Origin of the sequence: Planococcus plakortidis (genome assembly GCF_001687605.2) — a bacterium.
Taxonomy (GTDB): domain Bacteria; phylum Bacillota; class Bacilli; order Bacillales_A; family Planococcaceae; genus Planococcus; species Planococcus plakortidis.
Map to the genome: position 1 here is coordinate 718,103 of NZ_CP016539.2, position 57,671 is coordinate 775,773.

The following is a 57,671-nucleotide window of genomic DNA, read 5'->3' on the forward strand; positions in this document are numbered from 1 at the left end:
CAAGGAGCGAGATCGAGATTTCATTGACGACGCCAGATGGCCCGCCAGCTGCAAGTGCTGCGCCGAGTCCTTCGGTGCCGTTGAAGAAGGTCATGCCGGCAGCCGCCCAAATCAAGGCGATGATGCCTTCGATGACCATGGCGCCGTAGAAGATTTTGCGGCCGTCGGTTTCTTTTTTCATGGTGCGGGCAATGATCGGGCTTTGCGTGCTATGGAAGCCGGAGATTGCGCCGCAAGAAACGGTAACCATCAATAGCGGCCAGATTGGTAATTCGCCTGGATGCAAATTGCTGAAGGTCAAGTTCGGCATTGGTTTTCCTGAGAACACGAGTGCCACGGCTACTGCGATGGCCATGAACAACAGGATGCCGCCGAGTAGCGGGTAGATGCGGCCGATGATGCGGTTGATCGGCAAGATCGTTGCAAGAACGAAATAAGCAAAAATAAGTGCAAGCGCCCAGATAAAGGAGATCGGCGTGATTTGGGCGATCAATTGAGCAGGGCCAGCCGTGAAGGCAGCCGCTACGAGCAGCATCAACACGAGCGACAAGCCGTTGATGAAGACTTTCGCGTTCTTTCCGAGGTAGCGCCCGACCAGTGTCGGGAATTGCGCTCCACCGTGGCGCATCGACATCATGCCGGAAAAGTAATCGTGGACGCCGCCAGCGAAGATGCAGCCGACGACGATCCAGATGAAAGCGACGGGGCCGTACAATGCGCCAGCTACAGCGCCGTAGATCGGGCCAAGGCCTGCGATGTTCAACAGTTGGATCAAATTGCCTTTCCACCAGCTCATCGGCACGTAGTCCATGCTATCGGCCTGCGCATAGGCGGGCGTTGGCGTTTTGTCGTCGACGCCGAATACCTTTTCGATGAATTTCGAATAAAACATGTATCCCAATATCAATAGTGCAAGTGCTGCGAAAAAAGTAACCATATGCGTCGTCCTCCTGATGTCAGTGATATATCGTATACACATAATAGCATCTTTTTCAGAGAATTAAAGTTAATATTTTGAAAAAACGAATATTTCTATTTATTTATAGCAAACAAACAGAAAGTTGATAAGAGATGTTAATTTGGAAGCGTATTCAATGGGTTTGGAGGACTAAGAGGATTTTAACAACTTTTAAACTAGGATAATAAATCTTGAATTTAATTATCCTAAGATAAAGATAAAAGTCTGGGAGAGGACATGCTTTCAGGAAAAGTGAAGTGTGTGACACAGCGGCGTGATTGCATTATGCTTGAAATCAAGTACATATAGAGAAGAGAGAACTGACATGAAATTCGGAATCATTGGCACGAATTGGATTACCGATCGATTCATCAAGGCAGCGAAGCAGCACCCTGATTTCGATATCGGTGCCGTGTATTCGAGAAGCGAGGAGACGGGACACGCGTTTGCGGATAAATACGGGGTGGATGCGGTCTATACCGACATGAAAAAAATGTTCGAGGAAGGCGGGATCGACGCGGTCTATATCGCTTCGCCGAATGCGTTCCACGCCGAACAGAGCCTGCTCGCGATGCAAAGCGGCGTGCATGTGCTATGCGAAAAGCCGGCCGTTGTCAGCCTGGACGAGATGGACCGGGTGATTGCGGCTTCACAGGAAACCGGCATGACTTATATGGAAGCGATGAAGTCGACCGTGACGCCGGCTTTCCTGCGCCTGAAAGAAGAACTGCACAAGATCGGGCCGATCCGCCGCTACGTGTTCCATTACAACCAGTATTCGTCCCGCTACGATAAATACAAAGAAGGCACTATCGAAAACGCATTCAAGCCGGAACTCGGAAACGGCGCGAAAACGGATCTCGGCGTTTACGGCCTGGCGCCGCTCGTCCATCTCGCAGGCGAACCGGACGCTGTATTGCGCAACCGCTACCTGTTGTCGACCGGTGCGGAAGGGCAAGGCAGCATGATCCTTGATTACGGCGAATGCGAAGCGGTCGTCATGTACTCGAAGATTTCGGATTCGCATTTGCCGAGTGAAATCCAAGGCGAAGAAGGCGTCATCGAAATCGACAAGATCAGCGACCCGCAGCATGTGCTGATCAAATACCGCGACGGTTCGACAGAAGACATTTCCGTTATGCACGAATTCGATACGATGTATTACGAAGTCGCCGAGTTCATCCGTTGCGTACGCGAGGGCCAAATAGAGTCTGCCATCAACACGCATGAAATCTCCCGGCAAGTGACGAAGCTATTGCTTTGATGAAAAACAGCCAACAAAAAAACCGCTTTTCCCGTCCAGCATGTGTGGGGGAAAGGCGGTTTTATTTGTCCAGTTATTTAAGAGCATCACATCAAACCATTCCTTCCACATTTACTGCGTAAATGCGTCGCACATGAATTCGCTCAGCTGACTCTTCAACAATCCATTATCAACTGAACTTCCACCCCGAAATGGTCCGATACGAGCGGCTTGTGGTCGCCATTGAAGATGACTTTCGACGATTTGACCTTGAAGGGTTCGGTGGACAGGATCAAATCGATGCGCAAGTCTTGCTTGTTGTCACTCCAGCCGGTGATTTTGCCTTGGACGGTGATGCCGGCATCTTTTTCCTCGGCCAGTGTGTAGGTGTCGTGCAGCCCATTTTCCAATAAGTAGACATAGCCTTGTTGTTCGAGCGAGGCGTCGTTATTGAAGTCGCCCATCAAAAAAGCAGGGGCATCTGTTTTCATTTGCCCAAGCAGCTGGTCGGCCTGGAATTGGAACGGCTCTTCCACATCGTGCCACCAGCCGGTGTGGCAGGAATAGAACGTGAAGGGCTGGCCTTTGTAATGGATCATTGCGCCGACAATCTTCCGCGTTTTCGGGGAATGCTTGTCGGTGCTTTGGCTGACGAAAAAGCTATGTTCATCGATGACCGGGTGGCGCGTCAAGATCACCAGCCCTTCTTCGTAGCGTCCGTAGACGAGGTGGGAGAAATCCCATACCATCGAATAGCCTGTCACGCCGAGTTGCTCCAGCTCCTGAAGCAGGACCCGTGCGTAATTGTCGTGCTTGACGACATGTTCTGGTTCATCGTCGATCGACTGGTTGACTTCCTGCAAGGCGATGACGTCATACTCCTTTTCGGCAATGGCTTGTGCCAAGTGGCGGATTTTCTCCAGCTGGTTTTCTTCGTGCCAAGCGTGGCAATTCAAAGTCAGTAGTTTCATCGGTTCATTCCTCCAAGAATAGCTATTTTACAGAAAACCCGGACCTAAGCGAAGCAATTCACGCGGGTCCGGGTGTGAAGCTGGCAAGGAAAGCTTTTTAGACTTCTTCGTTCCCGCCAGTGATTTCGATCAGGTCTTTCGTATTCGACTCGACGTGGCCGGAGGTTTTGATGTTCACTTGCTGGCCTTCCTGAAGGCTCGTGAACACGACCGGCGTGATGATGGAGGGAGCGTGTTCGCTAATATAGGCGAGGTCCATTTCCATCAATAACTGCCCTTGTTCAACGAGGTCGCCTTGCTCGACGTGCGCCGTGAAGCCTTCGCCTTTCAAGTGGACGGTATCGATGCCAATGTGGATGAGCATTTCAGTGCCGTCATCCGCTTTCAAACCGATGGCGTGTTTCGTCGGGAACAAGGTGACGACTTCTCCGTTCACTGGAGAGAACACTTTGCCTTCAGACGGTTTGATCGCAAAGCCGTCGCCGACCATTCTGCCCGAAAAGACTTGGTCCGGCACATCGGTGATCGGCAGGATGTCGCCTGTGATCGGGATGCCGAAATCGACTGTGCCGAGGCGTACCGGTGCATCTCCCGCGTCTTTCGCCTGGTCGATGATCTCGGAGACGTCTTGTTTCGTGCGCGGCGTCTTGCCGTTGATGATGTCTTGCATTTGACCGCGCAGATTGTCGGAGACGGGCCCGAAGATCGCTTGGATGTTATTGCCGACTTCCATGACGCCGGAAGCCCCGAGTTTTTTCAATTTATTCTTATCGACTACACTTTTGTCTTCTACACTGACGCGCAGGCGGGTGATGCAGGCATCCAGGTGGGTGATGTTCTGTTGTCCGCCCATCGCTTGCAGGATTTCATAAGGCAGTTCGCCGACAGCTTCGTCGCCGTCTTCGTTTTCTTCTTCGTCTTCACGTCCCGGAGTCATCAAATTGAATTTTTGGATGGCGAAACGGAAGCCGAAATAGTAAATGACTGCGAAGAACAGGCCGACGACGATGACCCAGAACCATTCCGTTCTGCCCGGCATGACGCCGAACAGCAGGAAGTCGATCAAGCCGCCGGAGAAGGTCATGCCGATTTTGACGTCGAGGATGTGCATGATCATGAACGATAGCCCCGCGAATACTGCGTGGATCCCGAACAACACGGGAGCGACGAAAAGGAATGCGAATTCAAGCGGTTCAGTGATCCCTGTCAGGAATGAAGTAAGGGCAGCTGATGCCATGATGCCGCCGACAACTTTCTTGCGTTCAGGGCGTGCGCAGTGGTAGATCGCGAGTGCTGCCGCTGGAAGTCCGAACATCATGAACGGGAATTTCCCTGTCATGAACGTGCCGGCCGTGAATTCGACACCGTCCTGCAGCTGTTCAAAGAAGATGCGCTGGTCGCCGCGGATGATTTCGCCTGCGGCATTGGTATATGAGCCGAACTCAAACCAGAACGGCGAATAGAAAATATGGTGGAGCCCGAAAGGAATCAACGAACGTTCGATGACGCCGAATACAAAGGCCGCCAGTGTGCGGTTCGTTTCCAGCATGAAATGGGACAACGCGTTCAAGCCGTTCTGTGCGAAAGGCCAGACGAGGAACATGGCGATGCCGAGGAACAATGCCGAGAAAGCGGTGATGATCGGGACAAAGCGCTTTCCTGCAAAAAAGCCGAGAAATTGCGGCAAGTTGATATTGAAGAATTTATTGTACATGGTTGCGGCCAGTATCCCGACGATGATCCCGCCGAAGACGCCGGTCTGCAAGGTCGGGATCCCGAGGACCATGGCGTAGGCCGGGTCTGACGTGGCCATGTCTTCCGTGATGCCGCCGACGGCTTTCATCGTGACGTTCATGATCAAATAGCCGATGATCGCGGCGAGGCCTGCGACCCCGTCGCCGCCGGCTAAGCCGATCGCGACGCCGACCGCAAATAGCAGTGGCAGGTTATCAAAGACGACACCGCCGGCTTCCGCCATGACGTGGAGCAAGGACTGGACCCACGGGGTGCCGAAGAATGGTACCGCTTCCACAAATGTGTCTTGTGAAAAGCTTGTGCCGAATGCCAGCAAAATTCCGGCTGCGGGCAAGAGCGCGACCGGCAGCATCAATGCCTTCCCGACTTTTTGCAAAGTACCGAATACGTTAGTAGACATAAAGTTTCCTCCTTTATTGGTAAAACGAAGTGCGAATGCAAATGGCTTGAGCGTGTTTGGCGGAAGTTGAAGCATACAAAAAAGGCATGAGCGGAAAAGGCATCGGTAAAAAAGGGGAGAAGCCCCTGGATTAACCGTTGTACCTTTTCATACTCATGCCTGATCGAATCAGTAACACGTATGAATCAGTTTGTATGGGTCAAGCGCTGCAGATGAATCGTCAGATAAAGCACTTCCGCTTCGTCGACAGGCTTTTTTAATTGGTTTTGCATGACTTTGATCAGCTTCCAAGCCAAATTATAGCACACGGGATATTCGGCTTTCAATAGCTCCTGGAGTTTATTCTCATCGCCCAGCGACTCGCCGTGATGGATGCGGTCAATCGCCCGGTGCAGGTGCTGGATCAGCCGGTGGTGATTGACGGTGTCTTTGCTCAAATCGACTTTCAGCCCGTCTTCGATCAATTGCGTCAGGCGCGAGATGAGCGCATGGTCGCGGTTGATGTCACGCAAGGATTTATCGGTCACGGCGCTGTGGATGTGGAGCGCGATAAAGCCGATCTCGCCTTCCGGGAACACGATGCCCATGCGGTTTTCGAATGCCTTCACGACGCCTTTTGCCACCTGGTATTCTTTCGGATACAAAGACTCGATTTCAAACAGGAAGGAGTTCGAGAACTGCATGTTCTGCTGGATGCGCTTGATGGCGAAAGACAAATGATCCGTCAGCGCTACATGGATGTGTTCATTCAACTCGGTACCCATCTGTTCTTCGATGTATAAGAGCTGGTCGTTGATAAACGCGATGAGGTCTTCAGCGATATGCGGGATCAAATTGACGAATTGTTTCTTTTCCGCCTCGTCTTTTAACAGGAAGGTCTTATCGGCATGGCCAAACGAAATGACATCGCCTTTTTTCCGGTTGAAGCCGAGGCCATTTCCGATCAAGACGACTTCCTTATAGGTATCATGGCGGGCGATCACGACATTGTTATTCAATACTTTCTCGATGGTCAATAGCTGTTCCATGATTTCCTCCATTCAAAAACACGCCTCGATGTGTTAAGCATAATTCAAGTTATACAGGAAATGGGCGTGGGAAAACAAGTTCGAAGTTTGAGAGGTGCTTTCTTGAGTGTCCCTGTGTCAGGCGCAATTCGCTCCACAGAAAACGCATAGGGAGGGGATTTCGGTTTGAATTGGTCCCTGTGTTAGACACAATTTCGATGTCGGTCGGTTGCGTCCCTGTGTTAGACACAATTAGGCATTGAATTCCCTGTGTTTAAAAGGTTTTGTTCAAGACGAAAACCCAAAGAAAAATGCATGAAGGAACTCTCTATTGTAGGGAGCTTTTTCATGCATTTTATATACAAAATAGTGGATGGCCGGTTTTAAGAGTTAATTTCAAACAGGCGTATCATCAGTTTGTACCTTGAACATTTCATATTCAACGTCATCTAATTTACCGGTCCATCGCAAACCTGAAACTTCCGGCAACAAGGAACGATGATCACCCCAGTTTAAGACATGTATGAGTTGAAGTTCTTTTTCAGGGAAGGAAGCAATACTTCTGGCATTGTAGGCAGGCTTATGGGAGTAGATTAACAAACGTTCTGCCAAATCGATATAGGTAGACCATGTGTCTTCATTTAACGGTTGTGCTCCATGAAGCCTGCCAATATAGATTTTATGGTTGTTCGAGTCATTGGTATACAACCAATTTTCCTGAGAAATTCGTTTGCCTAGTGTTTGATAGTCTGCTTTTCCAATATAAAGCAAGACATCACTTCCATACACCGGGTGAGTTCCATAAATTTGATAGATTCCATAGTCAGTTTCGTCATTCATTAAATTGGGCAAGTCCTTTAGTTTATAAGAACCTTCCCATTGGATTTGAATCAAAGTTGATGCAGTGATGGTCATATAATAAGCTCCTTTTAAAAAATAAGATATTATAAAAATATAAGATGATCATAACTTAAATTGTTAAATATTTGTATATTAGTGTATAATTTATAATGCTATTTACACAAATAAATTAATAGTTAAAATGTATTAATTAAGTTAAATGTTTTTAAAGATGAATAGGGGGAAACTTATGAAAATTACTATGGAGATGAGTGAAAAAGCATACCCGATAGCCAAAAGAGTTTTTGCAGGACATCTTACAAGAAATAACGGGAAGATTGAAATCAATAGAATTTCGGGAATGAACGAAGGATCTGCGCAAGCGTACATCATGATTTTTCTGGCTATGATGAGTGGAGAAGAATACAAACGGGCATTTAATAATGAGACAAACAAGTTTTTGTTGGAGAGTATTCGAAAAGATTACGGTGAACAGCGCTTCGTCAATGCATTAAATGCTGTACAGAAGCATATAGATTATTACTCCACTCTCAATAAAGGAAATTTAACAGGTTTGCAAACTATTGTTGATGAGTTAAGGCCATGATTTGTTAAGTTGTTTTGCACATAGTGGGCGAAATATGAAAAAGAATGAAGCCGCTCCGAAAATACGGAGGGGCTTCTTTTTTTTGCTTAAATTGTGTGGTGCACAGGGACGAATTCAGTCATGCGCAAGAGATAAACTCCGCCATATCCATACTCTCAGTCATTTCCTTACGTTTAAATTGTGTCTGACACAGGGACAGGAACAGAAATATGCCGGAATTTCGCGACATCGAACAATCCCCGGTCGGTCAGTTTCAGGTGGGGAATGACCGGCAGCGACAGGAACGATAAAGTCAGGAAGGCATTGAAATGGGTTGGAGCACCGATCTGAAGCAGGCTGTGATCCATTGTCTTCAGCTGCTCATAAACTGCAGGAAACGGTTTGTCGGACATCAAGCCGGCAATCGGCAGCGGCAAACTGGCCAGGACTTCGCCATTTTGGACGACCGCCAAACCGCCTTGCAGCTGCTGGAGTGCATTGATTGCTGCTAACATATCGTCATCATTCGTCCCGACCACAATGACATTATGCGAATCGTGCGCGACGGTTGTCGCGATGGCGCCGTTTTGGAGGCCGAGCCCTTTGACAATGCCGAGCCCGATGTTGCCGGTCGCCCGGTGGCGTTCGATGACGGCGATTTTCAAATGGCCGCTTGCCGGATTCGAAACAAACATGCCGTCAGCGACTGGCACGTCTTCTATTAAATGCTCGGTGATCAATTTGTTCGGGTTGATGCCGATAATATGTGCGGCCGCATTCGTGCCCATTGGAATTTGCAGCATGTCTGCGGACAGTTCGGCAATGCGTACTGTTTCCCGCACCGAGGAGCTGTCACAGTCTGTATTTACGGGCCCTGCATAGCGGCCGTCTTTCGCCGCCAACTGCCCACTTTTATAGACTTCAGCAATCGTGAAGTCTTCCAAATTATCGAGCAAGACAAAATCTGCGTCATAGCCAGGAGCGATGGCACCTTTATGATGAAGCCCGAAACATTGGGCAGCATTCAAGGTCGCCATGGAAATGGCGGTGATGGGGTGGATGCCATACTGAATGGCTGTCCGGACGTTGTAATCGACGCTGCCTTCTTCGATCAGATCATCAAGGTGCTTATCATCTGTGCAGAACAAGCAGCGCTGCGCATTTTGTTCGGTTACGCCTTCGAGTAAAGCGTGCAGGTCTTTCGCGACAGAACCTTCTCGCAGCATGACGTACAGGCCGCGTTCAAGGCGCATCGCCATTTCCTCTTTCGTCACGCATTCGTGGTCCGTCAAGATGCCGGCGGTGCCGTAAACATTGATATCATTTGCGCTGAGTCCCGCTGCGTGGCCGTCGATTTGATTGCTCAGCAGGAGTTTATCGAGGATCGCTTCATCTCCATTCAATACGGCGGGGAAATCCATCACTTCCGCCAAGCCGAGCACTGAATCGCGCCCGGCAAAAGGCCGCAAGTCGCCCGCAGACAACCGGGCTCCCGCATTCTCGAATGGCGTCGCCGGGACACACGACGGCAGCATCATTTTAATATCGAGCATTGCCGATCGCGCATCTTTCAGCATGAACTCAAGCCCGTCCGTCCCGCTGACATTGGCGATTTCATGCGGATCGGTAATGGCAGTCGTCACGCCGTGCGGCAGCACGATTTGCGAGAACTGCTGGGGCGTGACCATCGACGACTCGATGTGGACATGGGCATCGATCAAGCCGGGTGCGATGAACTTTCCTTTGGCATCGATTTCCTCGATGCCCTCATACTCACCGATTCCGACGATCACGCCATCGCTGACCGCCACGTCTCCGGTCGTCAAGGTTTTCGTGAAGACATTGACAATCGACGCATGGCGGATGACGAGGTCTGCTTTTTTCCGTTTGTTGGCAACGTCGATCCTGTTTTTCAATTGGGCTTTTTTCAAGTCCATTCACGCTCCTTTTGCTGCTCGCTTGTGTATTCAAGGAGATTCGAGTTTTGCTTTATTCTACAGCAGGGCGGCTTCAAGCTCTAGCAAAAAAGAGAGGAATGTTTGAGGTGTCCCTGTGTCAGACACAATTCAAAACGCAGAAAACATGTGGGAAGTGGATTCCGGTTTGAATCGGCCCCTGTGTTACACACAATTCCCGTCAAAAAAAGGCAAGCGCAAATTCGCGCTTGCTTTCTCCATTTATTCTCCGAAAATCTCCTCGGAAACTTCCACGATGTAGCGGAGTTTGTCCCATTGCTGCTCTTCGGTCAGGAGATTGCCGTGATGCGTCGAAGCGAACCCACATTGCGGGCTGATGCACAGTTGCTCGAGTGGCACATATTTTGCGGCTTCTGCGACGCGTGCTTTGATCGCTTGTTTGTCTTCGAGTTCGCCGTTTTTCGATGTGAAAACGCCGAGTACGACTTTCGGGCCGCCTGATGGAATGTGCTCGAGTGGCTGGAAGCTGCCCGAGCGGTCGTCGTCGTATTCAAGGAAGAAGCCATCGACTTTTTCCTTGGCGAACAAGGTCGGGGCGATCAATGCATAGCTGCCTTCGAATGCCCAGTCGGATTGGTAGTTGCCGCGGCACAAGTGGGTCGTCACGGCAAGGTCTTCCGGTTTGCCTTCGAGCACGCCGTTTGCCACGCGAAGCGCCAAGTCGATCAAATAGTCGCGGTTGTATTTGCCGTCGTTGAACGGGATGTCGGGCGATGACAGCCCGGCAATATAGACATCGTCGATTTGGATATAGCGCGCACCGGCGTCATAGAACGCTTTGAGAGCGTCACGGTATGCTTGGACAACGTCTTTCGCATAGTCTTCCAGGTCCGGATAGATTTCTTCGTTGCGGATGCCTTGGTTGAAAAATTGGTTCGGGCTTGGGATCGTCAGTTTCGGGACGGCGCGGCCGCCGACGATTTCCTTGAATTCGACGAAATCGCTGAGGAAGGGATGATTTTCATTGAATGAAATCTTGCCGGTATTGCGGACGTCGTAGGCTTCGGTTTCGACGTTTTTGAACTGATAACCTTTTTCCGGCGTATAGCCTTCGAAACCGTTGATATGAGACATGAAGTCGGTATGCCAGAACGTGCGGCGGAACTCGCCGTCCGTCACGGCTTTGAGCCCGACTTCGATTTGCTTGTCGACGATGCGCTTGATTTCCGACGTCTCGACTTCCCGCAGCTGATCTGCCGTAATGGCACCTTCCTTGAACTGTTTGCGGGCTTCGTGAATGCTGTCGGGGCGCAATAAGCTCCCAACGTGATCCGCCTTGAATGGTGCTGTAGTTAGTTTAGGGCTTGTTTGAATAGTTGAATGGGTCATGTGAAATTCCTTCTTTCTGTTTTTAGTGTAGGTGATGGAAATGAAAAATGGGGCTTTCTTCAAATAAGAAGAAAGCCCCGTTTATGGGAAATGCATTCTTCTTATCTTCTAGGCTATCGCCTATTGGAAGTAGCACCTTGTCCTGGATCAGGGCGGTTGCTGAGACTTCACAGGGCCAAATCCCTCCGTCTCTCTTGATAAGAAATCGATTATTGAGTTAGTTGTAAATGATTGATGTTCACATTAAAGCAATCTTCGGACAATTGCAAGGGAGAGGGGAGTTTTTTGTTTGTGTCCCTGTGCATCACACAATTCAAGAGATACCGTATACAAGATGGGTGAATATGAAATGCTTAAAAAGATAGCTCTTCGGATGTCGTCGTGAATTTTCATGCTAATTGATAAATAGTCATAATTGTGCCGGACACAGGGACAGCTACAATTCGGGGCAGCTGCAATTCATAGGGGTTTCCTGCTCTCAATTGTCAAAAACAGGCCGCCGTAATAGGATTCCACATTCACGATTTCCAGCGGTGAACGGTTCACCAAATCGAACGTATCGCGGTTTAAATGGCAGCCGTCGCAGAGCTTTTTCCAGACGGGGGTCAAGGCTTCCTGGGTTTTGCCCATGACCGGCTGGTCCATTTTGACATGTTCGAACATGAGGATCTTTGCACCCGGTTTACTGACGCGGCAGATTTCTTCAAGTGCTTTGACAGGGTCAGGGATTGTGCAGAACACCAATGTCGCAACGACGGTATCGAAGCTGTTATCGTCAAAAGGCAGTTCTTCAGCAATCGCTTCGTACGTATGGATCGGTGTTTTCGATTTCCGGATGCGTTTGCCGGCTTGTTTGCCCATCTCCGGGTTCGGTTCGATGGCATCGACCCGTTCGGCATTTCGGTAATAGCGGAAGTTCGCGCCCGTCCCGAAGCCGATTTCGAGCACGTGCCCCGTCGCTTGCAAGACGAGGTTTTTGCGGATCTTCTCAAAGCGGGTTTTCTCTAACGGCTTCATGGCCGTGTCGTATATATGTGGCAGGAATCCAGCCATCTTATCAGCTCCTTTTTCGTTTGCTTACTATTCTTCTCACTTTCCCGTCTGGGGCTTTATCTACTCCTCTAATGAACAGCTCGTATAGGATTATACAAAAACTATACAATATGCGTTTTTAAGCTTATGATGAAGGGAATAACAAGGATATTGGCTGAGGGTTAAAGAAATTTCCATATAGGCGGTTTTAAAGTAAAAAGCGATACATATTTCATTAAAAAAGGGGCGGTACATATATGGGCAAAGCGAAAAAATCCGTAATCGTGATCGGGGGAGGCCTTGGGGGCTTGTCGGCGGCGATTTCATTGCAGCAAAAAGGCTATGAAGTTTCGTTGTATGAAAAGAACGGGCATATCGGCGGGAAAGTGAACCGCTTGGAGCGGGACGGCTTCGGCTTTGATTTGGGCCCGTCGATTTTGACGATGCCGCATATCTTTGACCGCCTGTTCCAGGGCAGCGGGAAGAACATGGCGGATTATGTGCCGATGCAGCGCCTGGAGCGCGAGTGGCGCTCGTTTTTCCCGGATGGTACGGTGATCGACTTGTATCACGATCTTCATTTGATGGAGCGGGCGAACCCGGCTTTGTCGAAAAAGGACATGAAGGAATATTACGCATTGCTCAAGTACGCGAAGAAGATTTACGAGACGACCGAGCGCAGCTATTTGAAGGAAGGCTTCGAGTCGCCGAAAGAAGCGGTCGCCCAAAACGGCATCCTCGCGACTTTGACAGGATTCGATTTGACTTCGACGATGTATAGCGCAATCTCCAAACGCATCACGAACCCGCATTTGCGCGACATGCTGTCGTATTACGTCAAATACGTCGGCTCTTCGCCGTATAGCGCACCCGCCGTGCTCAATATGATGATTTACATGCAGCATGCGCAAGGCTGCTGGTATGTGCCGGGCGGCATGCACAATCTGGCAGGCGGCCTGGAAAGATTGGCCCGCGAAATTGGCGTCCAGATCCATACCGGGATGGGCGTGATCCGCGCCTTGACGAGCGCGGAAGGCAAGATCACCGGTGTCGAACTCGAAGACGGAAGCTTCCAAACCGCTGATTATTACGTATCGAATATGGAAGTCATCCCGTTCTATCAAAAAATGGTCAAGGCGGAACATGAGTTTGTCGACAAACTGGAGAAGAAATACGAACCGGCAAGTTCGGGGCTGGTCTTGCATCTCGGCGTCAAGAAGACCTATCCACAATTGAACCACCATAATTTCTTCTTCTCGGACAATTTAAAAGAGCAGATGGACAAAGTATTCGAGCGCCACGAGCTGCCGGACGACCCGACAATCTATCTCGTCAACGTCAATAAGACCGACCCGAGCCAGGCGCCAGAAGGGCATGAAAATATTAAAATCCTGCCGCATATCCCGTATATCCAGGACAATCCGTTCACACCGGAGCAGTACAAGGAATTCGAAGAGCGTGTCATCGATAAGCTCGAACGCATGGGGCTCGACGGCCTGCGCGACAATATCGTCGTGCGCGACGTCTGGACACCGCATGATATCGAGCGCATCTACGGTTCGGACCGCGGCGCGATCTACGGAACCGTCTCCGACAAGAACAAGAATGGCGGCTTCAAGCACAAGAAGCAAAGCGAACTATACGACAACCTGTATTTTGTCGGCGGCACCGTCAACCCGGGCGGCGGCATGCCGATGGTGACCTTGAGCGGCCAGCAAGTGAGCGATAAGATCGTCAAGCGCGATAATCAAAACAATTAAAAATCTACAATCCTGAGACGGTTTTTTCCGTTCTTACGGCTTATGCTACTTACAATTCAAAAGGCGATGCCAATGACTTTAACAAGTCGTCGGCACCGCCTTTTTGCATGTTCATTTTCCGAGTGTCACCGGCAGTTCACGGACGCCCCGGACGATCATGCCGGGACGCCAGTCGAGTTCGTTTTCCGGAACGGCGAGCGCCATGCCGGGAAAGCGTTTCAATAGCCCATCGATCGCGATTTGGCCCTCAAGCCGTGCGAGCGGGGCGCCAAGGCAGAAATGGATGCCTTTTCCGAATGCCAGATGGGCACTTTTTTCGCGGTGGATGTCGAACAGTTCCGGGTTATCGAACTGCTCGGGGTCATGGTTCGCCGCGTTCAGCGCAACGATGACCAAATCGCCCCGGTGGATGGTTTTTCCGCCGAATTCCAGGTCTTCCGAGGCCCATCTTGACGTGCTGAATTCGACCGGCCCGTTCAAGCGCAGCGACTCTTCGATGGCCTGGCCGATCAGTTCAGGCTGGATGCATAATTCCTGCTGCTGTTCGGGATGATTCAGAAGCGTAAGTACGGTATTGCCGATCAAGTTCACGGTCGTCTCATGCCCCGCGATGATCAGCAGGGACACGAGGCCGTACAGTTCTTTTTCCGTCAGCCGGTCGCCTGCTTCTTCAGCTTCGATCAATCGGCTAATTAAGTCGTCTCCCGGTTGTTGGCGCACTTTTTGGAACCATTCACCGAGATAGCGGACAAATTCATTCATATGCTCATAAACGCTAACGCCTGCTTCGCCACTCGTGCCTTCGATGAGCGAGTTCGACCAAGTCCGGAATTTATCTCGGTCCTGTGAGGGCACGCCCAAGATTTCGCAAATGACGATGATGGGGAGCGGGAAGGCGAATTCATCAATTAAGTTGACGCTCGATTTGCCTTCGAACCCATCGAGCAAGTCGTCGGTGATTTCCTGTATGCGTGGCTTCATGCCGTCAATCATTTTCGGGGTGAACGCTTTTTGGGCGAGGCCCCGCAGCCGTTTATGGTCGGGCGGGTCGGAAAACAGCATGTTCTGGGTGAATACGCTCATCTCGTCCATGCTGCCGCCGAACAGTTTCGAGAAATCCTTGATGAAACGCGGGTCTTTCAATACGGCTTCCGCGTCGGCATAGCGTGTCACGAGCCAACCGAGCTGGCCATCCGGGAAACGCACCTGGTGCACGGGATCTTCCTCGCGCAGCCGCTTGTAAGCGGGACAAGGGTTCCGGGTGAATTCGGGGCTGAACAATTTCGTTTCGTCGTTATCATGCAAATTCATTGAAATGCCTCCTTTTTTAGTCTATACCCTGGAGCGCGCATTTCCTGTCTCGTTCCTTCCACCCATTTTTCCCCTTCTTCATGGCGTAATAAGCTGAAACGCCGCTTGCCATTCATCTCGAGGTGAATGGCCATGAAAAAGCACCGCCACCGCATTTCCCATCGGTGGCGGTGCTTATAGGGCGTTGCCTGTTCAAGATGATTTTTCAAGAGGTATCGTAAACCAGAACACGTAGCGGCCGTCTGTGAGGTGCAAGCCGATGGTGCCTTTATGGAGCTCGATGATTTCCTTCGAAATGGCGAGTCCGAGCCCGCTCGCAGGCACATAAACTTGCAGCGTATAGGAGCGGTTAAAGTCGAAATTGAAGAACGGGGGGGGGCGGTCTTCGACTTCAATCGCTAGGCGCCCGCCTGCCGCTTTGGTGTTTAAGCTGAAGCCACCGCCATTGCCCAACAGCATGATGCGGGAACTTGCACCATCGCTTGGCATCGTTTCCACGCGGGAATTGTCAACCATGATTTCCATTGCCTCGATGTCTTCGGTGAAGCTTTTTTCCTCGAGCACTTTCTGCTGCGCCGGGCTCGAATTGTAGACAAGGTATATGACGATGCCGACACCCACAAGGAACACGCTCGCGATGATAATCAAAATCCTCAAGAAAGCTCCCATGTAACCATTTCCTTTCAGCTTGAAATTCATTTGATTTGTTGGCGAATCAGGTTCTAGTGCTTGAACAGGAATAAAAAGATGTCTTTATTTTACTATAAATATCAGAAAAGTCAGTTTATTTTATTGGAAACATGCTATATTAATAAATATAGGAAGATGGTGGAAGAAGATTCGCCGCCAGCCGGTCAAACCGGAAATTCTTAGGCAAGGGAGGATGCCAATATGTGGAACATAAAAAAGCGGGTTTTCATCGATCGACGGGTGGGGGAGGTCCATCAATTCGCTACGAATCCGAAGCACTGGTATCAATGGTATGCGGGCTTATCGGAAGCTGAAAACCTGAAAGGCAAAGGCGGCAAGGGCACGAGCATGGATCTGATGTATTTCTTTTTCGGGAGGGGCTTGGAAATGCATGTACTGGTCGTGGAAAATGCTCCGGTAGGAGATGGCTATGTTTGGCGTTGCTTGATCAGCGGGGCTTTTGACGGCAACCAGACGTGGCGGTATTTACCAGTGGAAAACGGCACGGAAGTCCAGTTTGAAATGGATTACGATCTTCCGGGCAGCATCTTCGGGAAAATGGCCAATACGCTTTACATCAAAAAACTGATGAACAACTCAATCGAACTGACCTTGCAAAACTTGAAGGACATCAGTGAAAGCGATTGAGCTGCCAAGGTGGTCTAAGAAGTCGGATGGAAAGTTTCCGGCGTGCCTTTGCGCTCGAAAAAGGTAAGCCGAATAGCTGGAGGAGGGTTATGCAGTGGAGCAAAATCAAAAACGCGATTATTCCCAGATTCCCTTTACCGGTTTGGGTTTGATATTCGGGACGGCGATCGGTGCCATTGTCGCCCTTATCCTGACAGGGGATATCATCTGGGCCGGGGCAGGGACAGGCGTGGGGCTCGTTCTCGGCGCAGCGATCGATGGCATGAAAAAGCGCAAATAAGGTTTATGATGCTGGAAATGAAAATCTGTTGCGGAAAAGAGGAGATTGACATGAATAAGTATTTGGCGGAATTTATCGGGACTTTCATTTTAGTGTTTTTAGGGACAGGGACAGCCGTCGTGTTGGGCGGCTATACAGGGGGGACGGAAACTGGTTATCTTGGGGTGACCGCCATTGCGCTCGCGTTCGGGCTGTCAATCGTGGCAGCGGCGTACGCGATCGGCCATATCTCAGGTTGCCATGTGAATCCGGCTGTTTCGCTTGCCGTCTGGATATCGGGCAATTTAAGCGCCAAGGAATTCGGCGGCTATGTCGTCGCACAAATTGTCGGGGCTTTTGCCGGCACTGCGTTTTTGGCGTTCCTGGTCGCGAGTTCCACCAGCCTAGAAGGATTCGGGGCAAACGGCTATGGCGGTTTGAGTGCGGTCGGCTTAAACCTGGGCGGGGCATTTGCCGTTGAAGTGGTGCTGACCTTCATCTTCGTGTTGGCGATTCTCGGTGTCACCTCGAGCAAGGCAACATCCCATATGGGCGGGCTCGTCATCGGCTTGACGCTGACGCTCGTCCACTTGATTGGCATTCCGCTCACGGGGACGTCGGTCAACCCGGCGAGAAGCTTGTCGCCGGCTGTTTTTGCCGGAGGCGATGCGCTTGCACAAGTGTGGGTGTTCATCGCAGCGCCTTTGATAGGGGCAGCGATTGCGGCAATGGTATTCAAATCGTTCTTCTTCGTCAAGGAAGAAACGGGAATTGAAGTAGCCGGCGATTCGGATGGCGAGGAATTGATCAAATAAGAGACACCTCAATTTGAAATGAAGCTTCATATGCGAAAACCACCCGGAATTTGGGTGGTTTTTTGATGATAAAGGAGAACAAAGCCCAAGTGGTGAATTTTACCAGATGAAAGTTCATCAACCAAAAAGTGAGTGAGACATTGTGGAATTCAAATTGGGAAACGGCACACTGATGTTGCCGGAACTTCATATCGTGGTAATGGCAATCCTCATCATTTATTTGCTGTCCAAATGGAGCAAGGAAGTGGAAAGCGGGCGCATCAAAATCTTCATCTATTTTCTGGTCGCCGCCTATGTCATGCCGGTTCTTTCCTACAGCACCTTGGAATACGATTTCGAGCTTTGGGTGCCAGCGGGCTTCGTGCTCGCGTTCTTTTACATTTTCCGGAAAGAACGATACCATCCCGCTAAAATGAAAGCCAGTGTGCTCGGGCTGGCCGTGGCGCTCTACCAGATTGCCGGCCATATGTGCTAAAGCCCAGCAGCCATTAGTCGCTGGGCCTGTGCCATTCCGGGAATCGTCGGGCTTTTACCGGCAAGCGTTCTGGAACAAGTTCAATCAATAATGATTGCTTTTCCCTGTTCGCGAAGCGATTTCAATGAGTCGAGCATATGGTTGATCTGCTCTTCGCTATGGCGTTCCCAGAAAGCGAGTTCCGCCACGATTTTCAATGGTTCTTTGGAGCGGTAGGAACGTGTCGGGTTTCCGGGAAAGCGCTTGTCGGTCAAATTCGGGTCGTTTTCGAATTCGCCTGTCGGTTCGACAATGTAGATCCGTTCCGGCGAATCCGTCGCAGCGAGTTCCGCGCCCCATTTGGCTGCTTCGAGCGTGGCGGTGAAATAGATATAGTTGGATTTCTTGTCCTGGAAGTTGGATGGGTTCTGGGCCTCCAGCAAATCTCCTATTGCCAGTTGCGCTTTTGTCCCGTGGAAGAAAGGGCCAAGGTCCAACACTTCTGTCGATTCATTCATCATTTTAGCCTCCAATCTCAGTTCGGTATCCTGATTATAGGGCAGAAGCTGCTGAAAAAGTAGGCTGCAACTAATTTTTTCATTCAGGTATAATAAGAGTAGAGAGTAAGCTCGGCAGCCCGATTTTCATTATCGCAATGAGAAATCGGGCTATTTTTATGCCTGCGTATAGCTGGGAGTCCATTCGTTTAACGGCTTCTTCAGCGGGTAGATATGGATATACGTTTTAACTATAAAAGAAGAGGTGTCCACGAATGAAACATAATGTGACTATCAAACATAAACTCGGCCTCGGCACAGCGCCGCTCGGGAATATGTTCCGGGACGTGCCGGAAGACGAAGCGATGGCGACGATCGAGTCGGCCTGGAACGAAGGCATCCGTTATTTTGACACGGCGCCGTTTTACGGGGCAGGGCTCGCGGAACTGCGGCTCGGTGAAGCGTTATCTTCTTACGATCGCGACGACTATTTGCTGAGCTCGAAAGTCGGCCGCATCGTATTGGACGAGGAAGAGGAAAAAGAAGGGTTGTTCGAATTCGGCCGCAAAAATAAAATCCACACCGACTACACGGAATCGGGCACGCTGCGTTCGATTGAAGACAGCTTGAAGCGCCTGAAGACGGACCGCTTGGATATGGTCTATGTGCATGATATCTCCCCGGACTTTCTCGGTGATGAATGGATCACGAAATTCGATGAGGCACGCCACGGCGCCTTCAAAGTGCTCGACCGCCTGAGAGACGAAGGCGTCATCAAGGCGTGGGGCCTTGGCGTCAATACGACCACGCCGATCGAAGTCGCACTCGAGCTCGAAGAAGCGCATCCTGATTTGAGCTTGTCCGCGACGCAGTATACCTTGCTGCAGCATGAACGCGCATTGGAACGCATGATGCCGCTTGCCGAAAAAACGGATGGCGGCCTTGTCATCGGTTCGGCGTTCAACTCCGGCGCTTTGCTCGGCGGCGATCATTTCGATTATGCGGAAATCACGCCGGAAATCAAAGAGCGGGTGGCGCGTTTCAATGAAGCCGCCCAAAATCACGGCGTGCAGTTGAAAGATGTCGCACTGCAATTTTCAACTGCGCATCCAGCAGTCAAGGCGGTCGTCACGGGGTCCACTCGCCCAGGCCATATCAAGGAAGACTTGGCTGCGATGACAGCCGACATCCCGCCCGCTTTCTGGGACGAACTCGTCGACAAGGGCCTCGTCTCCCCGAAAGCGCCTTTGCCGAAAAAATGATAATGAAGAACAATAAAAGGTTCCGGCCAGCTGGCCGGAACCTTTTGTCATGGATATAACAGCTTTCCCGAATCGCCAGGGGAAGCCGTTATGAAGTGACATCAGCCCTGCGGCGCATGGTAGATTTCCTCATATGGCTGGACGACGACGAAGCCGTTGCCCGAGAATTTCATCTGCACGGATTCCCCGCTCCCTCTGCCGAAAAAGCTTTTCAACTGCACGTCGGTGACGAAATCGGGTTCCAAATTGCCTGACCAGGCGACCGTTGCGTTCGGGTCGGTGAATACCGGCGTGTCCGGCGTGACGAGCAAAGTTAGCGGCTCGTAATGGGAAGTGAACGCAACGAGCCCGTGGCCTTCCAAGCGGACGTTGAACAATCCGCCCGCCATCATGCCGGCGACGCGGCGCATCAATTTGATGTCCCAGTCGAGCCCGTCCTGAAAGGCGAGCAAGTCGTTGCCATTGATGAAGATGCTTTCGCCTTCAAGGTCCAGGATGGTGATTTTCTTGCCGCTGTCGGCCACATACAGCTTGCCGTTGCCGTTCGCTTTCATCAACTGGGCGCCTTCCCCGCTGAGCGCTTTTTTGACGAATTTCCCGAGGCCGTGTTCGAGCATGCCTTCGCGTTCGAATTTGATATTGCCTTCATAGGAAATCATCGATCCGGCCTTGGCCCACACTTGGCCGTTCAAATTCACTTCGAGCAGGCGGTCCGTTTCAAGTTCAAAAAAGTCGCGTGCGCTTTCTTCCTGTTTGGTTTGCTGGACAAATTGCTTGATGGAATACTTCGACATGGATGATTCCTCCTTTGATTGGATACTATGCTATACGGACAGGCTGCAAAATCGTTTCGCTTTGCTTTCAAGTTAATCGTTGATTTTCCGCAAGGGAAGGAGTAAACTGTCGGAGAATGAATGTTCATTCCGTAACAGAAGGAGGAGTTTTTCCAGATGCCGACATCCACTACTAAACGAGACGACATTCTCGACAGCGCACTGACTTTGTTTGCCGAACGCGGCTTTGATGCGACGACGATCCCGATGATCGCGACCGATGCCAAAGTCGGAGCAGGGACGATCTACCGTTATTTCGCCAATAAAGAAGTGCTCGTCAATACCTTGTTCCAGCATTATGTCACTTTGTTCAAGGAGGCGCTGGAAAAAGACTATCCTGAGGGAGCGGGCATCCGTGAGCAATTCCATCATCTATTCCAAGGGATGATCCGCTTTACGAACGAGCACGATCATGCTTTGTATTTCATTAAAACCCATACATCCGCTTATTTTCTGGACGCCGAAAGCCGGGAGCAATTCAGCTGTTTGCTGATGATCCTCGAAGATTTCTTCGAGGCAGGCAAACAGCAAGGGCAGATCCGTGAGCTTCCGTCCAAGGCGCTGATCGCCATTATTTTCGGCGGCTTTTTGCAACTGTACCAATTGATCCGCGCAGGGGAACTAGAAGACTCGGCTGAACTATTGGCAGGAGTCGAGGAAAGCTGCTGGGATGCTGTGCGTCATCATTCGTGATGATGCCAGTTTTTTTCTCGTTTTATAGGAATGAATATTCATTCCGTTTTTAATTTTACAGAAGAGGTGCTAATAAATGATCCAAATGAAAAACCTTCCACAACCGAAATCCTATGGCCCGCTTGGCAATTTGCCATTGATCGATAAAGAAAAACCGGTGCAATCGTTCATGAAGCAGGCGCGTGAACTTGGGCCGATCTATCAATTCCATTTCCCTGGGCGCGCCAGCACGTTCGTTTCGAGTGCGGAACTGGCCGCGGAAATCTGCGACGAGACGCGCTTTGATAAAAAGATTGGGCCGGCTCTCCAGAAAGTCCGTGCGTTCGGCGGAGACGGCTTGTTCACGAGCGGAACCGAAGAGCCGAACTGGAAGAAAGCCCATAATATCCTGTTGCCGAGCTTCAGCCAGCAGGCGATGAAAGGCTATCACGAGAAGATGATCGACCTCGCGTCACAATTGGTCCAGAAATGGGCACGGCTCAACCCGAACGAGGAAATCGATGTGCCGGATGACATGACGCGGTTGACGCTCGATACGATCGGCTTGTGCGGGTTCAATTACCGCTTCAACAGCTTTTACCGCGAAGATTCCCATCCGTTCATCGAGAAGATGGTGAGGGCCTTGGATGAATCGATGAGCCAGACGCAGCGTCTTGGCATCCAGGACAAATTGATGGTGCGCTCGAAGCAGCAATTCAAGGAAGACATCGATTATATGTTCAACTTGGTTGACGAATTGATCGCAGAACGCAAACAAGCGGGAGACCAGGGAGAAGATGATTTGCTGTCGCATATGCTAAAAGGCAAAGACCCGGAAACCGGTGAATCCTTGGATGATGAGAATATCCGCTTCCAGATCATCACGTTCTTGATCGCGGGGCATGAAACGACGAGCGGCTTGTTGTCGTTCGCCATCCAGTACCTCTTGAAGCATCCGGAAAAACTTGAAAAAGCCTATATCGAAGTAGACGAAGTGCTCGGCGATGCGACGCCTTCATTCAAGCAAGTGAAGCAATTGAAATACGTGCGCATGATTTTGAATGAAGCGCTGCGCCTGTGGCCAACCGCCCCGGCATTTTCCGTCTACGCGAAAGAAGATACGACGCTTGCCGGCAAGTACGAAGTCCAAAAAGGCGAAGCGTTCACTTTGCTCATTCCGGAACTCCACCGCGACAAAAGCGTTTGGGGACAAGATGCCGAAAGTTTCCGGCCAGAGCGTTTTGAAGACATTTCGAAAATCCCGCATCATGCATACAAGCCATTCGGCAACGGCCAGCGGGCATGCATCGGCCAGCAATTCGCGCTTCACGAAGCGGTGCTCGTGCTCGGCATGGTGCTGCAGCATTTCGAACTAGTGGACCATACCAATTACCAGCTCGAAGTGAAAGAAACTTTGACCTTCAAACCAGACGGCTTGACGATGAAAGTAAAACCGAGACGAAAAGTGCAGATGTTCCAGGCGCCAGTTGCGGAAGATCCGGTAGAAGCCGTGGTCGGCCAGCAAGCGATCGAGTCGCATGGCACGCCGCTTCTCGTACTTTACGGATCCAATCTCGGAACGGCACAAGGCGTGGCCCGGGAACTTTCGGAAACGGCACGCTTTAAAGGCTTTGAGACACAAGTAGCCGCACTCGATGACTATGCGGGCAATTTGCCGACGGATGGCGCAGTCGTCATCGTATCCGCTTCCTATAACGGCAACCCGCCGGATAACGCCGTGCGCTTCATGGAGTGGCTGGAAGCGGCTGGTTCCACGGAAGGCGTCACTTACAGCGTGTTCGGCTGTGGCGACCGCAACTGGGCAACGACCTATCAGCGCGTGCCGAGCATCATCGACGAACAACTGTCGGCAAATGGTGCCTCCCAGCTTATCGAACGCGGCGAAGGCGATGCCAGCGAGGATTTCGACGGTGAGCTTGAGAAATGGCAGGGAGCGCTATGGCCAGCACTCGCCGAACGCTTCGGGCTCGACTTGGAAACCAATACGCCAGCAAGCAATCAATTGTCGATGGAATTCATCAGCGGCGTCAGCCATACGCCGGTCGCCCGGGCATATGATGCGTTCACTGCGGTGGTCAGTGGCAATGACGAATTATTGAAGACAGCCGACCGCAGCACCCGTCATATTGAGATTGATCTGCCTGAAGGAGCGATGTATCAAGAAGGCGACCATCTCGGCGTACTGCCGGAGAATTCTGGGGAGTTGGTAGGCCGCGTGTTGAATCGTTTCGGTTTGAAAGGTGACGAGCATGTGGTTCTTGAAGGAAGCTCTGGACGCGCGAACCATCTGCCAACTGGGCAACCGGTCCAACTTGCGCAATTGCTCGCAAGCTATGTCGAATTGCAGGAGCCGGCGACGCGTGCGCAGCTTCGCGAACTCGCAAAAAGCAATCCGTGCCCGCCGCATAAAGCAGAACTCGAAGGATTGGTGGAAGACGAGACGTATAAACGCGAAGTGCTCGCGAAGCGTTTGACGATGCTCGAATTGCTCGAGCGCTTTATGTCATGCGAGATGGAATTCGAGAACTTCCTGTCTTTACTTCCGCCATTGAAAGCGCGCTATTACTCGATTTCCAGTTCACCGCGTGTCTCATCCAGCAAGGCGAGCATCACAGTCAGTGTCGTGAAAGGCGATGCCTGGAGCGGCACAGGAGAATACGAGGGCGTCGCTTCCAATTATTTGGCGAAGCGCGAAGCGGGCGATAAAATCGCTTGCTTTATCCGTACGCCTCAAACCGCCTTCCAGTTGCCGGACAACCCGGAAACGCCGCTCGTCATGGTCGGACCAGGCACTGGCATCGCGCCATTCCGCGGATTTATTCAGGCACGAAAAGTGTTGAAAGAACAAGGATCCACACTCGGTGCCGCGCAGCTGTATTTCGGCTGCCGCCATGCACAAGAGGATTTCTTATATGAAGAACAATTAAAGCAAGCTGAGCAGCTTGGCTTGATCGAATTGCACAGCGCCTTCTCCAGACAGCAGCAAGAGAAAGTCTATGTGCAGCATTTAATGGAACAAAATGCACAGGATATTCTTGGACTGTTGGAACAAGGCGGACATCTGTATATTTGCGGCGACGGCGGCAAGATGGCGCCAGCCGTGGAGGAAAGCTTGATCCACAGCTACCAGGAACTGAAAAACGCAACGCATGAACAAGCGCTTGTCTGGCTCGGTGAACTTGAACAATCGGGCCGTTTTGCGAAAGACGTTTGGTCGGCTTCATAACATAAGCAACAGAACAATTTAAATAGATAATGAAATGCCGCCTTCCAAGAAATCAGCCGATTTTGAAGGTGGCATTTTTCTATTTACGGGTAAAGAAGGTTAAGGAGATTTTCAAGAGGAGGGGGCTATCATGAACATCGGCATTATCGGAACCGGCAATATAGCAACGTATTTGCTCGAACAGGTGAACGAAAACCAGATGGTGGATGGGCGCATCACCGCGGTGTTCGGGCGTAACGTGGAAACCGGTACGCGTTTGAAAGAACGCTTTGGCATGGAGTTTTACACTGACTTGGACGAATTTCTTTCGGCTCCTGTCGATACGGTCGTGGAAGCTGTGACAGTGGATGCGGCAAGGCTGTTCATAAGCCAGGTGATTGAACGTCAAAAAGACCTCATCGTCAGCAGCATCGGCGTGTTCAAGGACTTCGCGTTCCTCGAGGAACTGACGAACCTGGCAGAAGCGAATGGCACGAAACTTTACTTGCCATCCGGCGCAATTGGCGGATTGGATGTGTTGCAATCCGCAAAGGCGCTTGGCGGGTTAAAGACGGTCCGTCTCACGACAAGAAAATCGCCGGAGTCGCTCGGGATGGAGACAGACCGTGAACAAGTGCTGTTTGACGGGACGGCGTTTGATGCCATCGGCAACTTCCCGAAGAATATCAATGTGGCATTGGTGCTTGCCATTGCAGGCATCGGGATGCATGAGACGAAAGTGCGCATCATTGTCGACCCGGACGTAAAACGCAATACGCACACGATCGAAGCCCAAGGGGATTTCGGCAAGATGCAGCTGCAAGTCGAGAACCACCCGATGGCAGCGAACCCGAAAACGAGCATGCTTGCTGCCTTGAGCATTCTGTCGGTGCTGCAGAATAAAGGCGGGGCATTGAGAATCGGGAATTGAGAGAGGTAATGAAAACAAAAGGGTTTTTATCGAAATCAGGGGAAAGGGGTACGAGAAAATGGAAAACGTCAAAGAAGGATTCATTCCCGTGACCGGGGGCAAGGTCTGGTACCGCATCACGGGAAACGGGCCCGGTATTCCGCTTTTGCTGTTACACGGCGGGCCGGGAATGAAAAGCAGCGATAGCGACCCGCTGCGCCAATTAGGTGCTGAGCGTCCGGTCATCCAATACGACCAGCTTGGCTGCGGAAAATCGGAGTGGCCGGAAGATACTGCCCTTTGGACAGTCGATCGTTACGTCGAAGAGCTCGGGCAAGTGATCCGAGCGCTCGAGTTGGAAGAAGTCCATCTGCTCGGCCATTCCTGGGGGACGATGCTCGCTGCGTCGTATCTATTCACGAAACCAGGAGGCGTGCGCAGCGTCATATTCTCAGGGCCAGCACTCGATGCCCAGCGCTGGGAGCGGGACCAGCGCGCTTATTTGAAGCGATTCCCGGAACCAGTGCAGAAAGTGATCGAGGAGAGCGAAAGCCAAGGCACGACCGATTCGGACGATTACCAGGAAACGATGATGCAGTATTACAAAACCCATATGTGCCGCGTCGATCCTTGGCCGGACGAGTTGTCGGAAGATCTCGATCAATTGAACCCGGCTGTCTACAATTATATGTGGGGAGCATCGGAATTTACGGTCACGGGCACTTTGAAGCATTTCGATGCGACGGAGCGCCTGCATGAAATCGAGGTACCGGCCTTGTTTACGTGCGGCCGGTACGATGAAGCCACACCCGAAGCGACGGAACAGTATGCGAGCTTCGTGCCGAATTCGGAATTCCACGTATTCGAAAACAGCTCGCATATGCCGGCATTCGAAGAACCTGAAGTATATGTGGAAACCGTCCGTGAGTGGGTCAACCGCCAGGAAATGAAGCCGGGGGGATGATGATGAAAAGTTTGAATCAGCTCATACACGCCTATACGGCCCAGCTGCAGCAAGGGGAGATGCAGCTGGCCTATAGAGGGATATTCGACTTGATCGGCAAATTGAGAGCGCGTTTTATGAGGAACTACCCGTCTCATGACATCGGCAGCATCTATCCAGGCTATATGGACATGACTTATTTTTCATTGACTACAGAAGTGCTGAAAGCTAAAGGGCTGAAAATTGCCATCGTCTATATGCATGAAAAGGGAGCCTTTGAAGTGTGGCTGTCTGCCCGGAACCGGGAGATCGCAAGGAAATATGGATTTCTGTTAAATGGCAATATTGCAGATGAACTTCCCGTGTTTCATGACGAAGCGAACCAAGACGCCATCATCGAATACACAATAGCATCCGCTCCGGATTTCGGGAATCAAGAAGCGCTGATGGAACTTATCGACCGGCAAGTGCAACAGTTCATAAATGCGGTGTCTTCCCGTTTGTAGCCGGCGGGAAGCCTGATTCCCCGCCATCTCCCGGTTTCCGGGAGCGTCCGGCAGTGCCGGTTTGTGCGGAAATCGTCCGCTTTGAAAAGATTCGGGCAAATGAAGGAGCGAGGACAATGGGGCAACATCAATGGCAACAAGCAGCACACGCTCTGGCCGCTATTACCGTAGAGGCACAGCCCGATAATGAACCGGTGGCCATCACGGGGGCGGCGCAAGGTTTTCGCTGCATCGGCGTCGGGACGGACGCAGCGGTGTTCCAGTCCGGGGATTTTCCGCAATATGCATTCAAATTATACGCAGAAGGCAAAGAGGACAAGCTGGAAGCGGAAGCGAAAGTTTATGGGCTTATCGGGCAGTCTCCTTATTTTTCGACTTGCTATGGCAGGGACGAGCGCATGCTCGTGCTGAAATTCGAGGACGGCCCGACTTTATTCGATTGCCTGCTCCAAGGCATTTATGTGCCGGAAGAGGCGATCCAGGATGTGGAAAAAGCGCGCGAGTACATCCGCGAAATCGGATTGAACCCAAGGGACATCCATTTGAAAAATATCATCCTGCAGAACGGGCGCGCGAAACTGCTCGACGTGTCCGAGTACATCAAGCCCGGCAACGATTTTCGTTGGGAACACCTGAAAAAAGCGTATCAGGAATATTACGCGATCATCGACGGGAAGCCGGTGCCGTTCTGGTTGCTCGACACGATCCGCAAATGGTACCACCACTGGAACCGCTATTCTGCCTCATTCGAAGAATTCATGCGCATCGTGTCCAATCAATTGAACTACCGGAAATAGTACTAGTTGATGAAAGGCTTTCCATGTTACGGAAAGCCTTTTTTTATCTGTCAATAAACCGAAAGCTCGTTCGGCATGATTAAATTCAAAATTTTATATATTTTTTAAGAAAATTGGTATTTGTATATAATGAAAGGAGACACAATGGAGCGATAGACTTAGGAGGATTCATAAATGATTAAACGAAAAAAAGCTTGGGCTTTGGCATTAACCGCCAGTTTGTCCATGGCGCTTTCGGCATGCGGAAACGAAGAACCGCCAGCTTCCGATAACGAAAGCGCCGCAGGAAATAATGAATTGGATAGTGTCCAGGAACTGCGCCTGACAACAGGGTCCGGGATTCCCACAATGGATTCGGTAATGGCGGACGATGCCGTCTCATTCACCATGTTGAACAATGCCGGTGAAGGCCTCTACCGCCTTGACCAACAGAGCACCCCCATTCCCGCGATGGCATCCGGCGAACCGGAAATCAGTGAAGACGGATTGACCTATACATTCACCTTGCGCGAAGCGAATTGGTCGGATGGCTCGCCCGTGACGGCGCATGATTTCGTCTTTGCGTGGCAGCGCGCAGCCGATCCCGAAACAGGCTCCACTTACGGCCCGTATATGATGGCGGGCACGATCAAGAATGCGGCGGCGATCGCGGAAGGCAAGCTGGATAAATCGGAACTCGGCATTACCGCACAAGACGACCAAACGCTCGTCGTGTCCCTCGAACGCCCGATTCCTTATTTCTTATCCTTGATGGCATTCGGCACATTCTATCCGCAGAATGAAGCGTACGTGACAGAACACGGAGATGAGTATGCGATGGATTCATCCAAGCTATTATCGAACGGTCCGTTCGTCTTGGCGAACTGGGATGCAACTGCCGCCTCGTGGGAGTTGGAGAAAAACCCCGAATATTGGGATGCGGACAATGTAAAACTGGGTAAAGTCGAATTCAATATCATCCCTGACCCCGGAACAGGCGTCAATTTATACGAAACAGGTGAAGCGGACCGCGCCGGCCTGGCAGGCGAATTTGCCATGCAATATGCAGAACATGAGGAAGTCGTGCGCATCCTGAAGCCGTCTGTTTATTACCTGCAATTCAACCAGGAACGCGATGGCAAAGCGACACCGCTTGCCAACCCGAAACTGCGCAAAGCGTTGGCGCTGTCATTCAATAAACAGGACTTGGCTGACATCGTTTTAGCCAACGGGTCGATACCGGCAGATTTCCTCGTGCCGACGGAATTCACGTTCGATGCCGACCAGAATGATTTCCGAAGCGTGAATGGCGACATGATGGAATTCAATGCCGAACAAGCGAAAGCCTTATGGGAAGAAGGCATGGAAGAAGAAGGCTTGACGGAAGTCAGCCTGGAATATTTGAGCGGGGATACCGAACTGTCGAAAAAAATCGATGCCTATATGAAAGACCAGATGGAAGGCAATCTGTCCGGCTTGACGCTCGAGATGAGCCAGGTGCCGTTCAACGTCCTGCTCGATAAGAACGAAGCGCAGGATTACGATATCCAGAGCACGGGCTGGGGCCCGGATTTCCAGGACCCGATTACATTCCTTGATATATTTGCAAGCGGGTCCTCCCAAAACACGATGTCGTATTCCAATGAACATGTGGATGAATTGCTGGAACAGGCGAAAGGGGAACTGGCCTTGAAGCCTGAAGAGCGTTGGCAAGCCCTGGCGGAAGTGGAGAAAATCATTGTCGAAGAAGATGCGGCCGTTGCCAATATGTATCAGTTCGGCAGCATGGCGCTTCAGAAACCGTATGTCCACGATGTGATTGCGCATCCGTTCACCGGCGATTTCAGCTATAAATGGGCTTATATTGCAGGAAGAGAATAATCAACAAGGGGATGGCGGCTGCCATCCCCTTTTTTCCAGTAGTTGAGGAAGGGATGCCTTGTACCGGGAAGCCAGTCAAGCCACCATCCTTCCATTGGAACCGAAGCGAAGCTTCTCAGTTTGTCGAGAAAGGTAAAAAACCGTATTTTCCGAAGCTTATCACTCGCTTTCCGTGGGCTCGCGCCCAAGCCTCCTCAGTCGCTTCGCGCCTTGCGGGGTCTTGGTCGTCTCGCTGATCCACAGGAAAGATAAAGTCGAACTACGTGAGACATTATCTTTGCGAAAGTAATGCGTAGCATTATTGAGCAGAAGGGGTTACGAGCGAACACTTCTCCAAATACTTAGAAAAATCATTGATTATTGCATGTAGAAAAAACGACGCCATTCTAACTCATAATGGATTAATAGACTTCTTCAACACTATGCGAACCGAAGCTTCTAATCAGAGTTTTGAAGGAAGACATAATATAGAAAGATTTTTTGCGAATGGAAGGCCTATAGCCGGGCATCTATAGTAATATGGAAGGCAGGGAAACAGAGGGGTCTGGGAAAGGGCATTTAGTGAGGGATTTGCAGGTAAACAACAACGACCACTTAGCGGGAATGGAGAGTTACGGTATGGTGAATGATCAATCGCGGTATTCGAGGCTTGCGAATATCACACGCATTGTCAATATGAAGCTGGATTTGTATGAAGTTCTGCAGCAGGTCACAGCGGCCATTTCCGAGGAAATTGTCCGATGCGATTCTGTCGGCATCTATTTGCCGGAAGGCGATGGCACTTACCGCGGATTTGCAGGGAAGCCGGAGATCATGAGCGGAGTGACGCTGCAATCGCAAATTATCGACCCGGAAACGGATTCTCTCGCCGCGGAATTAATCGAGACCAGAAAAACCATTTATATAGCGGATACTTCAACGGACAAGCGCCCGGATCCACGGTCGGTGGAAGCCTTCCAAATCAAGTCCTTATTGGCGTTGCCGATCTCCTATGAAAAGGATTTCATCGGCATGGTATTCTTGTTCGATTACGGCATGCCGATGAATTTAACAGAATCAGAGATTGAAAGTGTTGAAGCTTACGTAAACATGGCAGCGGTCGCGATCGAAAACGCAAAAAGCTTCCATCAAAAAGAGAAGTTATTGGCAGAAAAGCAATTATTGCTCGACCTGACCCGTGAATTGTCTTTCTGTTCGACGATCCGTGAAAGCCTGAAGGTTTGCTTCGCCTATTTGAAACTGGCCTTAGGCGACGGGGATTTTGCCGTGCACATCATAAAATCTTCGAGCACGCATGGCGGCACGCCGGCCCAATTCCATGCAGCCGATGGCATGTCTGAGCAGAAATGGAACGGGCGTCTCGTTGGCATAGCGGGGACAACAAGCTATGTGGAACTACTCAAGCGAGCCGTATCACGAAAAGAGCCAATCCAGACCCGTCTGGGAACTGGCCAAGAGTTGCTGCTGCTCCCGATGATCTCCATGGGGAAAGTGCATGGCATCGTTTCTGCGTTATGCAGCGGAGAAGCGGCAGAACAGGCCATGGACTTGCCGATTCCTTTCGCGCAATCCATTATCGATGCCGCCGCCCCGGTTTTTTCGAATTTATTATATATGGATCGCTTGGAAGGCATGGTCGAAGAGCGAACAAGCGCATTGTATGCTGCGAACAAGCGGGTCAATAGCGTGATTGAGAACATCACGGACGGTTTTTTTGTACTGAATAAAAACTGGGAATACACTTATATCAACAAGCATCTTTTTTTACCGAAAGGCAAAAGGGCGGACGAGGTGTTCGGCAAAAATATTTGGGAAGTGTATCCGGAAACGATCGGAACACTCACCTATACAGAGTTCCATCGCGCCATGAACGATCGGGTGACGGTTCGCTTTGAGACGCAATCCGATGAGCAAGATTTCTGGTTTGAAATCACGGCCTATCCCTTTGATGATGGCATATGCTGCGTGCTGAAAAACATCAAGGAAAAGAAAAAATACGAGAACGAACTGAAAAGGCTGGCCAATTTGGAGTTGATCGGCCAGATGGCGGCGGGGATCAGCCATGAGGTCCGCAACCCGATGACGACAGTGCGCGGCTTCCTGCAATTGATGGTAACCGATGAGCAATTGAAGCCGCATGCTGCACATTTCAATCTGATGATCGATGAATTGGACCGGGCGAATGCCATCATCACCGAATTCCTGTCGGTCGGCAATACACGGACGTCCGACATGAAAATGATGGGCCTGAATACGATTCTCGAGGATATTTCGCCATTGATCAAAATCGATACAGCCAACCAGAACAAACAGATCCAGATTTACACGCAGGAAGTACCGGAACTGTTGTTGAACCACAATGAAATCCGGCAATTGATCATCAATTTATACCGCAATGGCCTCGAAGCGATGGATGAAGGGAAGACGTTGACCATCGGCACGTATTTGGAAAATGATAATTGCGTAGTATTAGCAGTACAGGATCAGGGAAGCGGGATCGATCCCGCCATCATCGAGAAAATCGGCACGCCTTTCTACACGACCAAAGAACAAGGGACGGGCCTCGGCCTGGGCATCTGTTACGCGGTAGCGGCAAGGCATAATGCCACGATCGACATCGAAACCGGACCCGAAGGCACCATCTTTTTTACGAAGTTTCCGGTCAAAGCGGAACCGGGCGCCACACATGGATCTTTCCATGGCGAAACCGAATGATATTCATAAAAAAACTCCTCTCACCTAAGTGAGAGGAGTTAGTAGGCTGCCAGGAAAATCCGGCAGCCTTTTTGCTATGTGGATTATGTTTAGAATGCGCCCGAGCCGCCGCCACCGCCGCCGACTCCGCCACCAGTCCCAGCGATTCCACCGCTCGCGCTGGCACTTGAACTTACCGTGGTGCTTGCCGAAACGAACACGGCCGTCATGAGGATGGGGTTCATGGCGAAGCCGGAGACATCGTTTGCCGGTTCTGCCGGGGTGAAGGCCTTCGCTTTTCGCTCGGCCGTTTTCAGATCGCTGCCGAGCAGATACGCATAAGCGCGCTGCTTTTCATCCATCGTCAGCTGTTCCCATTGCTCAGCCGGCAATTGTTCCATCGCGGTTTTCATGCTGCGCCATTCATAGCGCACCCGGTGGCCTTCGCGTGTGATCGGCGAGTAGCCGACCGCAAACACGAAAGCGAGCATCGCAAGCGCAATGGAAATGGCCATCCAAGGCAAGAGCCCGTAAATACCTGACACGATGGCGAGGCCGATAAAGACGGCGCTCAACACGCCGGTTCCCCAGCGCAGGCCGATGTGCTTTTCATAAAAGTCGTGGGCCGTCACTTCGGCTTTCACTTCTTTATTCCACTCGGTGGTCGCTGCGTTATAGTCTTCATGGTTGAGTTCATTTTTCGTATAGGCCTCAACCTGTTCAAGCGTGAACGCCTGGCCGTCTCCGATCGTATCGATCAATAGCCCGATCAGCACCGCTTCGTGCGGGTGGTCGGTACTGCGGTCAAGCAGTTCAAAATGGTCGTCCGACAGTTGGCGGATCTTGCCTTTTCGCATCAAATCCAAAATCGCCGCCGACATGCCGTTCGCCGCTACATAATTCGGGTGGGTGAAATGGAGCAGCGCGGGAATGCTCATCGAATCTTCCGGCACGAAAAATTCATAAGTTCCGCTCCGGGCTTCCCGCTTGCGCCGGGATGCCTTGATCCAGGCGAATGATACGAGCCCGATGAGGAGTGCGCCCAGTATCGCGATGGCGGGAATCCCGATGGCTTTTGCGCGTTGCTGGTTGCGGGCGAACGCCGCTGCCTCGTTTTCGAGCTCTTCGCGGTCATTCGCGAGTTCGTCGCGCACCGTGCCGTCCTGGGCTGTAACGCCTGGGAACAACCCCGGTTCAAAAATCGCGCGGATGTCCGCATTTTCTCCGGATGGCACATCGCCTAAGTCGAACACTATAGTACCGTCTTCTCGAATGTCTGTGGTATCGAACGCCTCGCCGTATCCGAGCGCTTCGGATTCACTGGACGGGGCAGGCGGGATGACCGTAATCGTCATATCACCGTAGTTGCTTTCATTGCTGGCATCAAAGAACGGCCAGTAGAATTCGGCGCCGTCTTCGAATTTCTCGACAGCCCCGACGATCCGGTAGTTCAGTTCGACTTGGATCGTATCGCCGTCATTGCCGGAGCGATAGATTTTGTACAGGCCATCTTCAACTTCCACTTCCAAGTCCCGTCGGCTGTCATTTGCGGTAAATCCCTCGATTGACATTCCTTCTTTCGGAATCAGGCTTCTCGTGATGCCCTCGAAATCATCCTCGAATTCATACGTGAACTGTTCGGTCACATCTGCTGTGCCGTCTTCATTCAACTGGGCCTCGATCTCCACTTCCGTAATATCGAAATCAATGGCGAATGCCTGGATGGGAATGAGCAGCAGGAAAATGAACAATACGACAGCCAATCCTTTTTTATTCTTCACGATTCATCACCTCTTGTATAGGAGTACGGATGAGGAGGGGGAAGGTTTCATTTATGAACTGGTTTGAATAGACGCCATGAGATTTTCGTAAGGGAGCTCTTCAAACTTTGAGGGCAGCGAGTTGTATGAAAAGAGCACATTATCCTTACTAATTAGAATAATTTGTAATATTTATTTGACAGCGCTTTCATTATTAAATATACTAGGTATAAGTTAATAACTTGTCAGGAGATTAGGAGACACATTAATTACTTTGGGGCGTGGACCAAAGATATTTAATGTGTCTTTTTTCGTCTCAAATGATATTGCATGAAGGGGGACGGATAATTGGGAATGAGCTTTTCGACGGTGTCACGGCTATCACTACATAAAAAAGGAGATTAGTATGAAGAAGTTTAAAAAATCACTTGTATTTTTGATTGTTGCTTTGTTATTAGTTTTCATTGGCAGCGCAGTTGCTGCGCAATTCAATAGCTCGAGCGGGGAAGTGGGTGTCTCAAGGATTTATTTTGAAACTGAACGGGGTGAATTGTCTGGGCTGCTATACAAGCCGGATGGAGCGGACAGTGAAGCAAGACCGACATTGGTTGCAACCCACGGATATTTGAACTCTGGGGAAATGCAGGACGCCCAGGCTATTGAGATGTCCAAGCGCGGCTATGTGGTGCTGGCTCTCGATCAATACGACCATGGTCACTCGACAGGCACAATGGAGAAACCAGTCCCGTTTTTCTCGTTCTGGCCTCAAGCGATGTACGATGCCGTTCAATATATGTATGATCAGGATTACGTGTTGAAAGATGCGGAAGGCAACGGCATCATTGCCGTCTCGGGCCATTCGATGGGCGGGTTTTCATCCACGCACGCCGTCATGCTCGACGAAGTTGATTTCCAGGATTCAGGCATCCGCAAAATCCACAGCTCTTTGACGATGGGATCGGATTATCAATGGCTGAAAACTTTGGGCTATACGGATGAAGAAATCAATGCTTCCTACGGCCCGCGCATGTCCGGGAAAATTGCGGGCGTCTACGATGAATTTTTCTTTGATGCAGAAGCGTCGGCTGCCGGACAGCCCGTCGTGAAAAAAGATTATGTCAGCACAGCAGAAGGCTTGGGCTTCCTAGGCGGCTTGGAATCTGCGCAGGCGGGCGAGTTTTATGAAGTCGATGGTGCTCAGCGCATCATTTATCAACCGAACGAAACACATCCGTGGAATCATTTCTCCCAGCAATCGACAGCACACGCCATCGATTTTTACGATGCCGCATTTGCTGAATACGGAGATTTGGTGGCGATCGGCGACGAGGGGCAAACGTGGATGTGGAAAGAATGGTTCTCGTTCGTAGCGTTGATTGGCTTTTTCTTCTTGTTCATTCCGGTCATCAATTTGTTGACGAAATTGCCATTTTTCAACTGGGTCTACACCGAACGGCCGGCATCCCTGTCAGCACCGAAAACACATGGCGCCAAGCTTGCTGGCTATATTTTACTGATCTTCGGTGCACTTTATCCTGCCTTGTTCTTTACAGCACTTTATAGCGGAGATGCTACAGGAATGACTTTGCTTCGCCAGATTAGCATGATTACGATTGGATTGGCGGCATTGATTTTCATCTTCAGCTTTGTGAAAAATGGCGACAAATCTATCAAAACAGGATCGGGTCTTATCCTCGGGATTGGCATTGTACAGTATATTTATTTGCGACAACAGGAACGCTTTTTTGCGACGACGGAATGGTTCGGCGCGGCGACGGTTAACCCGGTCGTCTTTTGGGCGATCAACGTGGCCATTGTAACTTTGATGATTTTGGTCGGCTACCATTTCGTGGCGAAAAAAGCAGAAGGCGCAAGCTTTGCGAGTTACGGCTTGAAGGCGAATTCCAAAACGATTGCTGCCGCTTTAGCTACGGCGATTGTGGCTGTAGTGATCGGTTATGGCCTGCTGTACTTGGTCGACGCACTGTTCAAAGTCGACTTCCGCCTATGGACCTTGGCAGTGAAAACGTTTGAAGATCAGCATGTTTGGGCGCTTCTGCGTTATGCCCCATTGTTTTTCATCTATTATTTCATTGTCGGGCTGTCCGTGAACGTTAATACGGCAAGCAGCATATATGATGGCTGGAAAGGCTATGGAATTTCCATCCTTCACTTTATCGGCGGATTGGTTCTGTATCTTGCTTACCATTATGGATTGCTGTTCCTGACAGGGACTGGCGGCTACCCTGCCGAATCTTTGTCGTCGATCATTGTTATCGGACTTGTTCCGATTTTGCTGGTGGCAGCCATTTACAACCGCTATTTCTTCAGAAAAACCGGCAACGTCTATGTTGGGGCATTCTTGAATACCATCTTGATGACGCTCATTACTTTGGCGAACACGGTTCTTTATACGATTCTTTAAATAGCAGGGCAAGAGGTGAACTTCCCCTCTTGTCTTTTTTCTATCTGCTGAATTCCAGTAGATTCAAATGATAGAAAATGATCGTGAGTTTCTGGTTAGGTTGGGGTTTTCATCTACACTGCAGGCGGTTTCGGCTGTTGAATATAGGGAAATGGATACAGCCGGTCAGTACTGTGGCTGGAGGGCATTTACAATTTGACTCATCTGGAAATGTTGATGAACATGTTTGACGACAAAATGAAAGATGTGGAAAAAAACATAGGCAGCCGTCATCATCACTGCCCATCCCGAATGCTTGCTGGAAATGTGTGCCGAGATTGAACGGGACGGGTTTGGCGATAAGATGCGCGCAGAACATATTGTGGATTTTCTGGCAGAGCGGTTCAATATCGCTTGATATAGTGGGGTGTCCCGCTAAGAGAACGAAAAAAGCCTTGTTGCCCGCATATGGGGCAACGAGGCTTTTTAATTGGCGGCGTCTAGTTTGATTTCCTTGGTCCGACCGCGGTACCACAGGCGGAAAGTGCATGTCAGAGCATTCGGCACATCTTCCAGATGGGATGTGTGGATAGGCCGGGCGCGTGTGACCATCTTGAGGGAAGACAGACCGAATGCGCGCTGGATGCGGTTTTGTTTGATTTCGACTTCGACAATCTTTTCACGCTTGGTGACGAATAAAGTGGAAGTGAAGCCGCCGTCTTTCAACTGGATCAATTCATCGTTCAGTAAATAGCGGGTATGCAAAAAGTCCAAAATACGGGATGCGAATATGACTATCAGGAACAGGATGGAGGCGATCCACCAAGTATCAACGATGCCAAGGAAATTCGGTTTGAAGTAAAAAAGCGCGGCTGTGGCAAACAACCATAACCAGCTCGGCTTGAGTATGCGAAGCCATAGCGCGCGGCGCGGCAAACGCTGCATGTCTTCTTGGATGCAGTAGCCTGGCAGCAATTCGGCAACGAGGGCATAAGCTTTTTGTTTCGGCAGGAACGGATAAAGCGAGCTGATATTCAAGTCTTCCGCGCCCATCGCCAGGCTGCCGGCACTGATTAATTTCACTTCCGCAAGCCCGAGAACCTGCTTGGAGAAAGATTGCGTAATTTCCACGGCTTGCACACGCTCTTTGGCGATTGAAAAGGATGCTTCCGAGACAACGCCTTTTTTGATGTAGACGCGCTGGCTATCTGAAGAAATTTCGTATTTGCCGTATTTGATAAACGTATGGATAATGCCGAACGTGAACGAAGCCGCAATTATTACTGCCACGGCAATAGCTATGACCCAAGGCGAACCGAGCAGGCTTGCACCGATGCCGCTGAAGCGCTCTTCAAGGGAGATGAATTCGGAAACATTGTAATAAAGTGAAGCAATCAGCGGGACAAGCAGCAAAAAACTGAACGAAGTCATCGATGCTTTCAGCAGATCGCGCCGCGTCGGCTGGAAATGGATGACGCGTTGTTCGGGCAGTTTCTGCGCGGACGGCGCGTGTTCAGTTTCGGAGCCATCTTCGACGATATTCGTCGTATCCGGTTCCGCGTCGGGCGATTCCTTGTGTTTCTGGACCACAGATTCCAAGCGCGCCGCTTCTTTTTTCGTCGCGACTTCGAAATTCACCGTTGCATCTTCCCCGGCGATGCCGGTTTCAAAACGGATCGAGGTCAGCCCGAGCACACGGTGAAAAAAGGATGTCTGGCAGTTGATGTTCTGGACTTTTGAAAACGGGATCGATTGATCGGTTTTGCTGAAAACGCCGCGCCTTAAATAAAAGCGTTGGTCGTCGAGTGCATACGTCGTTGTAAGCCAATTCGAAATAACGGACACGATAGACCACACGAAAAACAGCAAAAAGGCATAGCGGCCGTAGACAAAGAGCGGTCCATCATTGTCGGCTTGAAGGATGAATAAAATTAAGATGACAAAAATGGAGTTACGGAGCAATTTGCCGACTTTAAACAGAACCAGTACTGGATGATGGCGGCGATGGTCGTTCATTGTTCCACTTCCTTGATTTTGGCGAACTGGGCGATGCGCTCGCGCAGTTCGGCAGCTGTCTCTTTCGGCAGTGCCGGGATGGCATGGCTCGAGCCCATCGTTTCAACGGACAGGGAAGCGAGTTGGTATTTGCGCATCAATGGCCCCTGGGTCAGCGAAACGGCTTGGATTTTGGTCATCGGCACCAATTGCTCAGTGCGGCTCCAGATACCGAATTGCAAATGTAAGAACTCTTCATCCAAATCGTAGCGCCAGCTTTTAAAGGTGAGCGGCGGGCTGAGAAACGACCACACCAAACCGATGACGAAAAAGACGGCTAGGGCTAACAGCACCCAGAAAATCCAGCTGTACCAATCAAAGCGAAAATCTAAATAAAACAGAACAGCAAGGACGATAAACGCGATGATGTTGGAAATCAGTTCCTCCATGCGCCAGTATTTGACTGCATGAGGGGAGAGTGAATGCCGCGGGACGACAGATTGACTATTCATATAGAGTGCACCGCCATTTTTGTAAGATAGCATTCTATACGTATATATTGCATTGAAGTTTCACTGATATAGGCAAGTTGACCTTTTAAGGAATAATATGGTAAAGTTACGGCCGATTGAATAGATAAAGAAAGTCTTAAAAAGCTTCATTTGAAAATAGCCGATTTAAGGAGGACAATCATGCTTGCAGAAATGTATAAAAAAAGGGAAAAGCTTGCTTATGTCTTTTTGGCGGTTACGGTGCTAGTAGCAGCCGGCTGGCTAATCTTTCAGACGCCTGAGAGCAGCCGGGATTGGTGGGAGCTGCTATTCTTTTTGCTGCCATTCGGATTGAGCATCTCGATTATTGTCATCAGCCGCTCGCATTACCTTAAAGTAAAAGACATTGAAATACCGCATTCCGACAAGCAGCTGCTGGAGCTGAAAGAGCTGGTCATCAAAAAAGATGCCACCTTTGTTCCGAGGCTTTTATTGTTTGAAAAAAGTGGTGGATTTATCGGCAGTGTGGAGATGGCTAATATTAAATGGTGGATGTATCCGATGCTGTTAAGGGACGCTTCACTTTTGACATGGTTTCCGATGACCTATCAATTTCTCGATGATGACGGCAAAATCCAATTGAGCTTCCGTAAAACAGGATGGTTTAAACAGTCCAAGCTCGAGATTTTCAGTGCGGAAAACAATATGCTCGGCACATACATACAAGAAGAATTAAAGGCATTCGTTAATATCAAAGGCAAACTCTACAATGAAAGACAAGAGCTCATTCTGCCGATTCAGGCATCGGGTTTTTCGGGCAGTTTCAGCTGGAATGACCAGCAGGAGTGGCGCTGGGCTTATTTCTATAACGGAATGTTCCCACACGAGTACACGCATCTTTTCAGGGACATGCAAAATGATATTGTGGAATTATCTGAGGATATCGGCAAAGATAACAAAAAACGCTTGCTTGCGGTAATTGGCTATTTGTTTATTACACGCATCAAATCGTGAATAAAGCAAAGCAATATGAATGAAATTTCTGTAATTTAAAAAGCTATCTATGAACCCCTAAGGGTTCACGGATAGCTTTTCTCTATACAAGTTCAACCTTAATGCTGCCATTGTCCGACTGCAAATCCACCGCATTCTCGCCGCTGCCGAACACGCTGTGGCGATTTTTCACGCCGAACACGGAAACTGTGCCCCAATCGACGTTCGCACGGATCGTCGCATTTTTCGGCTGTGCCTGGGTCTCGACCGAAATCGCCCCGTTGTCGGTTTCGAGACTGATTGTACGGTCGAGGTCCACAGTCGACAAGCGGATGCGCCCGTTGTCCGTTTTCGCACGCACATTGCCTTCGATGTCTCTCAAGTCGATGGCGCCATTGTCCGTCGACGCCTGGAGTTCGTCTGTCTGGATGTTCCGCAGCTGAAGCTGTCCGTTGTCTGTACCGACTTTCAGTTTCTTCGCCCGTATCTGTGCCAATTCGATATCGCCGTTGTCCGATTTGACCGTCGCTTGGTCCGCCGTCATTTGCGCGAGCTCGATGCGGCCGTTATCCGTTTCGATGGACAACTGGCGACTGTCGAGGCGCTCGCCAGTGATGGTGCCATGATCGGAGTCGATTTGGATTTTGTCATACAGTTTCTTCGGCAAGCGGACGTCGAGCTTCGGCGATTTCATGCTGCCGGTGAAGCTGAAGATGCCCCATTTTCTCGGCTCTTCTTTCAAGGTGATGACGAGCGTCCGGTTGAGGATATCGACGTTCAGCTGCTGGCGGTAGCTTTTGTCGGTGATGTCGGCATGCATCTTGCCGTCTTCTGAAGGGGCGATCGTCAGCATGCCATTATCGATTTGAATATCGACTTGATCGAATTTGTCTTCTGTCAGTTCATTCGCCGCCGCGCTGATATCGCCTTGGTTGAAATCAAACGACTCGATCAGTTCATCGGCGATTTCCTGCGGCGATCCGAGTTCAGCAGCGATTTCGCTATCGGTTTTGCCATCTGCCTGGCCGTTCGCGAAATACTCGCGAATGTCTTGGAGAATGTCGTTTTGTTCTTCTTTCGGCAATCGTTTCAACGCTGTTTCAAGTTCTTGCAAAAATTGGTTTTCAGTCATTTTGCACACCCTCTTCAATTAGTTGGTTGACCCCATCCGTGAAACTTTTCCATTCTTCGAGCTGTTTCTGTAAATACGTACGGCCGAGTTCGGTGAGCGAGTAATATTTCCGAGGCGGGCCTTCGCTTGATTCCTGCAAGTAAGTGGTGAAATAGCCTTCCTTGGTGAGCCGGCGGAGCAGGGGATAGACCGCGCCTTCCGAGATGGCGATGCGGCTCGAGATTTTCTGGACGAGCTCATAGCCGTAGTGGTCTTGTTTATCCAACAGTACCAGCACGCATAGATTCAACACGCCTTTTTTAAACTGGATGTTCAATGGGATTTCCTCCTTTCTCAGCTAGTGTTTTATAAACAGTAGTGATTAATGAATAATATATCATCTAGTATTGTTCAATGCAAGGTACTGAAAAAAATAATTGAAAAATTTTTTTCTTCATTCAAACCGCTTTTCAAACCATAAAAAAGCTGGCTCCCATTCTGTAGAAAGGGAAGCCAGCTGTTAAGGCAATTATTCAAAATCGATTTCCGCGGTCATGACGCGTCCTGTCGGGTGCGGGTCAAAGCCGGTGATATTGTCTTTGCCGGCAAGCGATGGGGACGTGTGGACGAGCGGGATGATCGGCGGGTCTTCATGCAGGATGACTTGCGCTTCGCGGTACAATTCGTTGCGTTCTTCCTGGTCGGTGATGATGCGTGCCTGATCCAATAAAGCATTCAGTTCGGGGTTGTCATATTGTGTCGAGTTGGTTGAACCGGCGTTGTCCCCGTGCAATAGCGTATAGATGAAATTATCGGCATCGCCGTTCATGCCGGTCCAGCCGAGCAGGAACGTATCCGCTTCGCCATTGATCGCCTTTTCGATATAGGTCGCCCATTCAAACGAGACGATTTCTGCATCGACGCCGATATCGGCAAAATTGGACTGCAAGTATTCAGCGACTTTGGCACCATCCGGCATATAAGGGCGCGATACCGGCATGGCGTAGAGCTCCATGCTGAATCCATCGGGAAGACCCGCTTCGGCGAGCAATTCTTTCGCCCGTTCGGGATCATACGCGTATGGTTCGATGTCGTCATTATAGCCTTCGACAGCGGGCGGAATGGCGTTTTTCGCCGGGATCGCGCCTTCGCCGAAGAACGCTTCGACGAGCGCTTCTTTATTGACGGCATGGCTGAGCGCTTGGCGCACAAGCGGGTCGCCGAGCGGTTCATGGGTCAAGGTCATGCCGAGGTATCCCAGATTAAGCGGCGGCCGGGAATAAAGCTCAAGGCCCGCTTGTTCTTTGATCTGTTCGTGGGACTCGGAATCCAGGCCAGCCACGAGATCCACTTCGCCGCTCAGCAAGGCATTGAGACGGGAAGAATTATCCGGAATCGTGCGGAAGATGACTTCTTCCAGTTTCGGCAGCCCGTCGACCCAATAATCTTCGTTTTTCTCAAGGGCGATCCGCTCATTCGGCAGCCACTCCTGGAACGTGAACGGGCCGGTGCCGACCGGGTTGCTTCGGTAGTCATCCCCGAACTCTTCGATCGCTGCGGGGCTCGAAATTGACAGCGGCGTCAGCGCCAGATCTTTCAATAGCGTCGGCTGCGGCCTGTTCAACTTGATTTCCACCGTGAAGTCATCGACAGCCGTAACGGATTCGACATTATGGGTGTCATCGCCCACGTAGCCGCCGAACACTGTGCCGTACATCGGGAATCGGTCGCCGCCCCCGTTCATCCAGCGGTCGAAATTGAAGGCGACGGCGTCTGCATTAAAATCGGTGCCGTCGTGGAACTTCACGCCTTCACGCATCGTAAAGGTATGGGTCAGCCCATCGTCCGATTCCTGCCACTCGGTTGCAAGCATCGGTTCGACGGTCGTTTCGCCTTCCGCGAAGGTCGTCAATGTCTCGAGCACGCTTTGCGCGACGTTCTCGGATTCATTATCGGTCACTTCAGAAGGATCAAGGGATACGGCATCGCCGCCGCGGGCGAAAATGAGCGTCTCCTGTCCGGTGGATTCCTCGTTTCCGGCATCACCACCGGAACACGCCATCAAGAGGAAGGGGGACATCGTCAATAGGGCAAGCATTTTCATGGTTCGTTTACTCATTGAAACACTCCTTTGATTTAGTGAGTAGTTGGCATCATATTTTAATGAAGCAGTCTTGAATGTTGCAAAGAAAAGCTGTATTAACTTGAGCTGTGCATTTACTGCTCTTGTATATGTATAAGATCCAAAATCGACAATAGGTCAGTTGGGTGGAATTCAAAAAACGGAGAAATTTTAGAAACAAGCAAATGCCATAACATTTAGTATAAAGTATAATGATTCAGTATTGTGATAATTTAATCAATTTAGTCTTTTTGTACCACTTCAAGTCCAGCATGCTTCAATATCCCCTGAAAAATAAAAATGCTATCTGAACAATTCGTTTTTCGTGAATTGTTCAGATAGCCCCGTGCTTTTTAAAGAATCGCTTCCGCAATGATCCTGTCCAGCTTGCGGATATCGACTTTCTTATTCAAGTTCAATTTGAAGGTTCCGGCTTTTGTCCACAGCTGGATTTCCGCATTGGCATCGAAAGTGCCGGCGTTTTCGGTCGAGTACATATTGACCGATGTGAACGGGATGGTGTAGACTTCGACTTTTTTCCCGGTCAAGCCTTGCTTGTCGGAAATGATGATGCGCTTGTTCGTCACGACAGCGGTATCGCGCAAGGTTTTGTAAGCGACTTTCGCCTCCTCGCCGTCTATCAGCAATTCCTTTACCGATTTCGGCACATCGATTTCCTGGACGAAGGTCCAGCCCATCATTGCATTCAGTTCTGCCATTTGAATTCCCCCTAATCCGTTATTGATACCAGTATGGCATATGTCGAAAAGAGCTGCTATAAAAAAACGGGCCGTTCTAGAGAAGCTCAAGCAGCTAAATTCTGATTTGCCTTCATGGCGACCGCGTCCTTCAGCAATTCTTTCAGCAGATCGGCAAAACGGCCAAGATTGCAGGTCGATGAATGCATGTACCATGAAGAATGAATCAGCGTTTTAAGGGGTATGAATGATAATGGAATCCCTAAGTATCGGAGGGTGGAGATGGATTTTTTGCCAGATGATTATCTCATCATCACTTTACGGCTTATGATGGCTGCCTTGTTAAGTAGATTTATCGGAATGGAAAGGGAAATGAAAAAACAGCCTGCAGGACTCCGCACCCATCTATTGGTTGGCATCGGGGCCTGTTTGATGATGCTGCTTTCCATCACCGGTTTTGATTATTTCTTAAGGAATAGCAATGGGCCTGTTCAATTCGATCCTAGCCGTATTCCATCCTATGTTATCAGTGGTATCGGTTTTCTTGGGGCGGGCACGATTATCGTCCATGGCAAATCGGTAAAAGGATTGGCAACGGCTGCTTCGATCTGGGTCGCTGCAGGACTGGGATTGGTGGTAGGTATTGGAATGTATTACGTGGCTGTATTAGCTACATTCATTGTCCTGGTCGTTCTATTCGTATTGGGAAAACTGGAGAAGAAATACATGGCCAGTTCCAAGCAAAGACAGATAAAGGTAATAGCCGAGGACCAACAAGAAACGTTTTCGAAGCTTAGCCATTCTTTTAAAGAGCACCGATTGGCCATTATCGACTTTCGCATCGAGAATGAAGCAGCATATAGCGGCAAAAGTGAATAGGGCAGGAGATCTTATCGAAGGTTCCTGGGAACAATCGACAGACGGTGTTCACTGGGAACGTGATTTCAGCTTGATTTATAAAAAATGTAAGGAGCGACAGCCTTCCGGATTGCCTGGAGGGCTTTTTAACCGTGGAAATGAAAAATTTGGAAAAAGTTAAAGGGGAGCAGGACTTTTGATGTCTTTATGATCATTATACCAAAAATATCAAAAATTATATTGAATTATTTGTTAATTCAGACTACTATATATTTTGAGGGAGAAAATAATGGTAATGAAAGGGGAATTTCATGAAAAAAGGAATTGCTGGAATTTTTATGGGATCATTTTTAGTGATGGGGGCTTCTCTAAACGTAGCTGCCGATGAACATGTCGATAAAGACTGTGATGATTTTGCGAATCACGAAGAAGTGATGGAATTTTGGTACACAAACGGGTATAGTGCAGAAAACGACCCGCACGACCTCGACCGTGATAATGACGGACTCGCTTGTGAAGTCAGCCAATCAGAATACGATGATTATGTAGCAAGCCAAGAAGCTGCCGGATCTGATGACGAAGCTTCTGGTGATCAGGAAGAAGCTATAGAAGAGGAAGAGGAAGGTGCAGCTTTGCCGGATACTGCTTCGAACGGTCCTCTTATGATGTTGTTCGGCGCTGGAATTGCCGGGGCAGGATCATTGCTCTTAATCCGTAGAAAGAACCAAACAGCCGAGCAGCAATAGGCTGTCTGATAAGCACTCATACAAAAGAGCAGCGGGATTGGATATCCGCCGCTTTATCCGAATCTAAAAAAGGACTGTCCTTGAAAGTCATGATCATGACCTTTTGGGGCAGCCTCTTTATTGCGAGGTGATGCTAAATGAAGCGTTGGTTGGGCTTGGTGCTCCTGTTTATTGGTTTAAGTATGGTCATAGTGAATTTCTTGGAATGGAATACCGGCCACACAGCAGCGCAGGACTTCACTGAGAAAGAAGCGGACGAAGTGGCGAAAGTAGCTCAGACACTGGAAAAAGAAATGATCTTTACACCGCCTTCCATTGAAGAGCCGACTCCCGTGTTCACAAGCGATATTCAAGAAGAGGCAGGTGCGAATATCGCTACACTGCTCATCCCCAAGATTGAACAAAAATATTCTATCTATTGGGGAACGGACCCTTCAACCTTGACTCAAGGCGTCGGCATGTTCGTTAGTGATTTAACGACGGTGCCCGGCGGTTATGGACATACCGTTCTAAGCGGCCATCGGGATACGGTCTTTACTAGATTAGGTGAACTTGAAAAGGCCGATTTGCTTCATGTGCAATATGACGATGAAATTTTTATCTACGAGGTCACGGATACGTGGATTACGCACGAAGACGATCGAACAGTCATAGTCGAAAAAGAGGAATCTACTCTCACTTTAACGACTTGCTATCCTTTCGACTTTATCGGTTATGCTCCGGATCGGTATATCGTCCAGGCCGAGCTGGTCGCTGAACAAAAAATTAAGAACTAATAATTGAAACGCTGCGTATGCAAGTCAATGTTGCAGCCACGAAAAAAACAGCTGCCCGGATGGATTTCCCATCCCAATGGGCAGCTGTTTTAAATTGGCGAATGCCAAGATCAGTTGGTGGATCGGCGAACGGGGTTTCAGTCCGCATTCATGCTGTAGGTGTCGGACGTTTCGCAGACGGCTTTTAAATTGTTCAAGGTTTGCTCCAAGGAATTGTTCATCAGTTTTTGGATGATGAGTTTATTGGCGACTTTGCCCACCAATTTACCAGGCAGTTCATAATTCATGTCCAAAGAGATTTCGACGCCCTTTCCTTCCGGGATATAGGTCCAGAATTGTTCGGATGTGATCGCTCCTTTGACGGTGCCTCTCCATGAGTATCCATTGCCATCTTTTCCCGTTTCCACGACTTCAACTTCAATCGGCAAATGCATTCCGAGCATCGTGTATTTCATGTCCATGGTCGTGCCGGTCTCTCCTTGGCCAACCAGGTTTTCGGGTTCCGAAAGGCCGACGTACCATTGGAACCAATCGCTCGGGTTGATTGCGTAATGGTAAACTTCATCAATCGGCCGGTCAATATAGACGCTTTTTTGATATTCCACATACCATGCTCCTCCTCGTTCGTGCTCCGGGTACGGGAAGTGAGGTTCGAATCGTTCTTCGCCTCATGGGTGTTGAAACGATGCGGGAACTCTTTTTGCTGATCACAACTGATGCTAAACAACCGCCAATTCTCCAAACCGGATGAAGTGAATGCAACAGGACAGGAAATAGAATGACTTCGTTTTTCGATAAATTAAGCACTACTATTATATAGGAAATAAAGCTAAATTGCAAAAAAGTTATTAGAAAATTCAAACTAAATAAAGTTGTGCTAACTAATATCAACTGCGGGCAGGAAGGACTTTAAAAGTTCCTTAGCGAATATGCTCGAAGAAATAGATTCTGCACATACCGGCAATGAAAATCATGCCAGGAGGAATCGCAATGAAAATACTGATTCTCGGCGGCACCCGGTTTTTAGGGCGCTTTCTCACGGAGTCGGCGTTAAAGCGGGGGCATGAAGTGACATTATTTAACCGTGGAAAAGAAAACCCGGAACTTTTTCCAGAAGTAGAGAAATTGACCGGCGACCGTGGAGGCGATTTGTCTGAACTTGAAGAAGGCGAGTGGGACGCGGTCATCGATACATGCGGGTTTGTGCCGCGTGTGGTCCGTGAATCGGCGAAGCTTCTCGCAGATCGCGCTGGGCATTACACCTTTATCTCCAGCGCTTCTGTTTACGATGAATTGGAAAGCCCAGGAATCGACGAGCATCATCCCGTCGGCCAGATGTCTCTGTCGGATGCGGAAGAGATGACGAAAGGGATGACCAATCCGCCGGTAATGAATACTACGGCGAACTGAAATTCTTATGCGAACAGGAAGTGGAGCAGCAATTTCCCGAGCGCAGCCTCATCGTACGCCCGGTGCTGATTGTCGGGCCATATGATTTCACAGGACGCTTTAGCTATTGGGTCAATCGCGTGGCGAAGGGCGGTAAAGTTCTAGCGCCCGGCCGTAAAGATAAACGCATCCAATTTATCGACGTCCGGGATTTGGCGGAATGGATCATCCGCATGGTCGAACAACAGAACAATGGCGTTTTCAATGCAGTAGGGCCCGAATCGCCCTTGACGATGGAAGCCTTTTTGGACGAATGCAAAAGAGCATTGAAGAGCGAAGCGAAATTCGTGTGGCTGGATGAAGCGTTCCTCCTTGAAAATGAGGTCGGCTATTGGATGGAGTTGCCTTTATGGATACCGGATAGCGAGCAGATGGAAGGCTTCCTGTCGCTTAATATCGATAAAGCGCTTGGGAAAGGGCTCACGTTCCGCCCGCTTTTTGAAACCATCCGCGATACGCGTGAATGGGAGCTCAGGCAAGAAGCTTTGGAGCGTAAAGCAGGGCTTGATGACGATAAGGAACAAGCGGTGCTGGGAAAATGGAAAGCAAGAAAGGCGAATGCGTAAATCTCGGCATGTATATGACTGGATAAAACGCATACTTTTTCAGGGATTTCTTCCAAAGTTTAGCGACAATTCATTGCGGGAAACTAAGAGACTGTACTTAATTAATCGCAGGTTACTAGTTGAATGGAGGAGAAAGAAGATGGCACAACAGCATACACATGAAGAAGCAGTGGAAACAGTCAAAGATCTTATCAAGGATATTAAGGTTGCGATGATGACGACAGTCGTGGACGGCAAGCCCGTGTCGCGGCCGATGCAAACGCAGGAAACCGAATTCGATGGCGATTTGTGGTTCGTTACTTTGAAAGATACGGATAAATACGACGAGATTGCATCGAATCCAACAGTCAATTTGGCGTATGCCGGAAAATCTTACGTCTCCGTCAGCGGGACGGCTGAATTTATGGAAGACCTGGAGCGCAAGAAGAAATATTGGAACCCGATCTTCGATAAAATGCTGGAGACCAGCTACGATGACCCGAATGTCGTGCTGATCAAAGTAACACCGGAAACTGCGGAATATTGGGAGTCAGGCAATACGCTGAAAACCGTGAAGAAGTTTGCGCAAAAACTGACGAGCAAAGATTCCGTAGATGATAATGACAGTGAACTGAACGACACCGTCGATTTCAACAAGCCAAATAAATAATTGAAATCACAGATTAAACAGCATCCGCTTCTAACAGGATGCTGTTTTTTATTGACGGACTATTATGATAAACTTAAAGCAGAAATGGGTGATAGTGGAAGATAAGTTGAATTTCCCAAGGAGGGCTTAAATGAAGAAAAGCTTTGAATTCACACATGAAGGCCGACATATCGTCATTGAAAATCGATGGTTTGAAGGCGAAAAATTATTCGTGGACGGCCAATTGCAGGATGAAAATCTGGGGCTCAGTTTTGGCCGGGAGTTGAACGGCAAGCTGAAAACCTCTGAAGGCATAAAAGACTTGAAAGCCACTGTCGGCGGTTTTTTTACGATCGAGTGCAAAGTGTTCGTCGATCATCAATTAGCTTACTCCAGCAAGGCGTAGGCAATTCAATAGCTTAATTTGAGATGAGAAAAAATTACAGCGAAAGGGGTGATATCAGATGGCAATCCGTAATCAATTGTCAGCGTCAGGAACAACTCACGCAAAGCCTGTATGGAATGGCGATCCTTTGTGTGGGGCAAGCAAGAATTGAATCACCCATCACGCGTCATTTCAGCACACGGCTTCCTTATTAAATAAAAGAATCTACTTTATAAGGAGTGTCTTACAATGACGCAAACAGAACAGAACCGTGCTGAGAACAACATTTCTGGCAGACGGGTGGAAGCATTCATCCGCAATGACCAGTTTAACTTTATCAAAAACCAGGCGAAAATCCTGGTCAATGGCAAGGCGTCGAGCAACGACCGCGAAGTGGTGGATGTCCTGAGGCATTTGGCGCAGGAAAAGGTTTCCGGCTTGTTTCCATTAATTACTGAAGAACAGTCATCGCTGCTTGGGCAATTGACCGATATTACAGATCAAGCGCAAACCGATGCTTATTTGGAGAAGTTGGAAGCTTATCTTGTACCGTTTAAACAAGTGTCGCCTGTGGGATTGAAAAAGCTGTTTCCGAAAGCGAAAAAGTTGAAAGGGCCGAAGCTTGAGTCACTGGACTTTAAGCGTATATCTTATTTGGGCTGGATCGAAAGTTCGAATGTGATGTACTTGGTAACGGAACAAGACGGGCAGTTGCAGGGAATCCATGGCAGCTTCACACGCAGTTCGAAACAAGGCATCTGCTCGATCTGCAACCGCCATAGTGAGGTCGGCATGTTCATCGCGAAGACGAAAGGCTCCACTCAGGATCAGTTCATCAAGCGCGGCAATTATATTTGCCAAAACAGCGAAACCTGCAATGAACACATCGATACCTTGGAGCGTCTGGATGAATTCGTCGGACGGCTGCAAAAATAAATGACCCAAAAGCTCTCCAGCAAATGCTGGGGAGCTTTTGTCTTAAAAAAGTTCTGATTCTCAACGGGCGGAGCGGTGTGAAATGGCAGGGATGGGGGTACTTTATCTGTAATCACGAACTCTGCCACTGCTGCCGGCGCACCGTGTCTGGTACAAGACAAAACCAATTGTGTTGTTGGAGAGGGTGGGTTCGATGGGACCGGAACAGAATAAAACAGCGTTCAGCCTTGCCGCTTCCTGGTTCATGAAATGGGTGCTGAACAATAAAGCGGTATCAGTACTGATCATTTTGTTATTGATTCAATTGAATATTCTATTGGTGCCGAGAATCAGCTTCATTTTCGAGCCGCTTGTGGCCTTGTTCGGCGTCATGGGCTTGCCGCTCATCATGGCAGGAGTCCTGTATTATCTGCTCAATCCGTTGATCGACTGGATGGAGTCCAAGAAAATCCATCGCATCGGGGCGATTTCCATCGTTCTCATTGCAATCATTGGCCTAATTGTCTGGGGCATTGCCACTTTGATCCCGGTTATCCGTGAGCAGACCATCAGCCTGTTGGATAATTGGCGTGAGTATGTGGACCGTTTCATCGCACAAGTCGATGCGTTCTTCCAGAATGATTTGCTGTCGAGGCTTCAGACGCAATTGACTGGAGGGGAGGGCGATTTATCGACGTCGATTACGGAGCAAGCCGATGAAGTGGTGGGGACGACTGTCAGCGGCATCGGCAATGTCTTCGGCATCGTCTCGACGACGGTCCTGGCGTTGATCACGACGCCCTTCGTCTTGTTCTATTTGCTGAAAGACGGCCATCATCTGCCGTATCACATCATGAAATTCGTGCCGTCGCGCATGCGCGAGCAAACTTACCGCTTGCTGCGAGAAATGAATATGCAGATCAGCCAATACATTCGCGGCCAGCTGCTCGTCGCATTCTTTGTCGGTTTGATGTTCTGGATCGGTTTGAGCATCATCGGCCTCGAATACGCATTGACGCTCGGCATACTGGCAGGCGCGTTAAACCTGATTCCGTTTTTGGGAACGTTTATCGCCGTCATTCCGATCGTCGTCATCGCCATCGTGTTGCATTCTCCGTTGATGTTGTTAAAAGTACTGGCTGTCTTTACGATTGAACAAACGCTGGAAGGGCGTGTGGTGCAACCGCTCGTTCTTGGAAGCAGCTTGAATATCCATCCGGTCACGATCATCGCGGTTCTTTTGACAGCCGGGAGTTTGTTCGGGCTGCCGGGAGTGATACTGGGCATTCCAGCTTATGCGGTGCTCAAAGTGATGTTGGTTCACTTGTTCACATGGTACCAATCCTATACAGGCATGTATGCCGATGATTACAATCCGGCACCGAAGCCTTTGGTTTCCGAAAAGAAAAAGAAGAAGCTGCTGAAAAGCAAGAAGAAACTGACTTAGGCATGGCTTGTGGCAAAGTCGTCAATTCGTGCGGGCAGAAAAAACTCCCAGCCAACGAAGTTAGCTGGGAGTTTTCCTGTATTAGCGAGTTTCGCTTTTGACGACCGGGCAAGACGGGTCGCTTGTCCATTCGTTCATGGAGCCGTCGTATACGGCAACATTCGGCTGTCCGAGTTTATTCAACATCAAGGCGTTCCACGTTGCCGCAATGCCGCCGCCGCAATACGTGATGACTTTTTTGCCAGGATCGAGTGCGCCGGTCTGTTCAAAAGCAGCACGCAGCTTTTCATCGTCGTGCAATGCTTTGGACTGTTCGTCTGCATGAACGCCGAAAAAGACATTGTGGCTGCTTGGAATGTGGCTGCCCTGGAATTCTTCAGGGGACAGGCTATCGATGAGGACGGTGTCTTCGTCATCGATCGCTTTTCGGACATCTTCTTTCGTGGCGAGCATAGCGTCTTGCCGTTCTCCAGTGAAGCTGGCTTTTGGATAAGCCGTCTGGCCTGTTGATAAGTCGCGGCCTTCCGCTTGCCATTTCTGCAAGCCGCCTTCTAAAATGGCGATTTGATCGAACCCTTCGTAGCGCAGTTGCCATGCAAGCCGCGATGCCCAGTACGAAGCGGCGACTGATTCGCCGACAAGGGCATTTTGGTCGTAAACGACGGTCCGTGTGCCGTCACCAATGCCAAGTTCGGTCATTTTGTCGATAAACGCATCACGCGGCGGCACCGTGAACGGCAAATCCGATTCGCTGTCCGTCAATTCACCGAGCAAATCAGCATACACCGCTCCGGGGACATGGCCTTGCGCAAAAGATTCTTTGCCGGATTCGACATCCGGCGGCCCGCCGGCTTCAGGGAACTTCATGAATACCGTTGCGTCCACAATCCGCAAATCCGGGTCCTCCAAATGTTCTGCCAGCCAGTCGGTGGTCACGATTAATGGAATATCATTCATCTAAGAACTCCTCCTTCGCATAATTGTCTTTACTGTACGCTTTCCGTAAGAACTCCGTCAAAAAATAGGTTTCCAAAAGGGGAAGAGGCCCATGATCTATGCAGCGCTGCTTCGCGGAATCAATGTCGGCGGCAACAATAAAATCAATATGAAAGAACTAAAAGAAGTGTTCGAACAAGCAGGCTTGTCGTCGGTCAAAACGTATATCAACTCAGGGAATATCGTCTTCAAAGACGCCCGTAATAAAGAGCAAGTAACGCTTGTTTTGGAAGAGGCGATTTTTGAACATTTCGGGCTGCACATCAAGGTACTCGTTTATTCATTCGACGAATACAGCCGCATTGCACAAGCGGTCCCGCCAGAATGGGCTAACGACGAACGATTGAAAAGCGATGTGCTGTTTTTATGGGAGCAAGCCGATGGTGAAGGCGTGCTGGAGCAATTGACTTTGAAGCCAGGCATCGGTCGCGTGCAATACGTGCCCGGGGCAATTCTGTGGTCGGTCGATCGAGGGGATGTAACGAAAAGTGGAATGGCGAAAATCGTCGGGACCAAGCTGTATAAGCTGGTCACCGTCCGCAACGTCAACACTGTCCGGAAGATTTATAAGCTAATGAAGGAACTGGAGTGAAAAAACAAAATAGCTTTATTGTTGATGGATAATTCTGATAATATGAGAGTGATACAAAATATGGAAGTGGAGGCGATAGGATGGAATTGGCAGGTAAAGTGGCAGTGGTGACAGGCGGAGCTTCCGGAATCGGATTGGCGGCAGCAAAAGCATATTTGGCGAAAGGTGCAAAAGTGGTCATTGCCGACTTCAATGAAGAAGGCGGCAAACAGGCGGCAGAGAGCTTGAAGAACGATGGCGACATCCTGTTCATTAAAGTGGATGTGGCAAGTGAGGATTCGGTGAAGGAGATGATCGATTTCGCGATCGAACAATTCGGCACAATCGACCTGCTCGTAAGCAACGCCGGCATCGGCGCGCTGACGGAAACCCATGAGCTGAGCTATGAAGATTACCATAAAGTCATTGCGGTCAATCAGGACAGCATCTTCTTTGGTGCAAAGCACGCCATCCGTCATATGATGAACCATGGAGGTGGCGCCATCATCAATACTTCCTCGATTCTTGGAAGTGTCGGGGAAGGGGCGGCATTTGCCTATAATGCATCCAAAGGCGCGGTCAATCTGATGACGAAATCATTAGCGCTCCAATATGCGCCGCACGGCATCCGCGTCAATGCCGTCGCACCGGGTTATGTCGAATCCGGCATGGTGAGCCGTGAAGCGCTCGGCGAAGAATTCTACGGGCAGCTGGTCAGCAAACACCCAATCGGACGCATTGGAAACGCGGACGAAATTGCCCATGCGATCATTTTCCTTAGTGAAAATGATTTCACCACCGGCACGACGATCCTGGTCGACGGCGGCTATACCGCACAATGAACTGAAACGAAAAGAAAATCATTCGAAAATAGCTGTGCGCCCGGTGGTTTCGAACGAGGCCGGGCACACAGTTTTTTTGCATTCATTTCATCATAGGAACTCAAGGCAACAGTTTTTTCGGTTCTTTCACTTTGATGGAAACGACTTCGCCGCAATCGAGGCATACTGTAAAGACCCGCTCTGAACCGAAAGACATTTTCTTGTCCAATGGGCGCAAATTGACGAAATCCGTTGCTTGGACGAACGAAATCCCTCCGCAGTCCGGGCATTTCTTTTCGATATCCTTCATATTCTTCGTCCCCTTTATCTCTTTTCTCTAGTTACGCTTTTGATGCGATAAAGTTTCAAATTCTTTAGGCACGAAATTGTGTGAGACGAAAGAAGCGTTTCCTTTAAAATACATAAGTTCAGAAAACACAAAGGCCCTCTAGGTGATATGATTAGAAGATACGATCGACAGCGAAAAAACGGAAAACCAGCCGGGTTATACTATTTTTCAGTTTGACGGAACAGGTGATGACACAATGGCAGCGAAGACAAATACATACGAGACATCCATACGTTTAACTAAAACCGCATCGGAAAAGATGAGAGGGTTCGGCATCAGCGAACGCTCATTTTTTATGGCGGACAAGCCGTTTCAAGTATTTCTTGAACGCTACCCGTCCACTGCGGATGGCTCGCTATCCGTTGCGTTATTATTCAACGCCGAAGAGACGGCGCGGCTGACGGGCCAGGCAGCGGGACAACTCGCCGTGCTTCATTGCGTGTTCGCGAACCATCAATTGCTCGTGACCAATGTGACGCTCCGAAAAGCTTACCACTCGCTCGGCACCAATTGGCAGCGCGAGGAATCGATCCGGTTCAATAATTCACGCGCTCCCGTACCGGTAGCGTTCATGAACTTGATCAATCGGATGACGCCGGCGAAAGAGCGTTCGGATTACGTGAAAAAACGCATCTCGAGCTGGGAAGGCTATTTGAAAATCCAGGAACAAGGCATGGACATTCCGGATATCAAGACGGGCTATTCGAATTTGGCGTTCAACCACGATTTCAGCCGCATCACCATGACCGGCTGCCGGATGGACGAGAAGGAATGGAAAAACCTGCGCAATTTGAGTGTCCGCTTGACCGGCATCCAGGGCGATGTCGGAACGGCCATCAAGACGAAAAACCGTGCGATCGAAATCGAATTGAATCCATATATCATCAAGCAGCTGCGCGACAAAGCGCACACGCTTCATAAGAAAGAAGCCGTGTTCAGCAACTTCGCGGCACTCAGCCAAATCCGGAGATTGCGCCAAGGCTTCACCAATCTCGAGAAGGGCCTTGCGGTCAATCCGCAGCTCGACCGCCTGTTGTTCGAGGAACGGCCGAATGTGGCGCCGCTAAAGGAGTTGCCGAAGCTCGAGTTCCACAACCGCTTGAATGAATTCCAGCAGCAAGCGGTGACAGGGGCGATGTCTGCAGAGGACCTGTATGTCATCCAAGGGCCTCCCGGAACCGGCAAGACGACGGTCATTTCGGAGATCTGTCTGCAAAACGCCAAGAAAGGCTTGCGCACACTCGTCGCTTCGCAGTCGAATCTGGCAGTCGACAATGCGCTCGGGCGCTTGCTTGCCCATAAAGACATCCGCATCTTGCGCGTCGGGCGCACCGAAAGCATCGAAGAAGACGGACAGAAATTCATCGAGGAAAACGTCGGCCAATATTGGAAAGACCATACCTTAAAAGAAATCACGGCACAGTTCGAAGCGCGCAAAGCCCGCGAAAAAAAAGTCGCCCAAAAGCTTGAAGAAACGGAACAGGCCTACGTAGCGTTGCAGCCGGTTTTTGAAAAAAGGAAACAAGCTGTTGAAGATAAAAAGACAGCCCAAGCGAAACAACGCGAATTGCAGTCAACCCTCGAGCCATTGCAAAACAAAACACGGGCATTCGAGCTTGAACAACGGCAAGCAACAAGCCGCAAGCATAACATCCAAGAGAAAATGGCTGCCTTGCAAACGGCAATCGATCAAGCGCAAAGCATGCTTGATAGCGGGCATGGGCCTGAGTGGTTCGAACAACAACAGCAGCAAACAAGCGAAGCCATCGAACAGCTCGAACGTGCACGTGAGTTCAATCAACTGAATGAACAACTCGCTTCACTCCGCCGCGAGATGAAGTTGACCGAAGAAAAGCGCGACGAAGTGATGGCGAAAGCGCAGGAAAAGCAAGCCGTGCTCGAGGCAGTCGAGGAGATGAAAAAAGTCGACAGCCTGCTTGAAGTGATGAACGAACAACGAATAGAAGAAGTGCCGGCGATCACGTTCTCACTCAGCAAACTCGATATGATCCGCGACAAGATGGCAGAGCGTAAAAAACTCGAAGCCTATAATACGAGCGTCACGTCGGCGGTCGGCTATGTCGAGAAAATGCTTGCGGGTTCTGGCATTGATGCGGCACAAGTGAAAGAACGCGCCTTGTCGCAAGCGGAATCGTTCACCTCGGCCAATATCGATGAGTTTCTTGAAAAGCTGCGTACGATGCTGAAAAGTTCCCAGCACATCGAGTCGGGCGTTCTCGCGAAGGCGTTAAGCGGATTATACAAACGGCAAAACGATGTGTGGCGCAGGGGCGCGATGCTAAAAGCCGCCGATATTTATATCGAAGAATCCAAACGGGCATTCAGCCAATTGAAAAAAGCGCTGTCCATGGAACTCGAAAAGCACAGGCAGCGCTACTTGGACTTGGACGAACGAGGGCTGGAACAATTCGAAAGGCAACGTGCAGAAATTTCGCGTATCGAACGGCGAGTGGGCAGTTTGTCCGTCTCGATTGAAGTGCCGGAAGATATCGCACAGGCAATTGCCGATCACGAAACCCAATTGGCGCAGCTCCGGAAAGACCAAGCGGATTCCGCACGGGCGGCAGCGGATTTAGAGCAGCAGCAAGCCAAATTGCTCGATGAACAAACAGCATTTGAGAAAGCCGAACAGCGAATCGTGGAGATTGCAGCGCAACTTGATGTGGCGATGCGGCGTCTAATAGAGAAAGAGCAGGAACTACATGCTTTGGAGGCCATTCTTTCAACAGATCCGGAAGCGGCCTATGAAGAAACCGCGAAACAGCTCGCGAGTCTTTCATTCGATATGGAATCGCTCAAGCAAGAACAGAAAAACTTCCCCTTGCTGCAATCGGTGCAAAAGCAGTGGATTGGGCTGCTCGAGACGGCGAACGAGCACGATTTGGACGAAATTCGCAAACTGTATATCAAACACGCCAATGTCATCGGAACGACTTGTGTGGCATCGGCGCGCAAGGATTTCCAGGACAATTACCCGGTATTCGACGTCGTCATCGTCGATGAAGTGTCGAAAGCGACGCCTCCTGAACTTTTGTTGCCGATGCTCAAAGGCAAGAAGGTCATTTTGGTCGGGGATCATCACCAACTGCCGCCATTGCTTGGCAACGATACTTTGGAAGAGACCTTGGAAGAAATGATCAAAGAGGATAGCGGCTTCGAGGAAAAGCGCGAACTTGAGAAACTGCTCGAAGAATCACTGTTCGAACGCTTGTATAAGAACTTGCCGGAGTCGAACAAGACGATGCTCGCCCTTCAGTACCGCATGCACGAAGATATCATGGAAACGATCTCGCCGTTCTACAAAGACGAGAATGTCCAATTGCAATGCGGTCTGG

Annotated in this window: 52 protein-coding genes and 1 riboswitch (2 of these 53 running past the window's edge); of the genes, 30 read left to right on the forward strand and 22 right to left on the reverse strand. The window is 49.9% G+C overall.

Annotated features, from left to right (window positions below; genetic code table 11):
• Positions 1-937: the 5' portion of a carbon starvation CstA family protein gene (locus BBI15_RS03720; protein WP_068872317.1), read on the reverse strand. It extends 500 nt beyond the left edge of the window; 937 of the gene's 1,437 nt are visible here — the first part of the coding sequence; the start codon lies at positions 935-937; the stop codon falls past the left edge of the window.
• Between the two features lie 346 nt (positions 938-1,283).
• Between BBI15_RS03720 and BBI15_RS03725 the strand changes: the two genes are divergently transcribed.
• Positions 1,284-2,222 carry a Gfo/Idh/MocA family protein gene (locus BBI15_RS03725; RefSeq protein ID WP_068872319.1) on the forward strand — a complete coding sequence of 313 codons (939 nt, stop codon included), beginning with the start codon at positions 1,284-1,286 and terminating at the stop codon, positions 2,220-2,222.
• Between the two features lie 155 nt (positions 2,223-2,377).
• Here the strand turns inward: BBI15_RS03725 and BBI15_RS03730 are convergent, their stop codons facing one another.
• The 4 genes from BBI15_RS03730 to BBI15_RS03745 all read right to left on the reverse strand — a co-directional run bounded on the left by BBI15_RS03730 (position 2,378) and on the right by BBI15_RS03745 (position 7,249).
• Positions 2,378-3,172, reverse strand: a complete 795-nt coding sequence (locus BBI15_RS03730) for an endonuclease/exonuclease/phosphatase family protein (RefSeq protein WP_068872323.1) — start codon at positions 3,170-3,172, stop codon at positions 2,378-2,380.
• A 97-nt stretch (positions 3,173-3,269) separates the two neighbouring features.
• Positions 3,270-5,327: a glucose-specific PTS transporter subunit IIBC gene (gene ptsG, locus BBI15_RS03735; RefSeq protein ID WP_068872325.1), complete on the reverse strand. Its 2,058-nt coding sequence runs from the start codon at positions 5,325-5,327 to the stop codon at positions 3,270-3,272.
• Between the two features lie 185 nt (positions 5,328-5,512).
• Positions 5,513-6,355, reverse strand: coding sequence for a glucose PTS transporter transcription antiterminator GlcT (gene glcT, locus BBI15_RS03740; protein WP_068872690.1), 843 nt, complete (start codon positions 6,353-6,355; stop codon positions 5,513-5,515).
• A gap of 375 nt (positions 6,356-6,730) precedes the next feature.
• Positions 6,731-7,249, reverse strand: coding sequence for a GIY-YIG nuclease family protein (locus BBI15_RS03745; RefSeq protein WP_068872327.1), 519 nt, complete (start codon positions 7,247-7,249; stop codon positions 6,731-6,733).
• 175 nt (positions 7,250-7,424) lie between these two features.
• Between BBI15_RS03745 and BBI15_RS03750 the strand changes: the two genes are divergently transcribed.
• Positions 7,425-7,781: a hypothetical protein gene (locus tag BBI15_RS03750; RefSeq protein ID WP_068872329.1), complete on the forward strand. Its 357-nt coding sequence runs from the start codon at positions 7,425-7,427 to the stop codon at positions 7,779-7,781.
• A 173-nt stretch (positions 7,782-7,954) separates the two neighbouring features.
• Here the strand turns inward: BBI15_RS03750 and ade are convergent, their stop codons facing one another.
• From ade to BBI15_RS03765, 3 genes are all read right to left on the reverse strand, one after another.
• Positions 7,955-9,697, reverse strand: coding sequence for an adenine deaminase (gene ade / locus BBI15_RS03755; protein ID WP_068872330.1), 1,743 nt, complete (start codon positions 9,695-9,697; stop codon positions 7,955-7,957).
• A 240-nt stretch (positions 9,698-9,937) separates the two neighbouring features.
• Positions 9,938-11,065 carry a 5-methyltetrahydropteroyltriglutamate--homocysteine S-methyltransferase gene (locus BBI15_RS03760; protein ID WP_068872331.1) on the reverse strand — a complete coding sequence of 376 codons (1,128 nt, stop codon included), beginning with the start codon at positions 11,063-11,065 and terminating at the stop codon, positions 9,938-9,940.
• Between the two features lie 98 nt (positions 11,066-11,163).
• Positions 11,164-11,269, reverse strand: a riboswitch (SAM riboswitch).
• Between the two features lie 255 nt (positions 11,270-11,524).
• Positions 11,525-12,118 (reverse strand): class I SAM-dependent methyltransferase, encoded by a 594-nt coding sequence (locus BBI15_RS03765; RefSeq protein ID WP_068872332.1) that lies wholly within the window; start codon positions 12,116-12,118, stop codon positions 11,525-11,527.
• A gap of 236 nt (positions 12,119-12,354) precedes the next feature.
• On the opposite strand from BBI15_RS03765, the gene BBI15_RS03770 reads away from it, so the two are divergent.
• Positions 12,355-13,857 carry a phytoene desaturase family protein gene (locus tag BBI15_RS03770; protein WP_068872334.1) on the forward strand — a complete coding sequence of 501 codons (1,503 nt, stop codon included), beginning with the start codon at positions 12,355-12,357 and terminating at the stop codon, positions 13,855-13,857.
• A gap of 111 nt (positions 13,858-13,968) precedes the next feature.
• Here the strand turns inward: BBI15_RS03770 and BBI15_RS03775 are convergent, their stop codons facing one another.
• On the reverse strand, positions 13,969-15,168 hold the full coding sequence (locus BBI15_RS03775) for a cytochrome P450 family protein (protein WP_068872336.1): 1,200 nt from the start codon (positions 15,166-15,168) through the stop codon (positions 13,969-13,971).
• Between the two features lie 192 nt (positions 15,169-15,360).
• A complete protein-coding gene (locus BBI15_RS03780) occupies positions 15,361-15,837 on the reverse strand; it encodes a histidine kinase (protein ID WP_068872338.1) in 477 nt (158 codons plus the stop codon).
• A 222-nt stretch (positions 15,838-16,059) separates the two neighbouring features.
• Between BBI15_RS03780 and BBI15_RS03785 the strand changes: the two genes are divergently transcribed.
• The 4 genes from BBI15_RS03785 to BBI15_RS03800 all read left to right on the forward strand — a co-directional run bounded on the left by BBI15_RS03785 (position 16,060) and on the right by BBI15_RS03800 (position 18,055).
• Positions 16,060-16,506: an SRPBCC family protein gene (locus BBI15_RS03785; RefSeq protein WP_068872340.1), complete on the forward strand. Its 447-nt coding sequence runs from the start codon at positions 16,060-16,062 to the stop codon at positions 16,504-16,506.
• Between the two features lie 94 nt (positions 16,507-16,600).
• Entirely contained in the window at positions 16,601-16,786 is a 186-nt protein-coding gene (locus BBI15_RS03790; RefSeq protein ID WP_068872342.1) for a hypothetical protein, read from the forward strand.
• Between the two features lie 50 nt (positions 16,787-16,836).
• Positions 16,837-17,580, forward strand: coding sequence for an aquaporin (locus tag BBI15_RS03795; RefSeq protein ID WP_068872344.1), 744 nt, complete (start codon positions 16,837-16,839; stop codon positions 17,578-17,580).
• 142 nt (positions 17,581-17,722) lie between these two features.
• A complete protein-coding gene (locus BBI15_RS03800) occupies positions 17,723-18,055 on the forward strand; it encodes a hypothetical protein (RefSeq protein ID WP_068872345.1) in 333 nt (110 codons plus the stop codon).
• 80 nt (positions 18,056-18,135) lie between these two features.
• Here BBI15_RS03800 and arr read toward each other — a convergent pair whose 3' ends face one another.
• Positions 18,136-18,552, reverse strand: coding sequence for an NAD(+)--rifampin ADP-ribosyltransferase (gene arr / locus BBI15_RS03805; RefSeq protein WP_068872347.1), 417 nt, complete (start codon positions 18,550-18,552; stop codon positions 18,136-18,138).
• A gap of 254 nt (positions 18,553-18,806) precedes the next feature.
• Between arr and BBI15_RS03810 the strand changes: the two genes are divergently transcribed.
• Positions 18,807-19,793 (forward strand): aldo/keto reductase, encoded by a 987-nt coding sequence (locus tag BBI15_RS03810; RefSeq protein WP_068872349.1) that lies wholly within the window; start codon positions 18,807-18,809, stop codon positions 19,791-19,793.
• A 101-nt stretch (positions 19,794-19,894) separates the two neighbouring features.
• On the opposite strand, the gene BBI15_RS03815 is transcribed toward BBI15_RS03810, so the two are convergent.
• Positions 19,895-20,587, reverse strand: a complete 693-nt coding sequence (locus tag BBI15_RS03815; RefSeq protein WP_068872350.1) for an AIM24 family protein — start codon at positions 20,585-20,587, stop codon at positions 19,895-19,897.
• A gap of 156 nt (positions 20,588-20,743) precedes the next feature.
• On the opposite strand from BBI15_RS03815, the gene BBI15_RS03820 reads away from it, so the two are divergent.
• From BBI15_RS03820 to BBI15_RS03855, 8 genes are all read left to right on the forward strand, one after another.
• Positions 20,744-21,319 carry a TetR/AcrR family transcriptional regulator gene (locus BBI15_RS03820; protein ID WP_068872352.1) on the forward strand — a complete coding sequence of 192 codons (576 nt, stop codon included), beginning with the start codon at positions 20,744-20,746 and terminating at the stop codon, positions 21,317-21,319.
• 76 nt (positions 21,320-21,395) lie between these two features.
• Positions 21,396-24,545 (forward strand): bifunctional cytochrome P450/NADPH--P450 reductase, encoded by a 3,150-nt coding sequence (locus BBI15_RS03825; protein WP_068872353.1) that lies wholly within the window; start codon positions 21,396-21,398, stop codon positions 24,543-24,545.
• Positions 24,546-24,675: 130 nt separating this feature from the next.
• Positions 24,676-25,455 carry an aspartate dehydrogenase gene (gene nadX / locus BBI15_RS03830; RefSeq protein WP_068872354.1) on the forward strand — a complete coding sequence of 260 codons (780 nt, stop codon included), beginning with the start codon at positions 24,676-24,678 and terminating at the stop codon, positions 25,453-25,455.
• Between the two features lie 58 nt (positions 25,456-25,513).
• A complete protein-coding gene (locus BBI15_RS03835; protein ID WP_068872355.1) occupies positions 25,514-26,398 on the forward strand; it encodes a proline iminopeptidase-family hydrolase in 885 nt (294 codons plus the stop codon).
• Positions 26,399-26,400: 2 nt separating this feature from the next.
• The gene (locus tag BBI15_RS03840; protein ID WP_068872357.1) at positions 26,401-26,883 is read left to right on the forward strand and encodes a DUF7000 family protein; all 483 of its coding nucleotides are present in this window, start codon (positions 26,401-26,403) and stop codon (positions 26,881-26,883) included.
• A 116-nt stretch (positions 26,884-26,999) separates the two neighbouring features.
• Positions 27,000-27,680 (forward strand): protein kinase family protein, encoded by a 681-nt coding sequence (locus BBI15_RS03845; RefSeq protein ID WP_068872359.1) that lies wholly within the window; start codon positions 27,000-27,002, stop codon positions 27,678-27,680.
• A gap of 174 nt (positions 27,681-27,854) precedes the next feature.
• A complete protein-coding gene (locus BBI15_RS03850) occupies positions 27,855-29,540 on the forward strand; it encodes a peptide ABC transporter substrate-binding protein (RefSeq protein WP_068872362.1) in 1,686 nt (561 codons plus the stop codon).
• Positions 29,541-30,158: 618 nt separating this feature from the next.
• Positions 30,159-32,255, forward strand: coding sequence for a GAF domain-containing sensor histidine kinase (locus BBI15_RS03855; protein ID WP_068872364.1), 2,097 nt, complete (start codon positions 30,159-30,161; stop codon positions 32,253-32,255).
• Positions 32,256-32,344: 89 nt separating this feature from the next.
• Here the strand turns inward: BBI15_RS03855 and BBI15_RS03860 are convergent, their stop codons facing one another.
• Entirely contained in the window at positions 32,345-34,015 is a 1,671-nt protein-coding gene (locus BBI15_RS03860; protein WP_167358023.1) for a DUF2207 domain-containing protein, read from the reverse strand.
• A 385-nt stretch (positions 34,016-34,400) separates the two neighbouring features.
• Here BBI15_RS03860 and BBI15_RS03865 point away from each other — a divergent pair, with 385 nt between their 5' ends.
• Entirely contained in the window at positions 34,401-36,419 is a 2,019-nt protein-coding gene (locus BBI15_RS03865; RefSeq protein ID WP_068872368.1) for an alpha/beta fold hydrolase, read from the forward strand.
• A 465-nt stretch (positions 36,420-36,884) separates the two neighbouring features.
• Here BBI15_RS03865 and BBI15_RS03870 read toward each other — a convergent pair whose 3' ends face one another.
• Both BBI15_RS03870 and BBI15_RS03875 read right to left on the reverse strand, forming a co-directional pair.
• A complete protein-coding gene (locus BBI15_RS03870) occupies positions 36,885-38,414 on the reverse strand; it encodes a PH domain-containing protein (RefSeq protein ID WP_068872370.1) in 1,530 nt (509 codons plus the stop codon).
• The gene (locus BBI15_RS03875) at positions 38,411-38,905 is read right to left on the reverse strand and encodes a PH domain-containing protein (RefSeq protein ID WP_068872372.1); all 495 of its coding nucleotides are present in this window, start codon (positions 38,903-38,905) and stop codon (positions 38,411-38,413) included. The genes BBI15_RS03870 and BBI15_RS03875 overlap by 4 nt, the downstream gene beginning before the upstream one ends.
• A gap of 180 nt (positions 38,906-39,085) precedes the next feature.
• On the opposite strand from BBI15_RS03875, the gene BBI15_RS03880 reads away from it, so the two are divergent.
• A complete protein-coding gene (locus tag BBI15_RS03880) occupies positions 39,086-39,898 on the forward strand; it encodes a hypothetical protein (RefSeq protein ID WP_068872373.1) in 813 nt (270 codons plus the stop codon).
• A gap of 82 nt (positions 39,899-39,980) precedes the next feature.
• Here BBI15_RS03880 and BBI15_RS03885 read toward each other — a convergent pair whose 3' ends face one another.
• The 4 genes from BBI15_RS03885 to BBI15_RS03900 all read right to left on the reverse strand — a co-directional run bounded on the left by BBI15_RS03885 (position 39,981) and on the right by BBI15_RS03900 (position 43,829).
• A complete protein-coding gene (locus BBI15_RS03885; RefSeq protein WP_068872375.1) occupies positions 39,981-41,009 on the reverse strand; it encodes a DUF4097 family beta strand repeat-containing protein in 1,029 nt (342 codons plus the stop codon).
• Positions 41,002-41,325: a PadR family transcriptional regulator gene (locus BBI15_RS03890; protein WP_068872377.1), complete on the reverse strand. Its 324-nt coding sequence runs from the start codon at positions 41,323-41,325 to the stop codon at positions 41,002-41,004. Before BBI15_RS03890 ends, BBI15_RS03885 begins: the two co-directional genes overlap by 8 nt.
• Positions 41,326-41,517: 192 nt before the next feature.
• Positions 41,518-43,107, reverse strand: coding sequence for an ABC transporter substrate-binding protein (locus BBI15_RS03895; RefSeq protein WP_068872378.1), 1,590 nt, complete (start codon positions 43,105-43,107; stop codon positions 41,518-41,520).
• A gap of 356 nt (positions 43,108-43,463) precedes the next feature.
• Positions 43,464-43,829 carry a PH domain-containing protein gene (locus BBI15_RS03900; RefSeq protein ID WP_068872379.1) on the reverse strand — a complete coding sequence of 122 codons (366 nt, stop codon included), beginning with the start codon at positions 43,827-43,829 and terminating at the stop codon, positions 43,464-43,466.
• 261 nt (positions 43,830-44,090) lie between these two features.
• Between BBI15_RS03900 and BBI15_RS03905 the strand changes: the two genes are divergently transcribed.
• From BBI15_RS03905 to BBI15_RS03915, 3 genes are all read left to right on the forward strand, one after another.
• The gene (locus tag BBI15_RS03905; RefSeq protein ID WP_068872380.1) at positions 44,091-44,687 is read left to right on the forward strand and encodes an MgtC/SapB family protein; all 597 of its coding nucleotides are present in this window, start codon (positions 44,091-44,093) and stop codon (positions 44,685-44,687) included.
• Positions 44,688-44,977: 290 nt separating this feature from the next.
• Entirely contained in the window at positions 44,978-45,412 is a 435-nt protein-coding gene (locus BBI15_RS03910) for an LPXTG cell wall anchor domain-containing protein (protein WP_068872384.1), read from the forward strand.
• Between the two features lie 137 nt (positions 45,413-45,549).
• Entirely contained in the window at positions 45,550-46,188 is a 639-nt protein-coding gene (locus BBI15_RS03915; protein ID WP_068872386.1) for a class D sortase, read from the forward strand.
• Between the two features lie 137 nt (positions 46,189-46,325).
• Here the strand turns inward: BBI15_RS03915 and BBI15_RS03920 are convergent, their stop codons facing one another.
• Entirely contained in the window at positions 46,326-46,793 is a 468-nt protein-coding gene (locus BBI15_RS03920) for an SRPBCC family protein (RefSeq protein ID WP_068872388.1), read from the reverse strand.
• A gap of 385 nt (positions 46,794-47,178) precedes the next feature.
• Between BBI15_RS03920 and BBI15_RS16605 the strand changes: the two genes are divergently transcribed.
• From BBI15_RS16605 to BBI15_RS03945, 6 genes are all read left to right on the forward strand, one after another.
• Complete coding sequence (locus tag BBI15_RS16605; protein WP_237150906.1) at positions 47,179-47,598, forward strand: NAD-dependent epimerase/dehydratase family protein; 420 nt, start codon at positions 47,179-47,181, stop codon at positions 47,596-47,598.
• Between the two features lie 20 nt (positions 47,599-47,618).
• Entirely contained in the window at positions 47,619-48,203 is a 585-nt protein-coding gene (locus tag BBI15_RS16610; RefSeq protein WP_237150907.1) for an NAD-dependent epimerase/dehydratase family protein, read from the forward strand.
• A 139-nt stretch (positions 48,204-48,342) separates the two neighbouring features.
• Positions 48,343-48,852 (forward strand): pyridoxamine 5'-phosphate oxidase family protein, encoded by a 510-nt coding sequence (locus BBI15_RS03930; protein ID WP_068872389.1) that lies wholly within the window; start codon positions 48,343-48,345, stop codon positions 48,850-48,852.
• 130 nt (positions 48,853-48,982) lie between these two features.
• Positions 48,983-49,237, forward strand: coding sequence for a hypothetical protein (locus BBI15_RS03935; RefSeq protein ID WP_068872391.1), 255 nt, complete (start codon positions 48,983-48,985; stop codon positions 49,235-49,237).
• Positions 49,238-49,465: 228 nt separating this feature from the next.
• Positions 49,466-50,152: a FusB/FusC family EF-G-binding protein gene (locus BBI15_RS03940; RefSeq protein WP_208599443.1), complete on the forward strand. Its 687-nt coding sequence runs from the start codon at positions 49,466-49,468 to the stop codon at positions 50,150-50,152.
• 193 nt (positions 50,153-50,345) lie between these two features.
• Positions 50,346-51,578, forward strand: coding sequence for an AI-2E family transporter (locus tag BBI15_RS03945; protein WP_068872392.1), 1,233 nt, complete (start codon positions 50,346-50,348; stop codon positions 51,576-51,578).
• Positions 51,579-51,659: 81 nt separating this feature from the next.
• Here BBI15_RS03945 and BBI15_RS03950 read toward each other — a convergent pair whose 3' ends face one another.
• Positions 51,660-52,535 (reverse strand): sulfurtransferase, encoded by an 876-nt coding sequence (locus BBI15_RS03950; protein WP_068872394.1) that lies wholly within the window; start codon positions 52,533-52,535, stop codon positions 51,660-51,662.
• 91 nt (positions 52,536-52,626) lie between these two features.
• Between BBI15_RS03950 and BBI15_RS03955 the strand changes: the two genes are divergently transcribed.
• Together BBI15_RS03955 and BBI15_RS03960 are read left to right on the forward strand one after the other, a co-directional pair.
• Positions 52,627-53,166 carry a DUF1697 domain-containing protein gene (locus tag BBI15_RS03955; protein WP_068872397.1) on the forward strand — a complete coding sequence of 180 codons (540 nt, stop codon included), beginning with the start codon at positions 52,627-52,629 and terminating at the stop codon, positions 53,164-53,166.
• Positions 53,167-53,246: 80 nt separating this feature from the next.
• The gene (locus BBI15_RS03960) at positions 53,247-53,987 is read left to right on the forward strand and encodes an SDR family NAD(P)-dependent oxidoreductase (RefSeq protein WP_068872398.1); all 741 of its coding nucleotides are present in this window, start codon (positions 53,247-53,249) and stop codon (positions 53,985-53,987) included.
• A 100-nt stretch (positions 53,988-54,087) separates the two neighbouring features.
• Here the strand turns inward: BBI15_RS03960 and BBI15_RS03965 are convergent, their stop codons facing one another.
• Complete coding sequence (locus tag BBI15_RS03965; RefSeq protein ID WP_068872400.1) at positions 54,088-54,276, reverse strand: hypothetical protein; 189 nt, start codon at positions 54,274-54,276, stop codon at positions 54,088-54,090.
• A gap of 235 nt (positions 54,277-54,511) precedes the next feature.
• Between BBI15_RS03965 and BBI15_RS03970 the strand changes: the two genes are divergently transcribed.
• On the forward strand, positions 54,512-57,671 hold the 5' portion of the coding sequence (locus tag BBI15_RS03970; RefSeq protein WP_068872402.1) for an AAA domain-containing protein. 605 nt of this gene lie beyond the right edge of the window; only the first 3,160 of its 3,765 coding nucleotides appear in the window; it begins with the start codon at positions 54,512-54,514; the stop codon falls past the right edge of the window.

What these genes read in the sequence shown, in the direction of transcription:
- BBI15_RS03855 (WP_068872364.1), top strand. Translation starts at nt 30,159, where the DNA reads ATGGTGAATGATCAATCGCGGTATTCGAGGCTTGCGAATATCACACGC.
- BBI15_RS03930 (WP_068872389.1), top strand. Translation starts at nt 48,343, where the DNA reads ATGGCACAACAGCATACACATGAAGAAGCAGTGGAAACAGTCAAAGAT.
- ade (WP_068872330.1), bottom strand. Translation starts at nt 9,697, where the DNA reads ATGGACTTGAAAAAAGCCCAATTGAAAAACAGGATCGACGTTGCCAAC.
- BBI15_RS03820 (WP_068872352.1), top strand. Translation starts at nt 20,744, where the DNA reads ATGCCGACATCCACTACTAAACGAGACGACATTCTCGACAGCGCACTG.
- glcT (WP_068872690.1), bottom strand. Translation starts at nt 6,355, where the DNA reads ATGGAACAGCTATTGACCATCGAGAAAGTATTGAATAACAATGTCGTG.
- ptsG (WP_068872325.1), bottom strand. Translation starts at nt 5,327, where the DNA reads ATGTCTACTAACGTATTCGGTACTTTGCAAAAAGTCGGGAAGGCATTG.
- BBI15_RS03945 (WP_068872392.1), top strand. Translation starts at nt 50,346, where the DNA reads ATGGGACCGGAACAGAATAAAACAGCGTTCAGCCTTGCCGCTTCCTGG.
- BBI15_RS03725 (WP_068872319.1), top strand. Translation starts at nt 1,284, where the DNA reads ATGAAATTCGGAATCATTGGCACGAATTGGATTACCGATCGATTCATC.
- BBI15_RS03780 (WP_068872338.1), bottom strand. Translation starts at nt 15,837, where the DNA reads ATGGGAGCTTTCTTGAGGATTTTGATTATCATCGCGAGCGTGTTCCTT.
- BBI15_RS03775 (WP_068872336.1), bottom strand. Translation starts at nt 15,168, where the DNA reads ATGAATTTGCATGATAACGACGAAACGAAATTGTTCAGCCCCGAATTC.
- BBI15_RS03935 (WP_068872391.1), top strand. Translation starts at nt 48,983, where the DNA reads ATGAAGAAAAGCTTTGAATTCACACATGAAGGCCGACATATCGTCATT.
- BBI15_RS03795 (WP_068872344.1), top strand. Translation starts at nt 16,837, where the DNA reads ATGAATAAGTATTTGGCGGAATTTATCGGGACTTTCATTTTAGTGTTT.
- BBI15_RS03850 (WP_068872362.1), top strand. Translation starts at nt 27,855, where the DNA reads ATGATTAAACGAAAAAAAGCTTGGGCTTTGGCATTAACCGCCAGTTTG.
- BBI15_RS03835 (WP_068872355.1), top strand. Translation starts at nt 25,514, where the DNA reads ATGGAAAACGTCAAAGAAGGATTCATTCCCGTGACCGGGGGCAAGGTC.
- BBI15_RS03810 (WP_068872349.1), top strand. Translation starts at nt 18,807, where the DNA reads ATGAAACATAATGTGACTATCAAACATAAACTCGGCCTCGGCACAGCG.
- BBI15_RS03900 (WP_068872379.1), bottom strand. Translation starts at nt 43,829, where the DNA reads ATGGCAGAACTGAATGCAATGATGGGCTGGACCTTCGTCCAGGAAATC.
- BBI15_RS03965 (WP_068872400.1), bottom strand. Translation starts at nt 54,276, where the DNA reads ATGAAGGATATCGAAAAGAAATGCCCGGACTGCGGAGGGATTTCGTTC.
- BBI15_RS03910 (WP_068872384.1), top strand. Translation starts at nt 44,978, where the DNA reads ATGAAAAAAGGAATTGCTGGAATTTTTATGGGATCATTTTTAGTGATG.
- BBI15_RS03730 (WP_068872323.1), bottom strand. Translation starts at nt 3,172, where the DNA reads ATGAAACTACTGACTTTGAATTGCCACGCTTGGCACGAAGAAAACCAG.
- BBI15_RS03875 (WP_068872372.1), bottom strand. Translation starts at nt 38,905, where the DNA reads ATGAATAGTCAATCTGTCGTCCCGCGGCATTCACTCTCCCCTCATGCA.
- BBI15_RS16605 (WP_237150906.1), top strand. Translation starts at nt 47,179, where the DNA reads ATGAAAATACTGATTCTCGGCGGCACCCGGTTTTTAGGGCGCTTTCTC.
- BBI15_RS03745 (WP_068872327.1), bottom strand. Translation starts at nt 7,249, where the DNA reads ATGACCATCACTGCATCAACTTTGATTCAAATCCAATGGGAAGGTTCT.
- BBI15_RS03840 (WP_068872357.1), top strand. Translation starts at nt 26,401, where the DNA reads ATGAAAAGTTTGAATCAGCTCATACACGCCTATACGGCCCAGCTGCAG.
- BBI15_RS03750 (WP_068872329.1), top strand. Translation starts at nt 7,425, where the DNA reads ATGAAAATTACTATGGAGATGAGTGAAAAAGCATACCCGATAGCCAAA.
- BBI15_RS03940 (WP_208599443.1), top strand. Translation starts at nt 49,466, where the DNA reads ATGACGCAAACAGAACAGAACCGTGCTGAGAACAACATTTCTGGCAGA.
- BBI15_RS03845 (WP_068872359.1), top strand. Translation starts at nt 27,000, where the DNA reads ATGGGGCAACATCAATGGCAACAAGCAGCACACGCTCTGGCCGCTATT.
- BBI15_RS03760 (WP_068872331.1), bottom strand. Translation starts at nt 11,065, where the DNA reads ATGACCCATTCAACTATTCAAACAAGCCCTAAACTAACTACAGCACCA.
- BBI15_RS03960 (WP_068872398.1), top strand. Translation starts at nt 53,247, where the DNA reads ATGGAATTGGCAGGTAAAGTGGCAGTGGTGACAGGCGGAGCTTCCGGA.
- BBI15_RS03815 (WP_068872350.1), bottom strand. Translation starts at nt 20,587, where the DNA reads ATGTCGAAGTATTCCATCAAGCAATTTGTCCAGCAAACCAAACAGGAA.
- BBI15_RS03825 (WP_068872353.1), top strand. Translation starts at nt 21,396, where the DNA reads ATGATCCAAATGAAAAACCTTCCACAACCGAAATCCTATGGCCCGCTT.
- BBI15_RS03895 (WP_068872378.1), bottom strand. Translation starts at nt 43,107, where the DNA reads ATGAGTAAACGAACCATGAAAATGCTTGCCCTATTGACGATGTCCCCC.
- BBI15_RS03950 (WP_068872394.1), bottom strand. Translation starts at nt 52,535, where the DNA reads ATGAATGATATTCCATTAATCGTGACCACCGACTGGCTGGCAGAACAT.
- BBI15_RS03955 (WP_068872397.1), top strand. Translation starts at nt 52,627, where the DNA reads ATGATCTATGCAGCGCTGCTTCGCGGAATCAATGTCGGCGGCAACAAT.
- nadX (WP_068872354.1), top strand. Translation starts at nt 24,676, where the DNA reads ATGAACATCGGCATTATCGGAACCGGCAATATAGCAACGTATTTGCTC.
- BBI15_RS03785 (WP_068872340.1), top strand. Translation starts at nt 16,060, where the DNA reads ATGTGGAACATAAAAAAGCGGGTTTTCATCGATCGACGGGTGGGGGAG.
- BBI15_RS03905 (WP_068872380.1), top strand. Translation starts at nt 44,091, where the DNA reads ATGGATTTTTTGCCAGATGATTATCTCATCATCACTTTACGGCTTATG.
- BBI15_RS03765 (WP_068872332.1), bottom strand. Translation starts at nt 12,118, where the DNA reads ATGGCTGGATTCCTGCCACATATATACGACACGGCCATGAAGCCGTTA.
- BBI15_RS03865 (WP_068872368.1), top strand. Translation starts at nt 34,401, where the DNA reads ATGAAGAAGTTTAAAAAATCACTTGTATTTTTGATTGTTGCTTTGTTA.
- BBI15_RS03770 (WP_068872334.1), top strand. Translation starts at nt 12,355, where the DNA reads ATGGGCAAAGCGAAAAAATCCGTAATCGTGATCGGGGGAGGCCTTGGG.
- BBI15_RS03870 (WP_068872370.1), bottom strand. Translation starts at nt 38,414, where the DNA reads ATGAACGACCATCGCCGCCATCATCCAGTACTGGTTCTGTTTAAAGTC.
- arr (WP_068872347.1), bottom strand. Translation starts at nt 18,552, where the DNA reads ATGAATGAATCGACAGAAGTGTTGGACCTTGGCCCTTTCTTCCACGGG.
- BBI15_RS03915 (WP_068872386.1), top strand. Translation starts at nt 45,550, where the DNA reads ATGAAGCGTTGGTTGGGCTTGGTGCTCCTGTTTATTGGTTTAAGTATG.
- BBI15_RS03885 (WP_068872375.1), bottom strand. Translation starts at nt 41,009, where the DNA reads ATGACTGAAAACCAATTTTTGCAAGAACTTGAAACAGCGTTGAAACGA.
- BBI15_RS03880 (WP_068872373.1), top strand. Translation starts at nt 39,086, where the DNA reads ATGCTTGCAGAAATGTATAAAAAAAGGGAAAAGCTTGCTTATGTCTTT.